General features: G+C 72.3%; 31 protein-coding genes (2 of these 31 cut by a window edge). 4 read left to right on the top strand and 27 right to left on the bottom strand.

Features of this window, described 5'->3' with window-relative positions:
* The 3 genes in view from ABTY62_RS00450 to sbnA are tightly spaced (each overlapping or abutting the next) and all read right to left on the bottom strand, a layout consistent with a single transcriptional unit that may run on beyond the window.
* A protein-coding gene (locus ABTY62_RS00450) for a non-ribosomal peptide synthetase (protein ID WP_352127088.1) crosses the window boundary here: on the bottom strand, positions 1–6,188 show its 5' portion. 5,602 nt of this gene lie to the left of the window's left edge; 6,188 of the gene's 11,790 nt are visible here — the first part of the coding sequence; its start codon is at positions 6,186–6,188; the stop codon falls past the left edge of the window.
* Entirely contained in the window at positions 6,185–10,795 is a 4,611-nt protein-coding gene (locus ABTY62_RS00445; RefSeq protein ID WP_352127087.1) for a non-ribosomal peptide synthetase, read from the bottom strand. The genes ABTY62_RS00450 and ABTY62_RS00445 overlap by 4 nt, the downstream gene beginning before the upstream one ends.
* Positions 10,792–11,787 (bottom strand): 2,3-diaminopropionate biosynthesis protein SbnA, encoded by a 996-nt coding sequence (gene sbnA, locus ABTY62_RS00440; RefSeq protein ID WP_352127086.1) that lies wholly within the window; start codon positions 11,785–11,787, stop codon positions 10,792–10,794. The genes ABTY62_RS00445 and sbnA overlap by 4 nt, the downstream gene beginning before the upstream one ends.
* A 518-nt stretch (positions 11,788–12,305) precedes the next feature.
* On the opposite strand from sbnA, the gene ABTY62_RS00435 reads away from it, so the two are divergent.
* Together ABTY62_RS00435 and ABTY62_RS00430 are read left to right on the top strand one after the other, a co-directional pair.
* Complete coding sequence (locus ABTY62_RS00435; RefSeq protein WP_502997384.1) at positions 12,306–13,847, top strand: tryptophan halogenase family protein; 1,542 nt, start codon at positions 12,306–12,308, stop codon at positions 13,845–13,847.
* Between the two features lie 243 nt (positions 13,848–14,090).
* The gene (locus tag ABTY62_RS00430) at positions 14,091–15,380 is read left to right on the top strand and encodes a cation:proton antiporter (RefSeq protein WP_352127084.1); all 1,290 of its coding nucleotides are present in this window, start codon (positions 14,091–14,093) and stop codon (positions 15,378–15,380) included.
* Between the two features lie 63 nt (positions 15,381–15,443).
* Here ABTY62_RS00430 and ABTY62_RS00425 read toward each other — a convergent pair whose 3' ends face one another.
* From ABTY62_RS00425 to ABTY62_RS00370, 12 genes are all read right to left on the bottom strand, one after another.
* Positions 15,444–16,304, bottom strand: a complete 861-nt coding sequence (locus tag ABTY62_RS00425) for a 3-hydroxyacyl-CoA dehydrogenase family protein (RefSeq protein WP_352127083.1) — start codon at positions 16,302–16,304, stop codon at positions 15,444–15,446.
* A 20-nt stretch (positions 16,305–16,324) separates the two neighbouring features.
* Positions 16,325–17,350, bottom strand: coding sequence for an HAD-IIIC family phosphatase (locus ABTY62_RS00420; protein WP_352127082.1), 1,026 nt, complete (start codon positions 17,348–17,350; stop codon positions 16,325–16,327).
* Positions 17,347–18,462: an acyl-CoA dehydrogenase family protein gene (locus tag ABTY62_RS00415; protein WP_352127081.1), complete on the bottom strand. Its 1,116-nt coding sequence runs from the start codon at positions 18,460–18,462 to the stop codon at positions 17,347–17,349. Before ABTY62_RS00415 ends, ABTY62_RS00420 begins: the two co-directional genes overlap by 4 nt.
* Positions 18,462–18,725, bottom strand: coding sequence for an acyl carrier protein (locus tag ABTY62_RS00410; protein ID WP_352127079.1), 264 nt, complete (start codon positions 18,723–18,725; stop codon positions 18,462–18,464). Before ABTY62_RS00410 ends, ABTY62_RS00415 begins: the two co-directional genes overlap by 1 nt.
* A gap of 37 nt (positions 18,726–18,762) precedes the next feature.
* Complete coding sequence (locus ABTY62_RS00405) at positions 18,763–19,767, bottom strand: 3-oxoacyl-[acyl-carrier-protein] synthase III C-terminal domain-containing protein (protein ID WP_352127078.1); 1,005 nt, start codon at positions 19,765–19,767, stop codon at positions 18,763–18,765.
* A gap of 1 nt (position 19,768) precedes the next feature.
* Positions 19,769–26,674, bottom strand: a complete 6,906-nt coding sequence (locus ABTY62_RS00400) for a non-ribosomal peptide synthetase (protein WP_352127077.1) — start codon at positions 26,672–26,674, stop codon at positions 19,769–19,771.
* Positions 26,675–26,688: 14 nt separating this feature from the next.
* Entirely contained in the window at positions 26,689–36,276 is a 9,588-nt protein-coding gene (locus ABTY62_RS00395; protein WP_352127076.1) for a non-ribosomal peptide synthetase, read from the bottom strand.
* Between the two features lie 101 nt (positions 36,277–36,377).
* The gene (gene gntD / locus ABTY62_RS00390; RefSeq protein ID WP_352127075.1) at positions 36,378–37,415 is read right to left on the bottom strand and encodes a guanitoxin biosynthesis L-enduracididine beta-hydroxylase GntD; all 1,038 of its coding nucleotides are present in this window, start codon (positions 37,413–37,415) and stop codon (positions 36,378–36,380) included.
* Positions 37,416–37,430: 15 nt separating this feature from the next.
* Entirely contained in the window at positions 37,431–38,558 is a 1,128-nt protein-coding gene (locus ABTY62_RS00385; protein ID WP_352127074.1) for a beta-ketoacyl synthase N-terminal-like domain-containing protein, read from the bottom strand.
* Positions 38,555–39,766, bottom strand: a complete 1,212-nt coding sequence (locus ABTY62_RS00380) for a beta-ketoacyl-[acyl-carrier-protein] synthase family protein (RefSeq protein ID WP_352127449.1) — start codon at positions 39,764–39,766, stop codon at positions 38,555–38,557. The genes ABTY62_RS00385 and ABTY62_RS00380 overlap by 4 nt, the downstream gene beginning before the upstream one ends.
* Before the next feature lie 46 nt (positions 39,767–39,812).
* Entirely contained in the window at positions 39,813–40,088 is a 276-nt protein-coding gene (locus ABTY62_RS00375; RefSeq protein WP_311721769.1) for an acyl carrier protein, read from the bottom strand.
* 73 nt (positions 40,089–40,161) lie between these two features.
* Entirely contained in the window at positions 40,162–40,968 is an 807-nt protein-coding gene (locus ABTY62_RS00370; RefSeq protein ID WP_352127073.1) for an AfsR/SARP family transcriptional regulator, read from the bottom strand.
* A 255-nt stretch (positions 40,969–41,223) separates the two neighbouring features.
* Here ABTY62_RS00370 and ABTY62_RS00365 point away from each other — a divergent pair, with 255 nt between their 5' ends.
* On the top strand, positions 41,224–41,850 hold the full coding sequence (locus ABTY62_RS00365; protein ID WP_352127072.1) for a class I SAM-dependent methyltransferase: 627 nt from the start codon (positions 41,224–41,226) through the stop codon (positions 41,848–41,850).
* A gap of 21 nt (positions 41,851–41,871) precedes the next feature.
* Here ABTY62_RS00365 and ABTY62_RS00360 read toward each other — a convergent pair whose 3' ends face one another.
* The 6 genes from ABTY62_RS00360 to ABTY62_RS00335 form a co-directional block, all read right to left on the bottom strand.
* On the bottom strand, positions 41,872–42,876 hold the full coding sequence (locus tag ABTY62_RS00360; protein WP_352127070.1) for a glycoside hydrolase family protein: 1,005 nt from the start codon (positions 42,874–42,876) through the stop codon (positions 41,872–41,874).
* 25 nt (positions 42,877–42,901) lie between these two features.
* Positions 42,902–44,188, bottom strand: a complete 1,287-nt coding sequence (locus ABTY62_RS00355) for a TRAP transporter large permease (protein ID WP_352127069.1) — start codon at positions 44,186–44,188, stop codon at positions 42,902–42,904.
* A gap of 3 nt (positions 44,189–44,191) precedes the next feature.
* A complete protein-coding gene (locus ABTY62_RS00350; protein ID WP_352127068.1) occupies positions 44,192–44,743 on the bottom strand; it encodes a hypothetical protein in 552 nt (183 codons plus the stop codon).
* Positions 44,740–46,872, bottom strand: coding sequence for a hydantoinase/oxoprolinase family protein (locus ABTY62_RS00345; RefSeq protein ID WP_352127067.1), 2,133 nt, complete (start codon positions 46,870–46,872; stop codon positions 44,740–44,742). The genes ABTY62_RS00350 and ABTY62_RS00345 overlap by 4 nt, the downstream gene beginning before the upstream one ends.
* Before the next feature lie 85 nt (positions 46,873–46,957).
* Complete coding sequence (locus ABTY62_RS00340; RefSeq protein ID WP_352127066.1) at positions 46,958–48,556, bottom strand: FAD-dependent oxidoreductase; 1,599 nt, start codon at positions 48,554–48,556, stop codon at positions 46,958–46,960.
* Positions 48,557–48,597: 41 nt separating this feature from the next.
* Positions 48,598–49,707: a LacI family DNA-binding transcriptional regulator gene (locus ABTY62_RS00335; protein ID WP_352127065.1), complete on the bottom strand. Its 1,110-nt coding sequence runs from the start codon at positions 49,705–49,707 to the stop codon at positions 48,598–48,600.
* A 256-nt stretch (positions 49,708–49,963) separates the two neighbouring features.
* On the opposite strand from ABTY62_RS00335, the gene ABTY62_RS00330 reads away from it, so the two are divergent.
* The gene (locus ABTY62_RS00330; RefSeq protein ID WP_352127064.1) at positions 49,964–50,449 is read left to right on the top strand and encodes a VOC family protein; all 486 of its coding nucleotides are present in this window, start codon (positions 49,964–49,966) and stop codon (positions 50,447–50,449) included.
* Between the two features lie 7 nt (positions 50,450–50,456).
* Here the strand turns inward: ABTY62_RS00330 and ABTY62_RS00325 are convergent, their stop codons facing one another.
* From ABTY62_RS00325 to ABTY62_RS00300, 6 genes are all read right to left on the bottom strand, one after another.
* The gene (locus tag ABTY62_RS00325) at positions 50,457–51,737 is read right to left on the bottom strand and encodes an ABC transporter substrate-binding protein (RefSeq protein ID WP_352127063.1); all 1,281 of its coding nucleotides are present in this window, start codon (positions 51,735–51,737) and stop codon (positions 50,457–50,459) included.
* Between the two features lie 185 nt (positions 51,738–51,922).
* Positions 51,923–54,241 carry an alpha-xylosidase gene (yicI, locus tag ABTY62_RS00320; protein ID WP_352127062.1) on the bottom strand — a complete coding sequence of 773 codons (2,319 nt, stop codon included), beginning with the start codon at positions 54,239–54,241 and terminating at the stop codon, positions 51,923–51,925.
* A gap of 1 nt (position 54,242) precedes the next feature.
* Positions 54,243–55,661: a GH1 family beta-glucosidase gene (locus ABTY62_RS00315; RefSeq protein WP_352127061.1), complete on the bottom strand. Its 1,419-nt coding sequence runs from the start codon at positions 55,659–55,661 to the stop codon at positions 54,243–54,245.
* 40 nt (positions 55,662–55,701) lie between these two features.
* Positions 55,702–56,517, bottom strand: coding sequence for a carbohydrate ABC transporter permease (locus tag ABTY62_RS00310; protein WP_352127060.1), 816 nt, complete (start codon positions 56,515–56,517; stop codon positions 55,702–55,704).
* A 5-nt stretch (positions 56,518–56,522) separates the two neighbouring features.
* Positions 56,523–57,476, bottom strand: a complete 954-nt coding sequence (locus ABTY62_RS00305; protein ID WP_352127059.1) for a carbohydrate ABC transporter permease — start codon at positions 57,474–57,476, stop codon at positions 56,523–56,525.
* Positions 57,477–57,484: 8 nt separating this feature from the next.
* Positions 57,485–57,671: the final stretch of a sugar ABC transporter substrate-binding protein gene (locus ABTY62_RS00300; RefSeq protein ID WP_352127058.1), read on the bottom strand. The gene runs 1,046 nt beyond the window's last position; only the last 187 of its 1,233 coding nucleotides appear in the window; its start codon lies off the right edge, out of view — the gene reads right to left on this strand; it ends in the stop codon at positions 57,485–57,487.

Raw genomic sequence — 57,671 nt, 5'->3', positions numbered from 1 at the left:
TCCAGCGGCACATACGCCCGACCCGCGCCCAGCACGCCCAGCACGGCGGCGATGTGGCCGGCACCGCGGTCGGACAGCACGGCCACCCGCTCGCTGCCGGTCAGCCGCCGGGACAGGGCGCTGGCCCGGCCGACCAGGCCGGCGTACGTGGTGGCACCGTCCGGGTCGACCACCGCGATGTCGTCGGGCCGGGCCGCGGCGTGCGCCCGTACGCGGGCCACCAGGCCCTCGTAGCGCTCCGCGGTGACCGGGCCGGTGCCCAGCGCCTCAAGGTGCGCCTGCTCCGCCGCCGGCAGCGCGCCCAGTTCGCTCAGCCGGGCGTGCGGGTCCGTGACCACCGCGGTCAGCAGCGCCAGGAACCGGTCGATGGTGCGCTGCGCGGTGGATCGGGCGTAAAGCTCGGTGCGGTACTCCAGGACGCCGACCATCGAGCTCGGCTCGCCTTCGCGGAAGCACTCGTCGAGCAGCAGCGACAGGTCGAACTTGGCACGGCGCAACGGAACCGGCTCGACCGATCCGAACAACTCGGCCGCCTCCGCGGTCGTGTCGACCCGGCTGGTCATCGTCAGCATGTACTGGAACAGCGGCTGCCGGGTCAGTGACCGGTTCGGGTTGAGCGCCTCGACCAGGTGCTCGAACGGCAGATCCTGGTGGGCGTACGCGGCCAGGTCCGCCTCCCGCACCCGGTCGATCAGCTCGGCGAACGTCGGGTCGCCACTGGTGTCGGTCCGCAGCACCAGGGTGTTGACGAAGAACCCGATCAGGTCCTCCAGCGCCTCGTCGTCACGGCCGGCGACCGGGGTGCCGACCGGGATGTCGGTGCCCGCGCCGAGCCGCGCGAGCAGCGTCGCGAACGCGGCCTGGACCACCATGAACAGGCTGGCGTCCAGATCGGCCGCGAGGCGGGTCAGGTCGCGGTGCAGTTGCTCCGGGACCTCGAACGGCAGTTCCTCGCCCTCGTACCCGGACACCGCGGGGCGCAGATAGTCGGTCGCGACGTCCAGCGCCTCCGGGACGCCCTCCAGCGCCTTGCGCCAGTAGTCGAGCTGCCGCGCGGACACGCTCTCCGGATCGTCGGTGTCTCCGAGGAAGTCGCTCTGCCACACGCCGTAGTCCCGGTACTGCACGGAGAGCGGCGCCCAGTCGGGGGCGTGCCCGGCGATCCGCGCCGAGTACGCGGCGCACAGATCGCGCACCAGCGGGGTGATCGACCCGCCGTCGAAGGCGATGTGATGGATCACCAGGAGCAGCACGTGCTCGCCGTTGTCCACTTCGTACAGCACGCAGCGCAGCGGTGTCCGGGTCAGGTCGATCCTGGTGTCCGCCTGGGTCGCGAGCGCGTCGTCCAGGTGATCGGCCCCGATGCGCACGACGGTGACCGGCACCTCCGGCCGCGGATCGAGGACCCGCTGCACGGGGGCACCGCCCTCGTCGGCGTACACGGTGCGCAGCACCTCGTGGCGCGTGGTCACATCGGCGAGCGCGGCGCGCAGCGCGGGCTCGTCCGCGGCCGCGGACAGCCGCACCGCGATCGGCACGTTGTACATGCCGGCGCCCTCGTCCTCCTGGAGCCGGTCCAGGAACCACAGGCGTTGCTGCGCGAAGGACAGCCCGGTCCGACCGCCTTCGCGGGGCGCCGGCCGCAGCGGCGGGCGCGCCGCCGCCGCGCCGCCGATCCGCAGCGCGAGGCCCGCGACCGTCGGGGCCTCGAACAGCGCCCGGATCGGCACCTCCAGGTTCAGCATCGCCCGCAGCCGGGCGATCACCTTCGTGGCGAGCAGCGAGTGCCCGCCCAGGGCGAAGAAGTCGTCGTCGATGCCGATCGAGTCCAGGCCCAGCACCTGGGCGAAGACAAACGCGAGGCTCTCCTCCAGCGGGGTCCTCGGAGCGCGGCCGGCGGGCCGTGCCACGGCGCCCGGCTCGGGCAGCGCCGCGCGGTCCACTTTGCCGTTCGGGGTCAGCGGCAGGGTCTCCAGCGCGACCAGCGCGGCGGGCACCATGTAGTCGGGAAGCGACCCGGACACGTGCTCGCGCACCAGGTCCACATCCGGCAGCTCGCCGCCTGGCACCGGCACGACGTAGCCGACCAGCCGTTTGCCGCCGCCGTCCTCGCCGAGCACCACGGACGCGTCGCCGACCGCGGGCGCGCCGCGCAACGCGGCCTCGACCTCGCCCAGTTCGATCCGGTAGCCGCGCAGCTTCACCTGGTCGTCCACGCGGCCCACGTAGTGCAGCACACCGCGGTCGTCCCAGCGGGCCAGGTCGCCGGTGCGGTACATCCGCTCGCCGGCGGGGTCGAACGGGGACGCCACGAACCGGGTCGCGGTGAAGCCCTGGCGGTTCAGATAGCCGCGGGCCAGGCCGCCGCTGACGTAGATCTCCCCGGTCACCCCGGCCGGTACCGGGCGCAGCGCGGAGTCCAGGAGGTACACCCGGTGCGCCGCCAGCGGCCGGCCGATCGCCGGGCGCTCGGGCCCGTGCAGCGGGCCCGCGGCGGTGGAGGCGAGCACGGTCTCGGTCGGGCCGTAGCCGTTGAACATCCGGACGCTGTCCGACCAGCGGGTCACGACCTCCTTCTGGCACGCCTCGCCCGCGACCACCATGGTCAGGTCGGAGGGCAGGGTGCTGCCGTCGGGCAGCGCCGCGGCGACGGCGGGAGGGAACGCCAGCAGGTTGACCCGCTGCTCGGCGATCAGGTCGACCAGGGCCGGACCGGGCAGCCTGCTCAGCTCGTCGGTCAGCACCAGCGTGCCGCCGCCGAGCAGCGCCATCGACCACTCCCAGATCGACGCGTCGAAACTGGACGGCGCGAACTGGAGCATCCGGGTGTCCGGCACGACGTCGAACTTCGCGATCAGGTCGAAGACCATCTTGGTGAACCCGAGGTGGTCCACCACGACGCCCTTGGGCTGCCCGGTCGAGCCGGATGTGTAGATCACATACGCGGCGTCGGTGGGCAGAAGCGGCCGGGTGCGCTCGGCGTCGGTCAGGTCGCCCGCGGGGCGGGCGGCCACCCGCGCCGCGCTGTCCGGGTCGTCGACCAGGATCATCTCGGCCTCGGACGACGGCAACGCCTGGCTGATGTCGACCGTGGACACGATCACGGCGGGCCGGGAGTCGCCGAGCATGAACGCGATCCGGTCGGCCGGATACTGCGGGTCGACCGGGACATAGGCGGCACCGGCCTTCTGCGTCGCCAGGACCGATACCAGCAGTTCGGGGGTGCGCGGCAGCACCAGCGCGACGAGCGTGTCCGGGCCCGCGCCGCACGCGACCAGCTCGCGCGCCATCCGGTTGGCCCGCGCGTCCAGTTCGGCGTAGCTCATCGTGGCGCCGGTCCAGCTCAGCGCCGGTGCGTCCGGCGCGGCGGCGACCCGCTCGGCGAACAGCGTCGGCACGTCGCACACGCGACGCTCGGCGATCGAACCGGCCCACGGGCCGATGATGTCGCCGCGCTCGCCGGCGGTGAGCGCGTCGAGCGCGCCCAGCGGGCGGTCCGCGCTGTCCACCACGGTGCCCAGCAGCCCGATCAGCCGCCGCGCGACCCGTTCGGCGTCGGCCGGTCCGAACAGGTCCGGACGGTACGCCAGCTGTAGCCTGATCTGTCTGCCCGGATGCACCAGCAGCGCCATCGAGTACTCGCCGGACAGCTCGGCGCGGATGTCGTCCACCGCGAGCCCCGGCACGATCGCGCTCAGCTCCGCGATGTCCATCGGGTAGTTCTGGATGGTCACCGACGTGTCCAGCAGCCGGCGGATCCCGGTCAGCCGCTGGATGTCGCCGAGACCGAGGTGCTGGTGTTCGGTCAGGCCCAGCTGCTGGTCCTGGAGGTCGGCCGCCACCTCGGCGAACGACCGGTACGGGTCGAGTCGCACCGGCACCGGCAGGGTGTTCACGAACATGCCGACCATGTCGTCCACCCCGGCCAGGTCGGCCGGGCGGCCGGACTGCACGCTGCCGAACACCACGTCCCGGCTGCCGGTGAGCTGGCCGACCAGGATCGCCCAGCAGCAGTGCATCACGGTGCCGAGCGTGAGCTCACGGCGGCGGGCGAACTCGGTGACCGCCGAGGTCAGGTCCGTCGGCAGGTCGAAGAAGAGATGCTCGGGCCGCACCGGCGGGACCTCGTCGCCGTGCGGTGAGATCAGCGTCCCCTCGGAGACGTTCGCCATCGCGCCCCGCCACGCCTGCTCGGCGGTCTCGTCGTCCCGGCCGTCCAGCCATCTCAGGTAGTCCTGGTACGGCCTGGGTTCGGTGAACGACGCCGCGCCCCCTCGGTAGGCGGACAGCAGTTCGCGCATCACGATCGGGGTGGACCAGCCGTCCGCCACGATGTGGTGGAACGTCCACAGCAGACGGTGGCTGTCCGGGCCGACGCGGATCAGCGTGAACCGCATGAGCGGCGGCGCCGCCAGGTCGACGCCGCGGTCCCGGTCGGCGGCCGCGAAATCGGCGAGCTCCGCCTCGGAGGCGCCGGTCATGTCCACTTCCGACCACGGCAGCTCGACCGACTCGGGGATGACCTGGAGCTGCTCGCCGGTCGCGCTGTAGCGGAAGCAGCAGCGCAGGTTGACGTGCCGGTCCAACAGGCTCGCGGCGGCGGCGCGCAGCCGATCGGGAACGAGCGGGCCGGTCAGGTCCGCGAGCACCTGGACGTGGTAGACGTCCAGCTCGTTCTTGTGCAGGCCCGCGTGGAACAGCATGCCCTTCTGGAGCGGCGACAGGGACAGCACGTCCTCGAGCGGGCCGAGGTCGGCCTCGAGCCCGTCGATCTCGCGCTGCGTCAGCGTCGAGACCGTCAGGTCGGAGGGCGTACGGCCGCCCGCGCCCGGCGTGGCGGTGTGCTCGGCCAGCAGGTCCAGCAGCCGCAACCACTCCCCGGCCAGTTCCTCGCCGCCGGGGAGCAGATCGGGCAGATACGCCCAGTCGGCGATCAGCCTGCCGTCGCGAACCGCCACGGTCACGGTCACCACATGGCCGGCCGGGGTGGCCGGGTCCGCCTCGGCGGCCACCGGGCCCGGCAGCTCGCCGGCGAACCGCAGCCGCACCTGCGGGGTTCCGCGCCGGGCGAGCACGTCGCCGGTCTGCGGGTTGAGGTGGCGCAGCAGACCGTAGCCGGAGCCGCCGTCCGGCAGCGCCCGCAGCTGCTCCTTGACCCGCTTGACCGCGTCGTCGAGGTCCGCATCGCCCGGGGCGAGATCCTCCACATACGTGACGGCCGCGTCCGCCCGGACCGGGAACCCGCTGGTGCAGCGGCCGACCGTACGGCCGAGGTCCAGTCCCTCGACGAGCCGCTCCCTCTCGTATCCGTCCAACTCGACCAGCAGGGCGGTGCGGCCCGTCTCGGCCTCTCCGCGGTGCGCGGAGCCGGCCAGCGCCAACGCGGCCAGCAGCGCGTCCTCGGTGGTGGCGTGGAACGCCGACGGCAGCGTGGACAGCAGCGCCGTGCTGGTCCCGGCGGACACCTCCTGCCGGAGGTGACGCACCGCGGCCACGGTGTGCCTGGCCGGGTCCAGCACGGCGTCCGGCACCAACTGGGCGTCGGAGTCGAGCTGTTCCGTCCACGACGGCAGTTCACGCACCCGGCGTGCGGCGCGCGCCTGCCCGGCCAGCTCGGTCGCCCACGCCCGGTAGGGCACCGGCACGTCGCCGGCCACCGGCACACGGCCGGCGACGGCGTCGCGGCACCCGGCGAGCAGGTCGTCGGCGAGCACCCGCCACGACGCGGTGTCCGCCACCAGCTCGTGCGCCAGCATCAGGATGCGCTTCCCGGTGAGCACCACCTGGAGCGCGACGCCCTCGCCCACCGCCAGCCGGGTCCGCGCGGCGGCGGCCAGCTCGGCCAGCTCTGCCGGCTCTGCCGGGTCGACGGCCGCGGCGGCCTCGGTCACGAGCCGCTCCGCGCGCACCGCGGCCGCCGGCAGTACGCCCAGCGTCAGGAGGCCCTCGAACGGCTCGGTCAGGCACAACCGCAGCGCCTCGTGCCGGTCGAGCAGCGCCTGCACGGCCGCGGTCAGCGCGGCCAGGTCGGTGCCCTCCGGGGCGTCCAGGACCAGGTACTCGCCCAGTTGCGCGGCCGGACCCGGCAGCGCACCGGCCCGGTCCCGCAGCCGCTGCACCGAGGGGGTCAGCTCGACATCGTGCAGGTCGTACTGTCCGCCCGCCGCGGCTGTCTCCGGCTGTGTCACGATCTCTCCCTACCGTTGAGTCCGCAGTGGACGACGAGGGCGCGCAACGCCCGGAACCAGGTGTGCGCGATGTCTCCGGCTTCCGCGTCGCCGAACAGCTCGCCCGCCCAGAGCCAGTCCGCCACCAAGTGCGGCCCGGTCGGCCGGTCCTCGGTGACGGGTGTGACGGCCAGGACGTGCCGCAGCGGCATGTCCGCGCTCGTGGCGGTGGCGATCACCGCGTCGCCGCCGTCCAGCCGCCAGGCGCCCGTTCCGGTACCCGCGGTGAACCGGCCCAGGTAGTTCAGGCCGAGCTCGGGCGGCGCGAACCGCCCCAGCGCGGACTCCGTCTGAGCGTTGAGGTAGCGCAGCAGTCCGTAGCCCAGGCCGCGGTCGGGCGCGGAGTACGTGCGCGCCGCGAGCCGTCCCAGCGCTTCACCGCCCGCCCAGAGGTCGTCCCAGTCCGGCGCCGCACCGTCCGCCGACACATCCAGCCGCACCGGGAAGATGCTCGTGAACCAGCCCACCGTGCGGGCCAGGTCCTCGCCGGCGATCGGCTCGCGGCCGTGCCCCTCCAGCTCCACCAGGACCTGCCCGGCGGGCTCGCCCCTGCGGCGCCGCCAGTCGGCGACGGCGATGCCCAGCGCGGTCAGCAGCACATCGTTGACCTCGACCCCCAGTGCGGCCGGGGTCACACCGAGCAGAGGCCTGGTCACCTCGGGCGGCAGGACCAGGCGCAGCGAGTGCCCGGTGGCGTAAGTGTCGCGCAGCGGGTCGAGCGGCCGGCCGGCCATCGGCGGCCCCGGGTCGCGCACCTGCTCGAGCCAGACCGGGAACTCCGCGAGCCGGGCGCTGGACCGGGCGCTCCGGCCGAGCGCGCGGCACCACTGGCGGTACGAGGTGCCGACGGCGGCGAGCGCGATGTCCCGGTCCGCCACCGCGGACTCCCACGCCTCGCGCAGGTCCGGCACCAGCACCCGCCACGACACGCCGTCCACGCACAGGTGGTTCACCAGCCACAGCAGCCGGTCCGGGGCGCCGTCCGCGCCGCGGACCAGCACCACCTGCGTGACGATCCCGCGCTCCGGGTCCATGCGGGCCTGTGCGTCCGCCGCGAGTTCCGGTATCGGCGCGACGGCGGCCTCGGTGAGCACGTCGCTCGCCTTCACCGCCCCCGGCGGCAGGGTCTCCAGCACCCACTGCCCGGCGACCGGGACGCTCACCTGCATCCGGAGCGCGTCGTGGTGGTCGAGCACGGCCTGGAGCGCGAAGCCGAGCCGGTCGATGTCCACCTCGGACGGGACCTCGACCACCACGTACTGGCCGTAGCGGCGGACCGCCGCGGGCAGGCCGTCGGCGGCCAACAGCGCCAGGTCCGCGCGTAGTTGCGCGGTGACCGGCGGCGGCTCGACCTCGCCGACGCCGTCCTCCGCGCGCGGCACCGCCGACTGCCCCGCCGGCACGGCGGCGGCCGCGATCGCGGCCGGGGTCTTCAGCTGGAAGATCTGCTGCGGGGTGACCAGCAGGCCCTCCCGGCCGATCCGGCTGGACACCTGGATCGAGATGATGCTGTCCCCGCCCAGGGCGAAGAAGTTGTCGTCCGGGCCGATCGCGGGCAGGCCGAGCGCGTCGGCGAACAGCCGGCAGAGCAGCTGCTCCTCCGGTGTCTCCGGGTCCCGGGCCACACCCGCCCGCGTCACCTCGTCCGCCTCCGGCTCGGGCAGCGCCCCGCGGTCCACCTTGCCGTGCCCGGTCAGCGGCAGCGCGTCCAGGGTCACCAGCACGGACGGCACCATGTACTCGGGCAGCACCGCGCCGAGCCGCTCGCGCAGCAGGGCCGGATCGGCCTCCGCGGCGCCCGTGGGCACCACATAGCCGACCAGCCGCTGCCTGCCGAGCTCACCGAACACGGCCGCGGCGGCGTCCCGCACCTGCGGCAGCGCCTGCATCGCGGCCTCGACCTCGGCCAGTTCGATCCGGTTTCCGCGCAGCTTCACCTGGTGGTCGCGGCGCTCCACGAACTCCAGCTGCCCGTCCGACCGCCAGACCACCCGGTCGCCGGTGCGGTACATCCGCGAACCGGCGCCCGCGAACGGATCGGGCAGAAACGCCGTCGCGGTCTTCGCCGGATCACCGAGATAGCCGCGGCCGACGCCGGAACCGCCGACGTACAACTCGCCGATGGCGCCCCGGGGCACCGTACGCAGATCGTCGCCCAGCACATACAGCGAGGTGTTGCGGACCGCGCGGCCGATCGGCACCCGGCGCCGCGCCATGCCGCTGGTGCCGTCCTCGGCGGTGAGCACCGCGTGCGTGACGTCGTCCGAGCACTCGGTGGGTCCGTAGGCGTTGAGCACGGGGATCTTCGATTCGCGGCGGAACCAGCGGCGGCACAGGTCGGCGGGCATCGCCTCGCCCGTCACCAGAAGCCGGCGCACGGTGCTCAGCCGCGGGCCGCCGTCCAGGGCGTCCCACGAGTCCAGCGCGGCGCGCAGCAGCGAGGGCACCACCTCGACCACGGTGACGCCCTCGTCCACGACCAGCGGGAACAACAGGTTCGGGTCGGCGGCGACGACGCGCGACACGATGCGCACCCGGCCGCCGACCAGCAGGCCCGCCAGCAGTTGCCAGACGGAGATGTCGAAGGTGAGCGGCGCGTTCTCGAGGACCGTGTCGGCCGGCGTCATGCCCAGGTCCTCGATCTTGGCGCGCAGGTGGTTCACCATGCCGCCGTGGTGCACCATCGCGCCCTTCGGTGTGCCCGTGGAGCCGGAGGTGAAGATGACATACGCCAGCTCGTCCGGGTCGTCGGGCAGCTCGGCGAGGTCGGTCTCCTCGGTGTCCTCGGTGTCGTCCAGCAGCACGATGTCGGCATGGGTCACGGCGGCGATCTCGGTGGCCAGCTTGAGGTGTTCGGCGTCCACCAGCAGGCAGCCGATCGCGTTGTCGGCCACCAGGCCGGCGGTGCGCGCGACGGGGGCCCGCACGTCCAACGGCACATATGCCGCGCCCGCGCCCCAGGTGCCGAGCACCCCGACGACGAACGCGGCGCCCGGCCCGGCGACCACCCCGACCAGCCCGGTCTCCGGCAGCCGCCGGGCCAACGCGTTCGCGCGCGCGACCAGTTGCCCGTAGGTCACCTCCCGTGGCGCCTCGCCCGGACCGTCGACCAGCGCCACCGCGTCGGGCTGCCGCGCGGCGACCGCGCGGATCGCCGCGGGGACGCTCAGGTACGGCTCGTCGCGGACCGGGCCGGCGGACATCCGGCCGTAGTGGCCGATCTCGATCGCGTCGAGCAGCGGCACCTCGCCCACGGGGGCCTGCTCCGCGGAGCCGGCGAACCGGCCGAGGAACCCCGCGAACCGGTCCAGGTGATCGGCCACCTCGTCCGGGTGGTACAGGTCGGGGTTGCCGTTGATGCTCAGCCGCAGGCTCTCGCCGGCGTTGTCGACCGTGGTCACCATCAGGTCGCTGACCAGGCCGGTTGCGAGGTTCTCCACCGCCGCCGTGCACGGGCCCAGGTCCAGCCCGGTCAGCAGCGGCAGCATGTTCACGAACGGGCCGACCGGCCAGCGGTCGTCGGCCTTGAGGCCGAGGTCGCGGCGGATCGCGCCGACCCGGTAGCGCTGGCGGCGCAGCAGTCCGCCGAGCTCCGCCGAGGTCCGGCGGAGCAGTTCCGGACGGCTCTCCGCGCGGTCGACGTGCACCTCCATCGGCAGGAAGTTCGCCGTCATCCCGGGGATCTTGAGGGCGGTCGCACTCGTCCGGGCGCTCGCCGCGACCGTCAGCGTCACGTCCTCGGCGCCCGTCATCCGGTTGGTGTAGAGGGCGGTCGCGGCCATCATCAGCGCGCCGGTGGTCACCCCGGCCCCGCGCGCGGCGCCGCGTACGGCGCCGGACACCCGCTCGTCCAACACGCGGGTACGGCGCAGGAACGCGCGGGGCAGTGAGTGCACCGGCGTCCGGGTGGACAGCGTGGTCGCCGCGGTGGGCCGCGGAAACCGGGCCCGCCAGAACGTGCGGTCCCGCTCCTCGAACCGTGATCCGAGGTAGGACTCCTCCTCCTCGATCAGCAGCCGCAACGGCGGCAGCGCACCCTGGCCCGGGTCGCCGCCGACGGCACGGGTCGCGTAGATCTCCGCGAACCGGCGCCAGTACACGACATGGCTGTAGCCGTCGCTGATCGCATGGTGGATGCAGAAGTACAGCTGGGTCCGCTCGGGGCCCAGGCGCAGCGCGGCCAGCCGCATCAGCGGGAAGTCGGTGATCGCGAACGGACGCACCAGGTCGGTGTCCATCCACCGCCGGGCGGCGGCCTCGGGGTCCGGCTCTCCGGACAGGTCGTGCCAGGTCATCGGCAGGACGGGCAGTGGCCGTACGGTCTGCTGGGGCAGCCCGTCCCGCTCGACGAACTGAATCCGGGTGCACTCCGCCTCGTGCACCAGCTGCCGTACGGAGGCCTCCAGCACCGCAGGGTCCACCGGGCCGTGGATGTCCACGCACACGCCGGAGTTGTAGGCCGGTGTCCCGCCGGAGAACTGCTCGTCGTACCAGATCTCCGCCTGGCCCGCCATCAGCGGGAACACGGTCCGGGTATCCGCCGTCGGGTGCGACTGCGCTGCGGTCACGGCTGCCTCCTGGTGGTGGCTGACTCCGCCACGGTCGGGGCCGGCGCGCCGGCCCCGAAGTGCTCCGCCACCCACTCGTCGTCGTAGATGGTGTCCAGATAGCGCTCACCGAGGTCCGGTGCGATGGCCACGGCGGTGAGGTCGCCGGCCGGCGCGTGCTCGGCCAGCCAGCGAAGTGCGCCGGCGACCACGGTCCCGGTCGAGCCGCCGAACAGAAAGCCGCTGCGCTGCATCGTCCGGCAGGTGCGCACGGTGTCCGGTTCGGCCACGAGGACCACTTCATCGACGTATGACCGGTCCAGCAGGGTGGGCCGCACCGCGGTGCCGAGGCCCGGGATGAACCGCGGCGCGGGCGGGAACCCGAAGGTGATCGACCCCTCCGCGTCGATCGCCACGATCCGCACGGACGGCTTCTCCTCGCGCAGGTGGCGCGCGCAGCCCATCAGCGTTCCGGTGGTGCCCGCACCGACGAACAGCACGTCCAGCTCCGGGAACTGCTTGAGGATCTCCGGGCCGGTCGTGCGCGCGTGCGCGATCCAGTTCGCCGGGTTGCTGTACTGGTCGAGCCAGACGTATTGCTCGTTGTCCCGGCACAGTTGCTCGACGTACGCCAGCCGGGCACCGAGCAACCCGCGCTCCGCATGCGGCTCGGTCACCACGCGCACCTCCGCGCCGTGCGCCCGCATCAGCCGCTGCGCGCTCAGCGTGCAGCGCGAATCGGTGACACACACGAAGCCGTAGCCGTAGCTCGCCGCGACGATGCTCAGCGCGACGCCCAGATTGCCCGACGAGCTCTCCACGATGGTCGTGCCGGGGCGCAGCACGCCGGCCCGCTCGGCGGCTCCGACCATCTCCAGGGCCGCCTTCAGCTTCACCGAGCCCGCGAAGTTGAAGCCCTCGCACTTGAGGTAGAGCGACTGCCCGAACATCGGCTCCATGGCCACATAGAGGTCCCCGACGTTGAACTCCTCGGGCCGGGTGATCACCGTCATCGCAACTCCCGGAGAACTCGTTGGATCCGATCCCCAGAAGTGATCGAGAAAGCCGACCGCGACTCCGTCATCGACATCTTCTCCGAACCCCTACTCCCTGACTCGCAATCCCCGACGATGGTCGCTTCCCCCGCTGACAGGGCGATGACGTAGCACTGACCTCTCCTGTCGGAGCCAGGAAAATCGCGCGGGCTGAAGAGGAAATATAGAAAGTTGCAAACTTCTCGCACGGGGTATCCTCCTCGATTCGTTGACACTCGAGGGACACGCGTGAGAAATTCTGCAAACGCCTCAGAAAAAGACGTTCTCGCAATTCTGGCGATCGAACGAACCGTAGCTGTTCAGCACGGGTGGACGCGCGAACACCATGCGCGAGCGGGCGGCCCCATGTCGGGATTGACCGGGACTGAACAGCCACAACGAACCGGTGCCGTATGACGGCGCGGAAAGGGTGAGCAGTGGTGGAGGATCATCGCATCAAGCGGGTCGTCATTCTCGGTGGCGGTACGGCCGGGTGGATGTCCGCCTCGTACCTCGGTAAAGCGCTCGGACCTGACGTATCCATCACGGTGCTGGAGTCGCCTCAGGTGGGCCGCATCGGCGTCGGCGAGGCGACGGTGCCGAACCTGCACAAGACGTTCTTCGACTACCTCGGGTTCACCGAGGAAGAGTGGATGCGCGAGTGCAACGCCAGCTTCAAGATGGGCATCAAGTTCACCAACTGGCGCACTCCGGGTGACGGCGAGGCAAATCCGCGCGCCATGGATGGCGGGAAGGACTACTTCTACCACCTGTTCGGCCTGCTCGCGAACTCGGACAACCTGCCGATCTCGCACCACTGGACGCACAAGAAGCTGACCGGCCAGACCGACGAACCGTTCGACTACGCGTGCTACCGCGAGCCTCCGGTCATGGACCAGAATCTGTCGCCGCGGTTCATGGACGGCACCAAGTGGACCAACTACGCGTGGCACTTCGACGCGAACCTGGTCGCCGACTTCCTCTGCCGGTTCGCGGTGCAGAAGCAGGGCGCGATCCACATCCAGGACAAGATGACCAGCGCCGAGGTGGACGAGCGGGGCTTCATCACCTGTGTGAAGACCGAGACCGGGCGGGTCGTCGAAGGCGATCTGTTCATCGACTGCTCGGGCTTCCGCGCGCTGCTGATCAACGGCGTGATGCGCGAGCCGTTCCTGGACATGAGCGACCACCTCCTCAACGACAGCGCGGTGGCCACCGCGGTCCAGCACGACGACGAGGCAGAGGGTGTCGAGCCGTACACCGGCGCGATCGCCATGTCGTCGGGCTGGACATGGAAGATCCCGATGCTGGGCCGGTTCGGCACCGGGTACGTGTTCTCCAGTCGCTTCCAGTCGCGCGACGACGCCACCCTCGAGTTCTGCAAGATGTGGGGCCTGGACCCGGAGACCCAGCCGCTGAACCAGATCAAGTTCCGGGTCGGCCGCAACCGCCGCGCCTGGGTGCGCAACTGCGTCAGCATCGGGCTGGCGTCGTGCTTCCTGGAGCCGCTCGAGTCCACTGGCATCTACTTCACCTACGCGGCGCTGTACCAGCTGGCGAAGCACTTCCCGGACAAGCGGTTCGACCCGATCCTCCAGCGCCGGTTCAACGCCGAGATCGAGACGATGTTCGACGACACCCGGGACTTCCTCCAGGCCCACTTCAGCTTCGCGCCGCGCAACGACACGGCGTTCTGGCGGGCCTGCAAGGAACTCGAGCTGGCCGACGACATCAAGGAAAAGATGGAGATGTACCAGGCGGGTCTCCCGGTGAACATGCCCATCACCGACGAGGCCACGTACTACGGCAACTTCGACGCCGAGTTCCGCAACTTCTGGAACAACAGCAACTACTACTGCATCTTCGCCGGCCTCGACCATCTGCCCAAGCACACGCCGCCGATCCTCGCGGCGCGGCCGGACATGATGGACCGCGCCCAGCCGGTGTTCGAGGGGATCAAGGCCAAGCAGGAGGAGCTGGCCGCGAGCCTCCCGTCCACCTACGACTACCTGCGCAAGCTCCACGGCAGGACCAGCTAGCCGGGACGCTGACGGCGTCTGCCCACGTGTGTCGGTACGGATCCGGTGCCCCCCGCTCCTCGGCGAGGTGTTTTTTGACAGCTCGCATCCTTGCAGGTGGGGCACCTTCTCCGGGTCCGTCGCCACGTACCTGAAGGGATGTCCCATGTCCGAGACTCGGCACTACGGCGTGGCACGCGTCGGCGGCGGGCCGCCGGGCTCGGCGGCCGCCTCACTGCCGGCCCGAGAGCGCCGGGAGGACTGATGCAGAGCCCGGCTTCCCCCGCAGAACTGACGCTGGCGACCGCGATGGTGGGCGTCGCGTTCATCCTCGTCCTCGGCACCGTTCTCGGCGCCGCGGCGCGAAGGCTGCGGCAGCCCGCGGTGATCGGAGAGATCATCGCGGGCATCGCCCTGGGCCCGAGCCTGCTCGGGCAACTGCCCGGCAACCTCACCGACAAGGTGTTCCCGGCCGAGGCGCGGCCGATGCTCAACGCGATCGCGCAGGTCGGACTGCTGTTGTTCATGTTCATGATCGGCTGGGAGTTCGAGAAGGGCCTGCTGCGCAATCGGCGGACGGCCGCGGTGGCGGTCTCGCTCTCGTCCGTGGCGCTGTCCTTCGGACTCGGCGTCTGCCTTGCCCTCGCGATCCACTCGCGCCATGCGCCGGACGGCGGGTCGTCCAGCACCTCGCTCGCCCTGTTCTTGGGTGCCGCGATGTCGATCACCGCCTTCCCCGTGCTCGCACGCATCCTGACGGACAGCAAGATGATGCGTACGCCGGTCGGGGCTCTGGCCCTCGCCGGCGCGGCGATCGATGACGTGCTCGCCTGGTGCATCCTGGCGGTCGTGTCGGCGACGGTGACCGCGAGCGGCGGTGGCGATCTGCTCCAGATCGCCGGGCTCTCCTTTGCGTATGTGGCGCTGATGTTCACCGTGGTCCGGCCCGTGCTGGCGTTGCTGGTCCGCCGGCTCGCCAGGAGACGCGCTCTGCCGCACCTGCTGGTGTTGCTGGCCGGTGGCGCGCTGCTGTCCGCCTATGCCACGACGTGGATCGGCATCCATGCGATCTTCGGCGCGTTTCTCTTCGGACTCGTCACGCCGCGGGAGCCGGCCGATCTGCTCCAGGTGCATGTGCGCAGGCCACTGGACATGGTCAGCGCGCTGCTGATGCCGGCGTTCTTCATCGTCACCGGGCTCGGTGTGGACATCGGCGGGCTCTCCGCCGCCAACTACCTGGAACTGGCCGCCATCATCGCGGTGGCCTGCGCGGGCAAGCTGCTCGGCGCCGGGCTCGCGGCCCGTGCGTGCGGCATGGGATGGGGACCGGCCAGGACCATCGCGCTGCTGATGAACACCCGGGGCCTCACCGAGTTGATCATTCTCAACGTCGGTGCCAGTCTCGGCATCCTGGACACATCGCTGTTCACCATGATGGTGATCATGGCACTGGTCACCACCGCCATGGCCGGACCGCTGCTGCCGCGGGATGAGGAGGCCTGGGGGGCGAAGCCCACGCCCGCTCACGCCGAGCCGGTCAAGGCACACGGCTGAGACCTCCCTCGGATCCGGCCCTGGGCCAGGGCGTCGGGGCGCGGACTTCACGAACGCGGGACATCAGCGTTCGTACAGTCCGCGCCCCCCGCTCTTGCGGCCCAGCTTCCCCTCCCGGACCAGCCGTGTGAGCAGCGCGCACGGCTCGAAGCGGTCGTCGCCCGTGAACTCGCGCAGCACATCGAGGGTGTCGACGATCGTGTCCAGGCCGATCAGATCCGCCGTCTGCAACGGGCCCATCGGGTGACCGAGGCAGTCCCGGAAGACGGCGTCGACGGTCGCGGCATCGGCCGTGCCCTGCTGGAGCACCGTGGCCGCCTCGTTGACGGTCAGCATCAGCACCCGGTTGGAGACAAAGCCCGGCCCGTCCGAGACCACCAGGCCCTTTTTGCCCATCGCGGAGAGGAGCTGGGTGGCCTCGTAGAGCGTCGCCTCGGAGGTCCGGTCCGTACGGATCACCTCCACCGCCTCCTTGAGCGGCGCGGGATTCATGAAGTGCATGCCCAGCACCCGGTCCGGGCGCCGGGTGCGGGCCGCGAGATGGCCGATCGGAATCGCCGAGGTGCAGGACGCGAACACCGCGTCCGGCGCACAGTGCTCCTCCAGCAGCCGGAACGTCTCCTCCTTGACCGGCACCCGCTCCGGGCCCGCCTCGATCACGAACGAGGCCGTGCCGAGCTCCGCCCACCGGTCCGTCCAGCGGACGTCCGCCACCATCTCGTCCGGCTTGCGCCGGGCCCGCCGCAGCAGTCCCGCGAGCCGGGCCCCGTCGCGCAGCCGTCCGGGCCCCGACTCCCGCGCTCCCGCGTCCGGTTCGTACACCACGACCCGGCGGCCCGCGTCCGCGAGGCACTGTGCGATACCGCATCCCATGATGCCGCCGCCGACCACCCCGGCCGGTCTCTCCTGCTGCTCGTGCTGCATGGCTCCTCCTCCGCTGAGGCTCAGAATCCGGGCGTGACGACCCGCACATGCCCTGTCTGCGCTGACGGCTCGTTCCGCAGTTCGAGCAGCAGCCGGTCGCCGGACCGGTCCACCACGTCGAAACCGGCGAACCGCAGGGTGACCAGCATGATCCGGTTCACGCTTGTCGGTACGAACTCGGCCCTCGGGCGGCGGCCCGCCGCCAGCGCGCGCCGCACCAGGTGGTCGAGCAGCACCGCGCCGACGCCCCGCGAGGTCACCCGGCAGGACATCAGCAGCAGCTTCAGCACGCTCTCCGTCGCACCGATCTCGCTGATCGCCAGCCCGATGGTGCCGTACGGGCCGAACCGGTCCGTGAGGCTCGCGACCAGCACCTCGTGGTCGCCCGAGGCGCAGAGCCGGCGCAGCTCCGCCATATCGGCGGTCCAGCCGGTGGTGTTGAGCTGGTGCGTGCGTACCGTCAGTTCGTGGGCCCTGGCCAGGTCGTCGGGGGTGGCCGGGCGGAGGGTCAGGACCAGGTCGAGGGAGGCGAGGAAGTCCGTCGCCGGCCCCGTGTGGTCCTCCTCCGCGGAGCGCCGCTCGGCCTCGACGCGGTACATCGTCCGGCGCTGCCGGGACTCGGCGGTGACGAACTCCGGCTGGAACTCCGCCAGAGCCGGAAGCCGCCCCGCCTGCTCGGCCGGGTAGCAGCGGACCATGGGCAGCGCCGCGGCGACCTCGGCACGCTCGACGGGGTCGTTGTCCACGAAGGCGAGGGTGTCCAGACCGATGCCCAGGGTTTCGGCGATCCGGCGGACGGCCGCGCTCTTGGCGCCCCAGCCCACCTCCACCACGGTGAACAGGTCGTCCAGGCCGTGCCGCCGCAGATGCGCGGCGGCGACCTCGTGCTCGCCCCGGCTGGCGACGGCGTGCAGGATGCCGCGCTTGTCGAGCGCGGTCAGAGTCTCGACGGCGGCGGATACGGGCACGGGGTCGTCGCCCTCCAGGACGACGCCGTCCCACAGGGTGTCGTCCAGGTCCCACACCAGACACTTGACGGTACTCACTCGCGAGGGCCCCCTTCCGCGGCCGCACGGCGCAGCAGATGCTCGGCGATATGCAGTTCGGACACCTCGTCGGAACCCTCGATGATCCGCATCACCTGTGCGTCCCGGAAGAACCGCCCGGCCCTGCTGTCCGGCGCGCACCCCGCCGAGCCCATCACCTGCACGGCGCGCCGGCTCACCGAGGCGGCGGCCCGGGCCGCCGCGTACTTGGCCATCACGGTCCGGGAGATCGCGTCGGGATCCCCCTCCTGCCGCAGCCGTGCGGCGACCCGGCACAGCTCGCGCGCCGCCTCGGTGTCCACGGCGGCGCGGGCCAGTGACCCGCGGACCAGCTGGTGCTCGGCCAGGGCCACTTTGGCCTGGGTCCTGGCCGCGGCGTGTGCGGTGGCGTCGGCCAGGCACGCCTCGGCCATCCCGAGGCACCCCCAGCCGACGGTGAACCGTCCGTGGTCCAGCGCCGTCCCCGCCACATGCGACAGGCCGAAGCCCGGGGGCGCCACCAGATGGTCTCTCGGCACCCGCACCGCGTCGAACCGCAGGTGCGCGATACGGGCCGCCCGCATCCCCAGCTGGCCGCTCACCGGCTCACGTGTCACCCCGGGCCGGTCGGCCTCGACGAGGACCGTGGCGGGACGGCCGTCCAGCCGGCCGAGGACCAGATAGACGGTGGCGAGCTCGCCGAAGGTGATCCACCGCTTGACCCCGGTGACCGTCAGCGCATCGTTCTCCGCGCCGATCCGCGTCTCGACGGCCGTCAGATCGCTGCCCGCTCCCTGCTCCGTGGCGGCGAATCCGGCGAGCTGGTCCCCGGTGGCAAGTTGCGGCAGCCACTCCGCGCGCTGCGCGGCGCTGCCCCAGCGGGCCAGCGCGGCCGCGACCATGCCCTGCACCGTCACCAGGCCGCGCAGCGCGCTGCATACGGAGCCGAGCCGCGCGCACAGTTCGCCGAGCTCCAGCGGGGTGGCCCCGCGGCCGCCGTAGCGCTCGGGCACATCGAGGCCGAGCAGCCCGGCGGCGGCCAGGTCCCCCACGGCCGACTCGGGCAGCGCACCGTGCAGGTCCCAGGCCGCGGCCTCGTCCCGCAGTGCCGCGAGGTCCGGCAGCGTGCGCATCAGGCCGCCGTCTTGCGGAGCACGAAGTCGGTGAGTCGGCTGACCGTACGGAAGTGGTCCAGGTCCAGGTCCTCGACGCCGACCTCCAGGCCGAACCGCCGCTCCACGAACGTGACCAGCTCCAGCGCGAAGAGCGAGTTGACCAGGCCCAGGGCGAAGTAGTCGTCGTCGGGTCCGATGGGCTGCCGGGCCCCGGCGGTGAGAAACGCCGTCAGCTCGCCGCTCACCTCGCCCGCCGCCGGCCGGCCAGTCTCCGTGCCCATCCGTTCTCCTCCTTGCGGTTCCGTGTCCCTGCCGGTCCTACAGGTAGTGCGACGTGCCGCCGCCGTCTCCGTGCTCGACCAGCAGCAGGCTCCAGGCCGCCACCGGGCTGACGTTGAGCAGCACCGCGCGCTCCCCCTCGGCCAGCGCGCCCGACTCGATGGCGGACATCAGGTTCAGCAGCACATCGCCCGGCCCGAGGTGTCCGTAGCGGCGCAGATTGCCCGCGCACTCCCCGGCCAGCTCGACGCCGAGCGTCTCCTCGGTGAAGCGGAACGAGCCCAGCGACAGGTTCTGGCTGAGGTGGCAGCCGATGTCGGCGGGGCGCATGCCGTTGCGGTCGAGCAGCGCGCGGTGCAGCTCGCGCAGGTGGTTGCGGGTCTCGATGGCGAGCTTGAAGGAATAACCGCGGACGTCGGCGCACTCCTCGCGCCAGTCGGCGGAGGGGCGGTCGCGGTAGTCGACCGTGAAGAGGTTCCAGTAGTCGCCGTTGGTGCGCTGGGCCACGTCGAGCAGCCGGAGCGGTCCGCGCCGGGACACCAGTACGGCCTGGCCGCCGTCGCCGCTCACGGTGACCGGGTGGCGGTAGCGGCGCGGCGTGGCGGGCTTGCTGCCATGGGCGATGAGGACGTTGTCGAGCGTGTCGTCGGCGGCCAGCAGGCCGCGTGCGGCCAGCAGCGCCGGACCGATCGAGGCGCAGCCCAGGCCGCCCACGGAGAAGGTCAGGGCGCGGCGGGCGCCGAGAAGTGCCTGGAGCCGGGTGGCCTCCGAGCTCATCAGGGTCTCGGGCGAGCGCGCGTCGATGACGATCAGCGCGTCGAGCTCGTGCGGGCTGAGACCCGCGTCGGCCAGAGCACGCGAGGCGGCACCGGCCGCGAGCTCGGTGGCCGACAGGTCGTCGGCGCGGATCTCGTCGATGCCGAGCTGGAGGCAGGTCTCCGCCTCGGCGGCGGGCAGCTCGTCGAGCTCCGGCAGGTCCGGGACCTTCAGCGTCCGTTCCGGCAGATAGTGGGCGACGGCCCGCAGGGCCACGGTCGCGGCCATCTCACCCCTCCCGCCGTACGCCGGGCGGTTCGGGCTCCACGCCGCTCAGCTCGCCGAACGCCTCGGCGAGATGGTCGGCGAACACGGCCATGCCGGCGGCATCGAGCCGGCCGTTGTGGACCAGCGTGATGTCCAGGACGCCGTCCACGACCGCCGTGACGACCACGATCGGCTGGACCTCCAGCAACGTCCGCTGCTGCGCGGGAAGCGGCGCCTGCCTGATCCGAAGCGCCCCGTCACCGACCTTGATGGAGTCGACGCCACCGACCTTGTGCTCCACGAGCACCATCGGCTCCGCCAGCTCCCGCAGCCGTGCGACGGCGGGGGTCCGCGGGCTCAGCGTACGGAGGATGCCGAAGCCGACACCGTCGTGCGGGACGGCGCGCAGCGTGTCGACGACGCCCGGCAGCGCGTCGGGGACGCGGGCGCCGGGCTCCACGGGGAGCAGCACCGGGAAGGAGTTGGTGAACCAGCCCAGCGACCTGGACCGGTCGGACGGCCGGTACGGGTTCGGCGAGCCGTGGCCGACGGTGCACAGATAGGCGTGTGGCTGCCCGCGCCACCGGGCCCACGCACAGGCCACGGCGGCCAGCGCCGCTTCCCGGCTCGCCGGGCCCGAGACGGTGAGCGGGGCCGCGAACGCGTCGGCGGGCACCCGCCGGTGGATGACGCCGGGCTCGGCGGACGACTCCGCCTCCGCCTCCGGAAGGTCGTTCCCCTCCTGGCCGGCACGGAGCACGCTGGTCCAGTAGGTGAGCTCGCCCGCGAGCTGGTCGGACTGGGCCATGGTGTGCAGCCGCTGGGCCCATGCGCGCCAGGCGGGCGGGCGGGTCTCGCGGCGCGGCGCGCCGGTGGCGGCGATGTCCGCCAGGGCCCCGTTGAGGTCCTCCAGCAGGGGGACGGTCGAGATCTCGTCGTAGGCGAAGTGGTGCACCACGAACAGCAGTACCCCGGGGTGGTGCGGGCCGCGGCTGTAGAACTTGGCCTGGAGCAGCGGGCCGCGCGCCAGGTCCAGCCTGTCGATCAGCTTGTCCATGTCGGCCTTCAGCAGGGCCAGTTCGTCCTCCGGGCCCATCGGCGGCAGCACGGTGGTCTCCAGCAGCTCGGCGTGTTCCGCTGCCGCACACTCCGCGCGCCAGCCGAGGCCGTTGTGCAGAAAGCGGTACCGCAACGGCTCCTGGAGCGCCACGAGATGGACCAGCGCCGTACGGACGGCCTCGGCCGCCACGCCGGGCGCGACCTCCAGGACCTCGACCGTGACGAAGTCCGTGGGCGCCTCGTCCCGGGCGTCCAGCAGACGGTGGACCAGGGGGGTGAGGGGGAGGGGGCCGGAGGGAGCGGAGTCGTGCGGGGCGGTGTCGGCCGGGGCCTCGAGCTGTGCGCTGCCCGCCACCCCCGCACTCGTACTCGTACTCGCACTCGCACTCGCGACCTCGGCGAGGCCGCGCAGCGTCGGGTGGCGGAGCACGTCCTGGGGCGTGACCGAGACGCCGGCGCGCGCAGCCCTCGCGGCGACCCCCACACTGAGGACGGAATCCCCGCCGATCTGGAAGAAGTTGTCATCGGGCGCGATGCCGTCACGGCTGAGCAGCTCGGACCAGATCCGGGCCAGCACCCGCTCGGTCTCGGTCGAGGACAGGGCGGGGTGAGGGAGTTCGGCAGGCGGCATGGTCGGCTCCTGGGATTCCTGGCTCAGGCTGCGGCGGTCGATCTTGTTGCCGCCGGAGGTCTTGGGCAGGGCGGTGTGCGGAACGACGCGCGCGGGGACCATGTGCGGCGGCACCCGCTCGGCCACGGCGGCGAGCAGCTCGGCCTCGCCCGGCAGCGCCTCCCCCGCGATATGGGCGACCAGCCGCAGCGAGCCGGACGCCTGTCGCTCGGACACGACGAGGGCCTCGCGCACGCCCGGATGCGCCACCAGGGCCCGTTCGATCTCGGCGGGTTCGATACGGAATCCGCGCAGGGAGATCTGGTCGTCGGCGCGGCCGTGCACGGTGAGGGTGCCGTCCGGCCCGCGGCTGGCCAGATCGCCGGTGCGGTACATCCGCGAGCCCGGCGCGCCGAACGGGTCGGCCACGAAACGGGCCGCGGTGTGGCCGGGCCGCCGGTGGTAGCCGCGCCCCACGGACGCGCCCGCGATATAGAGCTCGCCGGTGTCCGCCGGGCGGCCGCGCTCGTCGAGGACATAGGCGTCGGAGCCCGCGATCGGGTGGCCGATGTCCGGGGTCGCGCTGCCCGATGCCGAGACGCGGGAGCAGGTGCACAGGACGGTGCACTCGGTCGGCCCGTAGAGGTTCAGCACCTCGAACGGCAGCCGGGCGGGCGGCCGTACGCGCAGCTGGTCCCCGCCGGTCCCCAGGGTGCGCAGCGCGAGTCCGGGGACGGGGGTGTACTCGCCGAGCAGCAGTTCCGCCCTGGGCGTGGGCAGCATGAGCACGGCGATCCGGTGCTCCGCCAGCCAGCTCAGCAGCTGCGCGGGGGTCTGGTTCTCCGGGAGGAAGTGGAGGGTGGCGCCGTGGTAGAGGGCGCCCAGGATCTCCATGACGGCGGCGTCGTATCCGGCGGCCGAGGACTGCGCCACCTGGTCCGAGGCGGACATCCGCAGCCGGTCTCCGTACCAGCGCAGCAGGGTGAGGAGGCTGTGGTGCTCGATCTCGCAGCCCTGGGGTCGGCCCGTCGAGCCGGAGGTGTACGCGACGTAGGCCAATCCCCCGGAAATCTCCGGCGAGGCGCTCGGGCCGCTTTCGCCGCGGTCCGGCAGTACGGTCACGTCGTTGCCCTCGACCATGACCGGGGCCCGCAGTTCGGCCAGGATCGCGGCCCTGCGTGTCTCGGGGGCCAAGGGGTCGAGGCAGACGAAGGCCGCGCCGAGGGCGTGTGCGGCGAGCCAGCCCACGGCCAGGTCCGGGCCGCGTTTCGCGTACACCGGGATCAGTGGGCCCGCGCCGGATTGCCGCAGCCGCCTCGCGAGTTCCTCGGCGCGGCCGACCAGCTCGCCGTACGAGATAGGTGTCCCGGCGTCCACCAGGGCGGTCCGCTCGGGAGCGCGCTCGGCGTGCCGTCTGATGACCTCCCACGCCGGGGCCGGGTGCGCCGTGGGATCAGTGCCCCTGCGGGGCGCGGCATCGCTGATCGGGCTGTCCGGGTCCGCCAGCGCCGCGGCGATGATGTCCTGGTGGAGTCGGAGCAGTTCGCGCATGGTGGACTCGTCGAACAGGTCGACCGCGTACTCCAGATAGCCGCGCATCGGCTCGTCGTCCTGGTCGCCGATTCCGAGCGTCAGGTCGACCTTGGCGGTGCCGGGGGCGATGCCGTCGGTGCTGTCCTCCTCGAGGGGCGCGACCGTGACGCCCTCCAGCTCCGCCGGGTGGGTCGCGGTGTTCTGGTGCGAATAGGCCACGGTGAACAGCGGGTGCCGGGACGCGTCGCGCGGCGGCTTCAGCGCGGCCACGATGTCCGCGAACGGCACCTCCTCGTGGTCCAGCACCCCGGCGACGGTGGCTTTGCAGCGCCGGACCAGCTCGCGGAACGTCATCCCGCCGTCGACCCTCGTACGGAAGGGCAGCGCGTTGTTGAAGTAGCCGATCAGCTCGTGGGTCGCCGGGTTGAGCCGTCCGGAGGTGGCGGAGCCGACCACGACGTCCTCGTGGCCCGCCCACCGATGCAGCAGCGCGTCGAAGACGGCCAGCATGGTGACGAAAGTCGTCACCCCCTCCTGGCGGCTGAACTCCCGTATCCCCTCGGTGTCTTCCGGGCTCAGCGCGAATTTGATCAGTGCCCCGGCGTGGGACTCCACCTCGGGGCGCGGCCGGTCCAGTGGCAGTTCGCGCGGGCGGAGATCCGCGAGCTGCGCGCGCCAGAACTCCAGGCCGCGCTCCCGCACCCCGGAGTCCAGCCGGCTCCGCTGCCAGGCCGCGAAGTCGGCGTACTGGATGGGCAGTTCGGGCAGGTTGGGGGACCGTCCGGCCAGGCGTGCGGCGTAGCACTCGGCCAGGTCGCGGAAGTAGATCCGGGGCACCCAGCCGTCGAAGACGCTGTGGTGCCAGGTGCACAGCAGCAGATGGTCCTCATCCGAGACGGCGAAGAGGACGGCGCGCACCAGCGGGCCGCGCGCCAGGTCGAACGGTGTGGTCGCCTCGGCCTCCGCCAGCTCCCGCAGCCGCTCCTCCGGGTCCGCCGCCCCGCTCAGGTCCACCACCTTCAGCTGCGGTTCCGGCACATCGGCGTACACCCACGGCACGCCGTCGGCGTCGGCGGCGATTCGGCTGCGCAGCACCTCGTGCCGCCGCACCAGGTCGGCGATCGCGCCGCGCAGGGCCGTACGGTCCAGGGGGCCGTGCAGGCGCAGATCGAGGGGGATGTTGTAGAGGGGGGTGCCCGGGGCGAGCTGGTCGATGTACCAGAGCTGCTCCTGGCCGACGGACGGGGGCAGCGGGCCTCCGGGCTCGCGCGGCAGCAGCGGAATGGTCCAGTCCGTGTTCGCGTCGACGGCGCCGCGCCGCCCGCCGATCAGGGCCGCCAACTCGCTGACCGTACGGTGCTCATAGAGGTCGGTGAAGGTCAGCTGGACGGCGAATCTGCGCTCGACCTCGCGGAGCAGGCTGATGCCGGCGATGGAGGTGCCGCCCAGCGCGAAGTAGTCCGAGTCGGCCTGGATGCCCGGGGCCTTGAGCATCCGCTGCCACATGTCCGCAATGGCCTGCTCGATGTCCGGGTTGTCCGGTGTGCTGCTGGAAGCCTCGGGAAGTGGACCGCTTTCGCCTCTCTGGGGGCCGCGGGGCGCCTCCTGCGTGCCGTACCAGCAGGGGACGGGCTCGAAGGGGTAGGTCGGGGCCTCGATGCGGCGGACGCCGGCGCCCGCGTGATGCGCGCGCCAGTCGAAGGTCGCGCCCAGTTCGTACAGCCTCGCCATCGCGCCGAGGACCCCGCCGTCCGTACCGTCGTCCGACAGCAGCCGTACGAGCGGCAGCTCGGGAGCCTCGGTGGCCATCGCCCGCGACAGGGCGCCGCCCGCGCCCATCTCCAGCAGCACCGCGCCCTCGGCGAGAAAGCCGCGCACCGCGCGTCGCAGGCCCTCCTGGTCGACCTCGGCGGTCGGGGGCGTGTCGGCGGCCAGCCGGACCGCCTCGTCCTCGCTGATCCGCTCCCGGAGCAGCCGCACCACCAGGTTCCCCGGCCCGGAGCCGACCATCCGGGAGGTCTTCAGACCGAGCCCGCTGACCAGCTCGTACAGCGCGCGGTGCCGGAGCAGCCGCCCCGTCCGCTCCGGGGCCGGCAAGGGGAACGCGGAGCAGAGCCGGATCCAGGTCGCGTCGTCCAACTCCGTGTCGCCGGAGAACAGAAGCACCACCGGGACCTCGGGGGCGACGGGCCGGTCCGGCGGTACGGCCATGCGCAGCGCCTCGGCCAGCTCGCGGGTGTCGTGCGCGGTGCGGGCCCAGCGGAACGGGTGGTCGTCCCGGCCGGTGTTCAGCGCGAACGCGACCTCCGGCAGGCCGTGTTCGGTGGCCTCCAGGAACTCCGTGAGTCGGGTGGCATAACGGGCGAGCGCGGCGGGGGTCTTCGCGGAGAGGGTGACCAGGTGCGGTGTTGCGCCGCTGGGCGTTTCCGCACCCGGCAAGGGTTCCGGCGCCTCCTCGATGACGGCGTGCACATTGGTCCCCGTCAACCCGAACGAGCTCAGCCCGGCCCGCCGGGGCCCCTCCTCCGGCGCCGGCCATGGCGCCGTCTCCGTCCGTACGTTCAACAGGTCCGCGAACTCGATCAGCGGATTCGGCGTGCTGAAGTGGACGGTCGGATAGAGCGCCGTGTGGCGCAGCGCGGCCAGGACCTTGAACAGTCCGGCCATGCCCGCCGCGTGGTCCAGATGCCCGAAATTGCTTTTCGCGGCGCCGATGTCGAGCGGCGCACCGGGCCGTCCGCCGCTCGCCGCGAGGGCCTGGCGCAGCCCGTCCGCCTCGATGACGTCGCCGAGCGGGGTGCCGGAGCCGTGGCACTCGACACAGCCCGCCGTGCCGGGGCCGGCCCCGGCGTCCCGCCACGCCTCGGCGATGACGGCGGCCTGGGCGCTCGCGCTGGGGGCGCTCATGCTGGTGGCCCCGGCGCCATTGTGGTTGACGGCGACGCCGCGCAGCACGGCGTGGATGTGGTCCCCGTCGGCGAGCGCCTCGGACAGCCGCTTGAGGACGACATAGCCGCCGCCCTCCCCGAGCGTGGTGCCGTCGGCCTTCGCGTCGAACGGGCGGCACACGCCCTCCTGCGAGAACAGGCCGAGCAGCGGGTCATGGGCCCGCTTGGGCTGCAACACCGACTCGACCCTGAGCCCGCCGGAGACCGCGAGGTCGCACTGGCCCTCGCGCAGCTTCTCGACAGCCAGCGCCAGCGCGCTCAGGCTGCCGCTGCACGCGGTGTCGACGACCAGGGCGGGCCCCGCGAAGTCGAAGAGATACGAGATACGGGCGGCCAGCGCGGCCGGTATCGAGCCGAGGATCTGCTGCGGGTCGTCCTCCGCGTACAGCCGCGCGTATGACGGCTCCGGCGCGCTGACGATCACGGCGGTGCGGGAGCCGCGCAGCGTGGCGGGGGCGTAGCAGGCGTTCTCCAGCGCCTGGTGCACCAGCTGAAGGGTCAGCCGCTGGTGGGGGTCCATCAGTTCGGCCTCGCCCAGCGAGATGCCGAAGAAGGCGTGGTCGAACAGGTCGACCCGGTCAAGATAGCCCAGGGCCTGATAGTCGGTCCCCGGGTGGCCGCCCGCGTACCGGATCCGGTCGGGGTCCGGTGGCCGTACGCTGTCCCGGCCCGCGGCGAGGTTGCCGTGCAGCCGGTCCAGCGTGTCCGCGTCCGGCAGCGCGAACGCGATCCCGGTGATCGCGACAGCTTCTCGGCTCTCGCGGCCGTCTCGGCCCATCCGATGCCCCCGTCTCACAGTTCGTAGTCGCCGTCGGAGTCGTGGTCGTTCCCGCACGGGGCGCCCTCGTGCTGCTCGCCGTCGTCCGCGTGCCCGGCGCGGCGCAGGTCCAGGCGGACCGCCATCCCCTCGATGGTCGAGTGCTCCAGCAACTCGGCCATGCTCAAGGCGGGCAGTCGGTCGGCGAGCTGGATGAGGGTGAGCGAGGAGCCGCCCGCCTCGAAGAACTTCTCCCGGATCCCGACCCGCGCCCTGCCCAGCAGCCCGGTCCACGCCTCTGCCACGGTCCGCTCACTGTCGGTGCGGGGCGGCAGATACGCGGGGTCCACCGTGGCGTCCGGCGAGGGCAGGGCCTGGCGGTCGACCTTGCCGTAGAGGTTCAGCGGCAGCCGTTCCATGGGGACGAACGCCGTCGGAATCATCTGCTCCGGCAGCCGCGCCGCCAGGTGCTCCCGCAACGCGCCCGGCCCAGGTCCGGCCACGTCGATCGCCCTGCTCACCACATACGCCACCAGGTGCCGCCCCGCGCCCTCCCCGGCGGCGACCACACACACCTGCGCCACCTCGGGGTGCCCGGTGAGCGCGGCCTCCACCTCGCCGAGCTCCACGCGCACGCCGCGCACCTTGACCTGATCGTCGGACCGGCCGACGAAGCGGAGGGTGCCGTCAGGGGCCCAGCGCACCAAGTCGCCCGTGCGGTACATCCGCTCGCCCGGCTCCCCGAACGGGCAGGCCACAAAGCGCCCGGCGGTCAGCCCTCCGCGGCCCAGGTAGCCGCGCGCGAGGCAGTCCCCCGCGAGATGGAGCTCGCCGACGGCGCCCACCGGAACGGGCCGCAGCCGCGGGTCCAGCACAAAGCACCGGGTGCCCGCGGCGGGCCTGCCGAGCGGCGGGATGGCGGGCCCGGACAGCGGCGCGCTCATCACCGTGCATACGGTCGCCTCGGTCGGCCCGTAGCCGTTGAGCACCCGCCCCCTGCGCGACCAGCTCTCCACCGTCTCACCGGGCAGCGCCTCGCCGGCCGCGAACACGGTCACCCCGGGTACGGACGCGGCCGGCATGGTGGCCAGGACCGCGGGCGGTGCGACCAGATGGGTCACCCCGCGCTCCCTGATGAACCCGGTCAGCGCCGGCAGCGGCCCCGGCGGGGCCACCACGACGGCGCCTCCGGTGAGCAGCGGCGCGGCGAGCTCGAAGAACGCGCTGTCCCAGCCGGCCGAGAGCCATTGGAGCACCCTGCTGCCGGGCCCGATGCCCCCGTTCTGCTGCCCGGTGGCGGCCAGGTTCGCGATGCCGCGGTGGGTGACCACGGTGCCCTTGGGACGGCCTGTGGAGCCGGATGTGTAGATCACGTAGGCGGCGTTCTCGGGGTGGGCCCGCACCGTCGGCGCCGCCGTGTCCGGATGGCCGTCCGCCACGCCCGTTCCGTCGAGGTCGAGGTCGAGGGTGAGGGTGAGGGTGAGCACGGGCACGCCCGGATCCCACCCGGAGTCCGCGGGCAGCAGCACCAGCGCGGCGCCCGCGTCGGCCAGCATCCACGCGCGCCGCTCCGCGGGGTGCGCCGGCTCGAGCGGCATCGTCGCCGCACCGGCCTTCCATACCGCCAGCTGGGCCGTCACCATGGCGACGCTGCGCGGCAGGCACAGGCCGACGATCGACTCGGGCCCGATGCCGCGAGCGGTGAGCGCGTGGGCCAGCCGGTGGGCCCGCCGGTCCAGTTCCGCGTACGTCACCTGCTCGGCGCCGTCGCCGCTCAGCAGGGCGAGCGCGTCCGGGCTGCGGCGGACCTGCTCGGCGAACAGGTCCTGGACGCAGCCGAGGGGGACGGGGGTGAGCGGGGACCTGGTCCAGTCCCCGAGCACCTGCCGCCGCTCCTGGTCGGGCAGCATCGGCAGGTCTCCGACACTCCGGTGCGGCTCCTCGGCCATGCCGCGCAGCACGGTCCGCAGTTGGGCCGCCAGCCGCTCGATGGTCGCGGCGTCGAAGAGCTCCGGGTCATAGCCCAGTTGCAGCACCAGCTCATCGCCCGGGTACGCGATCAGGGCGAGCGGATAGTTGGTGCTGTCGTCGCCGTCCAGCTCGATCACGCGCACCGCGTCGTGCTGGACGTCCGTCGGTTCACCGGGGTAGTTCTCGAACGCGACCGTGCTGTCGAACAGCCGGGTCCCGGCGGGCACTCCGCTGTGGGCCTGCTGCCGCGCCAGCGGATAGTGGCCGAACTCCCGCGCCACCGCCTGTTCCTCCTGGAGCCGCGCCAGCCAGTCGAGGGTGTCGGCCGTGGGGTCGACGGTGACCCGTACCGGCAGGGTGTTGATCAGCGGCCCGCTGATCGTCTCCACGCCGGGGACGGCGGTCGGGCGGATGGACACCGCGGCGCCGAACAGCACCTCGTCCACTGCGGCGTGCCGGGCCAGCAGCACCGCCCAGGCCGCCTGGACGACCGTGCCGACGGTGAGCCGGTGGCGCCGCGCGAAGGCTCCGATGTCCGGGGTGCCCGGCAGCCGGAGGTCGAACGTCCGGATGTGGCCGCCGACCGGCCCCACGGGACGGTCGTACGGCAGCGGCGTGGGCGTGTCGAACCCGGCGAGCGCCTCCCGCCAGTACGCCTCGGCGGCCTCGCCGGCTCTGCCGTCCTGCCCGCGCAGCCACTCCACATAGTCCCGGAACGGCCTGCACACGAGGGGTTCGGGCACCTCCCCCCGGGTGAGCGCGGCGCAGGCGGCGAGGGCCGCGTCCACGGTCCGGGTCAGGCTCCAGCCGTCAAAGAAGAGATGATGTGACGTCAGCAGTACGTGTGCCCTGCTGTCCGACAGCCGCGAGATCGTCACCCGGAAGGGGATCGGGCTGCGCAGATCCAGCCCCTCGGCGCGGTCCCCGTCCTCCAGTCGGCGCAGTCGCGCACGCTGCTCGCCCGGCGGCAGCGACCGCAGGTCGTGGTGTGTGATCCGGGGCTCCGCGCGGTGTACGACCTGCACCGGCTCGGCGAGCCCGGACCAGTGCACCGTGCTGCGCAGTACGGGGTGCGCCGCCACCACCCGCCGCCAGGCGGCATCCAGCGCCCGCGGGTCCGTGACCCCGTCGATGACGAGCGTGAACCGGCGGCCGTAGACATCGAGCCGCTCGCCGCCGCTCAGCGAGTGGTACAGCATCCCGGACTGGAGAGGCGTCAGCGGATACACGTCCTCGACCGCGCGGCCGTCGCCGACCAGCGCGTCGACCTGTGCCTGGTCCAACGCCGCGAGCGGATAGTCCGAGGGGGTACGCCCGCCGCTGCCGGGCGCCAGGCAGTGGGCGGTGAGCGCGCGCAGCGCGGCGAGCGTGCCGTCGGCGAGTCGCCGGATCTCCGGCTCGTCGTAGGCGGCGCGGGAGTAGTCCCAGGTGAAGACGAGTTCGCCGCCGGTGGTCTCGGCCGTCACCTCCAGCTCGAAGGGCCGGATCTCGTCGGGGTGGATGGCGTCGGTGAGCGGGAACTCCCGTCCGCTGTAGAAGCCCCCGTGGGTGTCCAGGGGCGCGAACTGGCCGAGATAGTTGAAGTTGACGTGGGGCCGGGGCCCGTTCGGGGAGCCGTTCCGGCCCAGATAGCGCAGCGCGTCATGGCCCAGGCCGTGCCGGGGCACGGCCCGCAGCTGCTCCTTGACGGCCTTGAGGGCCGGGCCCCAGTCTGCGGTGTCCACCGCTTCTGCCATATCCGGCATCTCCGGCAGCTCGATGGTCACCGGGAACTGGGTGGTGAACCAGCCGACCGTGCGGGAGATGTCCACCCCGTCGAAGAGCTGCTCCCGGCCATGGCCCTCCAGGTTGATCGCGACGGGCCCCGGGCCGAGCGCCCGCGCCAGCGCGGCCAGCAGGACGTCGTTCGGCCGGGTGCGGTAGGCGACGGGCACCTGGCGCAGCAGCGCCGCGGTCTCGTCCCGGCTCAGCCGGGCGGTCACGACCGCGCCGGTGCCGACCTCGGCGGGGGCGGCCACGCCCGGTGGCGGGGCCTGGACGGCGGTCCAGTAGGGCAGTTCGCCGTCGAGTCCGCCGGAGGCCACGTACTCGTTCAGCCGCCGCGCCCAGTCGGGGAACGACGTGGTCTTCGGGCCGAGGTCGATCGGGGCACCCTCGGCGGCCTGGACGTAGGCGGTGCGCAGATCGTCCAGCAGGATCCGCCAGGAGACCCCGTCCACGACGAAGTGGTGGACCATCAGCAGCAGTCGGGGGTTGCGCGCCGGGCCGAGGTCGAGATGGACGGCCTTGAGGAGCGGCCCCGCGCGCAGATCGAGGGCGGCCTCGGCGTGTGCGATGACGGTCGACATATCGGGGGACGGGGACGGGTCGTCGGCCAACTCGCCGCGGATCTCGAAGACGTCGCCGTCCCCCTCGGCCTCCACCGGCGCGATCCGCAGCCGCCAGGCCCCCTCGTCCCCCTCGGCATCGGCTCGTTCGGCCCGGGTCCGCAGCGCGTCATGGTGGGCGACGACCGCGTGCACGGCCGCCCGCACGGCCGTCACGTCCACCCCGGCGGCCAGCTCGACGCAGCGGGGCATGGTGAAGCGGTCGGGGCACACGGTGATGTTCTCGAAGAACCAGTGCTGGATCGGGGTGAGCGGGAACGGCCCGGACGCGGAGGCGTCGGACGGATCCGCCGCCGAGGACGTATCACCGGAGGTACCGGGCGCGCCGGACTCGACGGACACCACCTCGGCCAGCTCGCGGATCGTCTGCCGCTGGAAGATGTCGCGCGACGCGATCCGCAGCCCTTCCCGGCCCAGTGCGGCGACGACCTGGACGCTGAGGATCGAGTCGCCGCCGAGGGCGAAGAAGTTGTGGTCGATCCCGGGCCGTTCGACGCCGAGGACCGCCGTCCACGCCTGGGCCAGCATCCTTTCCGTGCGGGTGCGCGGCGCCGCGAAGCGGGTTCGGGCGGCGGGCAGCGCCGGATCCGGGAGGGCCGGGCGGTCGACCTTGCCGTTGCGGTTGACGGGGAGCTCATCCAGCACCACGAAGGCGGACGGCACCATGGGCGCGGGCAGCACCTCCGCGACAGAGCGCCGCAGGGTCTCGGGGGTCGGCCGCCCCTCGGGCGACTCCCCGTCGGCGGCGACATACGCCACGAGGCGCTCGTCCCTGACCACCACCGCGACTCCGCCCACCCCGGGGTGGGTGCCCAGCACCGCCTCGATCTCGCCCGGTTCGATCCGGAAGCCGCGCACCTTCACCTGCTGATCGACCCGGCCCCGGAACTCCAGCGCCCCGTCGACCCGCCGGCGGACCAGGTCCCCCGTGCGGTAGAGCCGCTCGCCGGGGACGTACGGATCGGCCACGAAACGTTCGGCGGTACGGCCGGGACTGCCCACATACCCCCGCCCGACTCCGGACCCGCCGATGTACAGCTCCCCGTCCATCCCGACCGGCACGGGACGCAGATAGGGGTCGAGCACCTCGACGCGGGCGCCGTTGACGGGCCCGCCGATCGGCACGGCCCCGGCGACCGTGCCCGGGTCGGTGCCCGCGGGCAGCAGGTGCGCGGTGGACATGACGGTCGTCTCCGTGGGCCCGTACGCGTTGACGAACGTGCGCCCCGGCAGCCAGCCCGCCGCCAGCTCGGGCGGGCAGACCTCACCGCAGGCGAGGACCGTCTCAAGCGCCGGGACCTCGTCCGGGGCGACCGTGGCGAGCAGCGCGGGCGTCAGCAACAGCAGTGTCACGCCGTCGCGGCGCAGCTGCTCTGCGAGGCCGAGGGTGCCGTCCCGTTCGCCCGCCTCGCTCAGGCACAGGGTCGCGCCGGAGAACAGCGGCGTCAGGGCCTGCCACAGCCCGCAGTCGAAGCAGATCGACAGATGCAGCAGCGTCCTGGTGGCCGGGCCGAAGCCGAACATGCGGCGGGCGTCCTCGGCGGCGAGCGCCAGGGAACTGTGGGTGATCATCACGCCCTTGGGGCGGCCGGTTGAGCCCGAGGTGTAGAGGACATACGCCAGATTCGACGGCCCCACCTCGGTGCGCGGCGGCGCGGCCGCCCGGGCCGGTGGCTCGGCCCCGCCCGGGTCCAGGCCGGTCACGGTCGTATCGCCGGGCAGCACATCGTGGAGCGGCTCGCGGGTCAGCACCACCCGCGTGCCGGTGTCCGCGAGCAGCAGCGCGAGGCGCTCACGCGGATACCCGGGGTCCAGCGGCACCATCACGCCCCCGGACTTGAGCACGGCGAGCAGCGCCACGATCAGGTCCGGGGAGCGCTCCAGACAGATTCCGACGGGTGTCTCGGGGCCGACCCCGCGCGCCACCAGCCGGTGGGCCAGCCCGTTGGCGCGTTCGTCCAGCTCGCGGTAGGTCAGCTCCGTCCCGCCGTGCAGGACGGCGAGCTGCTCGGGGGCGTGCCGCGCCCACTCCTCGAACTGCTCATGGGCGCCCCCGGACGGCCGTTCCCGGGACGAGGGCAGGGGCGGCGCGGAGAGCGCGGACGGCTCCAGGCCGTCCCCGCCCATCGGCAGCAGCCGCAGCGGCCGCTCGGGATCGGCGGCGATCTCCGCCAGCAGCGCGGTCAGCTGACCGCTGAGCCGTCGCACCGTCGCAGCGTCGTAGAGGTCGGTGTTGTAGTTGGCGTACAGCCGCAGCTCATCGCCCCGTTCGCGGAACTCCAGGGTCAGGTCGAAGTTGGCCGCGACCGTGGGCAGTTCGAGGTCCTCCGCGGTGAGCCCGGCGAAGTCCGGCTCTCCGGCGGGCGCGTTCTGCATCACCACCATGGCGCTGACCAGCGGCGAACGGGCCGGGTCGCGCTCCGGTGCCAGCGCCCGCACCACTCGCTCGAACGGTACGTCCGCGTGCGCGACGGCATCCAGCAGCGTGTCCCTGACCTGGCCGAGGAAGTCGCCGAAGGCCTGCCGCTCGTCCACCGTCGAGCGGATCACGACCGTATTGACGAAGTACCCGACCAGATCGGCCCACTCGACCCGGCCCCGGCCCGACTCGGCGGTGCCGACCGCCACATCGGCCTGGCGGCAGTGGCGGGAGAGGAGGAGCTGGGCGGCCGCCATCAGCGTCGTGAACAGGCTCACCTGCCGCACCCTGCTGAGCTCCTTCAGCCGGCCGGTCACCTCGGCCGGAACCGTGGCCCACTCCGCGGCACCCGCGGTGCTGCGGGTGGCGGGGCGCGGCCGGTCCGTGGGCAGCTCGGTGGGCGTCAGCCCGTCCAGCCGAGCACGCCAGTAGTCGAGCCGGCGATCGGCGTCGGCGCCGACCAGGTGTTCGCGCTGCCAGCGCGTGAAGTCGGCGTAGCGGGCGGCGAGCGGGGGCAGTGCGGCGGGCTCGCCGCGCACGGCGGCGGAGTAGCAGTGGGCGAGCTCCGAGAGCAGGACCTCGTTGGCCCAGCCGTCGGTGATGAGGTGGTGCATCGTCAGCGCGAGGACGTGTTCCTTGTCGCCGAGCCGTATGAGCAGGGCGCGCAGCGGCGGCGCCGCCCGCAGGTCGAAGACCGTGCCGTACTCTTCGCGCAACACCTGCTCCAGCGCGTCCTCCACGGATGAACCGGCATCGGTGTCCCGCAGGTCGACGGACTCCAGCGCCACCTCGCCCGGCGCCACCACCACCTGCGCACCCTGCCCGTCGATCTTCTGGAAGGTCGTACGGAGCGCGTCCTGCCGCGAGACCACCTCGGTCAGCGCCTGCCGCAGCGCCGCGACATCCAGCAGGCCGGTCAGCCGGAGGGCCTTGCCGATGTTGTACTCGGCGCCCGGCTCGTAGTCGTGCAGAAACCACAGCGGCTGCTGCGCGAACGACAGCGGCAGCCGCTCGTCGGCGCCCGCCCCGGACGGCACCGCGCTCCGTACGGGCGGCCCGGCGGGCCCGGCGGGTGCCAGCACGGCGGCCAGCTCCGCCAGCGTCGGCCGGTCGAACAGCGCGCGGTACGGCCACACGACCCCGAGCCGGGACCGGGCGAGGGCCGCGGCCTGGATGCCGATGACGGAGTCGCCGCCCAGGTTGAAGAAGTTGTCCTCGGCGCCCACCCGTTCGACGCCCAGCACCTCGGCCCAGATCCCGGCGAGCGCCCGCTCGGCGTCGGTGCGCGGCGGGACATACGCCGCCCCCCGCTCCGGCGCGGGCAGCGCACGCCGGTCCAGCTTCCCGCCCGGCAGCAGCGGAAGCCGGTCGAGCACGACGAATGCCGCGGGGACCATATGCGCGGGCAGGCTGTCGGTGAGAAAGGCCCGTAACGCGTCGCCGCTCGGCCGTACGGGCGCGCCGTCGCCCGTCTCCGGCTCGACGTACCCGACGAGCCCCTGCGTGCCCTCCTCCCCCGCGGTCACGGCGGCGCGCCGCACCCCGGGGTAGCGCAGCAGGGCGGCCTCGATCTCGCCGGGCTCGATCCGGAAGCCCCGGACGCTCAACTGCTCGTCCGTACGGCCCAGATACTCCAGGTTTCCGTCGTCCCCCCACCGCACCAGGTCCCCGGTCCGGTACATCCGGGCCCCGTCCGGCGCGAACGGGTCGGCGACAAAGCGCCCGGCGGTCAGTGCCGCACGCCCGTGATAGCCGCGGGCGACCCCGCTGCCGCCCAGATACAGCTCGCCCTGCTGCCCGTCCCGCACCGGTCGCAGCCCGGAGTCCAGCACATGGGCGGACGTACGCGCGAGGGGCCGCCCGATCGGCAGATACCGGCCCTGGACGGCCCGTACGGCCTCGGGTGTGGGGCGAGGGAGCAGCGCGCAGGAGTCGATGGTCGTCTCGGTCGTCCCGTACGCGTTGACCACGACCGTGTCGGGATGCAGCCGTCCGGCGAGCTCCCGGTAGTCCCGGGCGGCCCAGCCCTCCGAGCCGACCGACAGCAGCCGCAGCGGCGGCATGCCGCGCCCCGCCCGCCCCGCCTCCCGCACCAGCTCCGTGGCGAGCCCCGGCATCGTCTCCACGGCCGTGCCCCCGTGCCGCTCGACCAGCTCCAGCAGCCGCGCCGGCTCGGTGACCGCCTCGTCGGGAGCGATCACCAGACAGCCACCGGCGAAGACGGAGCGCAGCATGTCCGCGAAGAACAGGTCGACGGACAGGCTGGTGACCGAGACGAAGCGCAGCGGCTCCGCGCGCAGCCCGTACAGCTCGTCCCAGGCCGCCCAGATATGGGCCAGCTGACGGTGTTCGACGGCGACGCCCTTGGGCGGTCCTGTGGAACCGGAGGTGTAGATGACGTAGGCGAGATCCTCGGGGGCGGGACGCGCCGATGAGGGCGCCTCGGCCTCTCCCCCGGCCCGGGCACCGGCCGTGTGATCCATCACCGTCAGCCCGGCCAGCCCGTCGAACAGCCCCGCCGCCTCCGGCTCGGCCACCACCACCCGCACGCCCGCGTCCTCGGCCATCCACCGCAGCCGGGCCCTCGGGTGTGCCGGGTCGAGCGGCACATAGGCCGCGCCGGACTTGAGTACGCCGAGCACGCCGACGGCCATCGCGGCGCCACGCCGTACGCTGAGGCCCACCAGCCGCTCGGGACCGGCTCCACGCTCGGTCAGGGCGTGGGCCAGGACGCCGGACCGCCGGTCGAGCTCGGCGAACGACAGTTGCTCGTCCTCCGCGATGACCGCGGGGGCGTCCGGTGTGCGTGCCAGCGTTTCCGCGAACAGGTCTAACGGCGCTCGCAAAGATCCTCCCCCGTCGCCTTTACCGGCCGTTGCACGGACTTCATGTTTTCGCACGGCGTCAGGCCGCGGAAGATTTTTAAGTGGTGCGGTAAACAGCCAGGTCAACCGGACAGGACTGCCCGAGCGGTGCGCCGGGTGGCCGTGACGCCCGCGTCGGCCATCCGCCGCAGGTCGCGGGTCACACTCACCCGTTTCAGCCAGCGATCCGTGCCGTCGAACCGCGGCCGGAAGGACCTGCGTCCGTGGACACAGCGCTGGTTGTCCAGGAACAGGTAGTCCCCCGGCTCCAGGGCCAGGTCGCCGAGCCGCCGGCCGATCTCGTCCTTGAGCTCGTCCAGCGCCGCCCGCGCCTCCGGGTCGTCCCCGGAAACGACGGTGAAGTCGGCGTCGACGCACAGCGACTGGTTGCCCGCCGGCCCGGCCAGGATCCGCGCGGGCGCCGGATCCGCCCATGCGCCGGCGTCGTCGCTGCCGGTGGGGCTGTGCGAGGTGTCGGGCAGGTGGTGGAAGCGCGGCATGCTCAGTACGGACCGGGTCCGCTCGGTCAGCCGCAGCGAGCGCAGTTCGGTGAGCGTGGTCGGCACCCGGTCCGGATTGCGCAGGCAGGCCAGCCCCAGATAGTGGGCCCGGTGCGGGTGGAAGGCGTCCTCCGTGTGCCAGCCGAGTTCGGCGGAGCTGCTCGCGCTGGTCTGCGAGCTCTGCGCGTACTCACTGGGCACCACATCGTGCACCAGGCGCCCGGCCTGCTGGGTCTCCCAGCCGAACACGTCGCCGAGCAGCACGCCGAGCAGCACCAGGCAGATCTCCGGCGCCATCGCCGGCTCCCGCGGCCGGCGCTCGAACTCCGGTGGCGTGGCGCCGAGTTCGTCGTCGCGCAGCCGGTGTCCGCGGATCCGGAACGCGCCGATGTCGTCGCTGAAGCGGACCTGTTCCAGCCACTCGCGCAGGCCGTACGGCAGCCGCTGGGCGTGCAGGCGCGCGTTGGCGATGAAGCGCGGGTCCTCCACGCTGTCATAGGTCCCCGCGACCTCGGCGGCCACCTTGTCCAGCAGCTCGCTTTCGGCCGCGTCGAGCCGGTAGACATCGCCCGGGTCCTCGACGGCCCCCTCTCCCGGCCGCGCGTCCTGGCTGTTGGGCATGGCCTCCTCTTCTCCTCAGGCGGGACGCCCGAGCAGGGCGCAGCCGACCGTGCCGTCCCGGTCGATGCCGGTGACCAGGGCCAGATCCGCGGGCTCGGACCAGTGCCGCCCGGTGGCCAGGGCCGCCGACAGCTGTAGCCCCGCGGACGCGGCGAACGCGTCGCCCAGCAGCGGACGGGAGTGCAGCCAGTGCATGGCGGAGCGGCCGGTCACCGCGCGGATACCGGCTTCCTCCTGGTCCGAGTGCTCGCCCAGCGGCGCCACCAGCCGGATCCGGTCGGCGGTGGCGCCCGCCTTGGCGAGCACGGCGCGCACGCACTCGGCGAGCTCGGCGCCACCCGTCTCAGGCTCCGGGGTCGCCCGGAAGTGCGTCGCCAGCACCGTGGCGACCGGGACGCGTCCGGCCGCCGCCGCGTCGGCTGCCGACTCCATCAGCGCGACCAGACAGCCCTCGCCCAGTGGCGCAGACGTGTCGCGCGGCCCGCTTGCCGCGTCCGCCAGGAGAGCCCGCGCCTGCGAATACTCCTCGGTGGCGCCGACCAGCAGCCGTCGGCAGTGCCCGCCGCGGCACAGGCGGGCCCCGTAGCCGATCGCCAGCAGCGCGGACAGCCTGCCGCCGGCGATGGTCGTGTTCGGGCCCTTGAGGTGGTGCCAGATCGCACTCTGCCCGGCGGCCCGGTTGAGGAACGTGTCCGGGAACCGCATCGCGTCCACGTGATAGGGCCTGGACGCGGTGAGCGCCTCCCGGGTGAAGTCCATGGCGGCCTGCACATTGCCCTGGCCGACTCCGAGCACCAGCCCGATGCGCTCCGGGTCCTCGGTGACTTCGGGGCCGAGCTCGCGCAACAGCGCGTCGATGGCCGTCACGGCGAACGCCGTGGAGCGGCTCATCGTGCGGGTCCCCTTGCGTCCCAGGTGGTCCGCCGCCTTGAACCCCGGCACGACCGCGGCCCGGGCAGGCCCGGGGAACCCGGCCGCTTCCAGGTCCGCCACCGCCGAGCGTCCGGACAGCAGTCCGTCGCGCAGGGCGTCGCGGCCCACGCCGTAGCCGGTCACGGTGGACCATCCCGACAGCACCAGGGCCTGGTTGTCCGCGTCCACCCCACGCGGGCGCAGCGGCCCGGTCGCCTCGACCGTCGTCATGTCGTCTCCCGGGTCCGACCGAGCAGCAGAACCACGTTGTTGCCCGCGAACGCGAGCGCGTTATTCTGCACCACGTTCAGCACGGCGGGGCGCGCCTGGTTCGGCACGCAGTCCAGCCCGCAGTCCGGGTCGGTGTTCATATGGTTGATGGTGGGCGGGATGAAGCCCTCGTGGATGGCGAGCGCGCAGGCGACCGTGGCCAGTGCGCTCGCCGCGCCCATCGCATGCCCGATCATGCTCTTCACCGACACCGTCGGCGGTGGGGCGGCGAACACCTGGCGGATCGCGCTGGTCTCGACCACGTCGTTGGTCGGGGTGCCGGTGCCGTGTGCCGAGATCAGGTCCACGTCCTCGGGCTTGATGCCGGCGTTGCGGTGCGCGAGCCGGATACACCGGGCCAGGCTGTCCCGGTCCGGGGCGACCGCGTGTCCCGCGTCGCAGTTCAGCCCGTAGCTGAGCACCTCGGCGTAGATCCGCGCGCCGCGGGCCCGCGCCGAGCGCAGGCTCTCCAGGAGCAGTACTCCGCTGCCCTCGCTGGCGAGCAGGCCCTTGCGGTCCCGGTCGAAGGGCTGGCACTTCTCGGGGGCGATGGTGCCGAACCGGTAGAAGCCGGTGAACGTCTTGCGGCACACGGCGTCCGCGCCACCGCACAGCGCGAAGTCGACGTCGCCGGCGCGCAGGGCGTCGTACGCGCTGCCGATCGCGTAGTTGCCCGCCGCGCAGGCGGTCCCGATCGTCATGGACTCCACGTCACGCAGCCCGAGTTCGCGGACCATGCCCGAGGTGAGCTGGTTCGCGTCGGCGCGCCTGGCCAGCGCGGGGTCGAGCCCCCCGGCACCGTCCGTCAGATACTGCTCGGTCAGGGTGTCCAGGTCGCGCGTCTCGCCATCGCTGGTGCCGACGGACACGAGAGCCCGACGGCGCCGCAGTTCCTCGACGTCCAGTGCGGCGTCCGCCAGCGCCATCCGGGCGCCGGCGACCGCGAACTGGGTGGCCCGGCCGATGCCCTCCGGTTCCAGTCGGTCCAGCCACTCGCGCGGGTCGAACCCGGTCACCTCGCACCCGATCGAGTGCGCGAAGCCGGTGGTGTCGAAGGCCGTGATCGGCTTCGCCCCGCTGCGCCCCTCACGCAGCCCGGCGCAGAAGTCGTCAACCCCGATGCCGATGCTGCTGACCACGCCCAGACCCGTGATCACCACTCGCTCCATGTCCCCGTCCGTGTTCACTTCGCCCTCCTCGCGTCGTGAAACCGGATCAGCGACTCGTGGCGAGGGCCTCGCCCACCACCACGAACACGTTCTTGAGGTCGTCCATCAGATCCACCTTGGAGTCCTCGATCTCGACGTCGAAGGTGCGCTCCAGCGAGGCGCCGAGTGCCACCAGGGCCATCGAATCGGCGCCGTACTCCTCGGTGAACGACCCGGTCAGGGTGATGTCCTCCGGTTCGATGTCGAGGACCTCGCACACCACGTCCTTGATGCGGGCCCGTTCCTCGTCCCCCAGCGCGGTCTCGGGCACAGGTGCGGTCATGACGTTGCCTCCAGTGGTGTCGTTCGGGACGCGGGCGGGATCCCACGCCACGGGTGGTCGGTCCGGCCACCGCTCAGAGAACGGCGAATCCCGGAAACGCCGAGCGGCCGACACCGGCCGTCGAGCGTTCGCGGACCGGGCCGAGCAGCTTGGGGTCGGAGTTGAGGATCGCGAGCATGACCTCGCGCAGCAGCGCGCCGGGGTCGACGCCCAGCGAGCCGGTCAGCATCCTCCTGCCCTGCTCGTAGAGGGCGAGGGCGTCGGCCTGGCGGTCGCAGCGGTACAGGGCCGTCATCAGCTGCGCGCGGAACCGCTCCTGGAGCGGGTACTCGCGGACCAGCTGAGTCAGCCTCGGCACCAGCGAGGCGTGCCTGCCGAGCGCGAGTTCGGCCTCGAACCGGCCGGTGAGCGCCGTGATCCGGGCCTCCTCCAGCTGCGGTCGCAGCGCTTCGGCGAGATGCGAGGACACATTCGCGAGCGCGGGCCCGCGCCACAGCGACAGCGCCGATGACAGCAGCGATACCGCCCGCTCGTAGTCGCCCGCGTCCAGCGCCTCGTGGCCGCGCTGCGACTGGTCGGTGAACTCGTCCAGGTCGAACCACGAGGACCCGATCTGCATCAGATAACCCGGCGAACGACGCATGATCCGCGCGTGCGGACCGAGGGTCTTCCGCAGCCGCGAGACGTAGGTGTATATCTGAGCGTTGCTGGTGGCGGGCGCCTTCTGACCCCACAGGTACTCACCCAGCTGCGAGTCGTACACCACCAGGTCGCCGGCCAGGAGCAGAGCGCTCAGCACAGTGCGCTGTTTGGCGCCATGGAGCGGCAGCTGCTTCTCCCCGTGCCGCACCTCGACCTGTCCGAGAATCCGATACTCCATGCACCCCTCCGGTGTCGGCACCCGGACGACAACTCGCGAGCGGCACTACCGGTGACGCGGCACACCACCCACGGGAAACCAGCGGAAGACTACGAAGGCCCGATGACACGCCAGTGACTCCGCACTGACGGCCTATCGGGCCTGTTGTCGTCGGTCGCGGAACCCATGAGGCCCGTCTTGCCGTTATGGCAAGTTTTCGTGCCAGGTCATGGTGCGCCTGGCAAGACTGAGGGCCCACCGACACAAGGAGTCCTGATGAGCACCACCGATGCGGTCGAGTTCTGGGACAGCGTCTACGCGGCCCGGCCGGCAGCCGGCGACCCGCGGCCGAATGCTCGCCTCACCGAGATGGTGACGGGCCTGCCGCCCGGTGACGTGTTGGACCTCGGATGCGGCGAGGGCGGCGACGCGCTGTGGCTCGCCGGCCAGGGGTGGCAGGTCACCGCCACCGACATCTCGGCCGTGGCGGTCGAGCGACTCGCCGCCCTCGCCCGCTCACACGGCCTGGGCGACCGCGTCAGCGCCGTGCGGCACGACCTGCACACGTCGTTCCCGCCCGGCCGTTTCGACCTGATCTGCGCCCACTACCTGCACACCCCTCTCGACCTGGACCGGGCCGCCGTCCTGCGCTCGGCCGCGCACGCACTGCGCCCGGGCGGGCGACTGCTGGTCGTCGACCACGGCTCGACCTCGCCATGGTCGTGGAACCAGGACCCCGACCTCCGGTACCCGAGCCCGCAGGAGGTCGCCGCCGGTATCGGGCTGACCCCGGAGACCTGGACGGTCGAGCGGGCGGAGACCCCCCGCCGGATCGCGACCGGCCCGGGCGGGCGCACCGCCGAGGTCATCGACCATATCCTCCTCATCCGCCGCACCGCCTGACCCGGTGGCCGGCGCCGCCCTTCAGCCCCGGGCCACCGCGATGGAGCCGGCGAGGCGCTCCCCGGCCTCGTAGACCATGTACGGCACGCCGCCGTCCGTGCCGAAGGTCGGGGACGCCGAGCGCCCGTTGTCGGGCGGCGCGGAGCGGGAGTTGTAGAAGACGCCGAGGTGCTTGCGGAGCGAGAAGTCCGCCCCCACCTCGGTGATCATCATGTCGCCGCCGCTGGACTTGTCCTTGTTGTAGACGACGAACGCGGAGCCGTCGCGCGTCAGCAGGTGCGGGCCGCCGATGTTCACCGCGCCCACGTCCGAGTGGCGCACCAGGGGTGTCTGGTCGAAGGTCCAGTTACGGCCGTCAGCGGACCAGCCCCAGCCGATGTCGCGGTGGTCGGTGGTGTTGTTGATCATGAACAGCATGACGTAGCGGGCGCCGCGGGAGGGCAGGTCGTACCGGAACACCCGGGCGTAGGACGTCTCGCTGGTGCCCGCGGGCATCATCGACGTCGTCAGCACCACCTTGTCGTAGGTGAAGTCCACCCCGTTCTTCGACCGGGCGAGCCGGGTCGTGGTGTTCTCGCCGTGGAAGTACAGCCAGAACTCCTTGGCGTCCTGGTTCCACAGCACATGCGGCGAGGAGACATGGGTGACCGAGTAGTGCGGGTCCCATTTGTTGGACACGATCGGGTTGTTCGGGTACTCGGTGAACGGGCCCTCCATGGAGTCGCCGTAGGCCAGGCAGATGCCGCCGGGCGCGTCGTGCGGCGCGTAGTACAGGTAGTAGCGGCCCAGCGGCGAGGAGAGCTTGTCGTAGACGCCGCGCACGGTGGGGAAGATGATCTCGCCCGTCGGGTTGTACTTCAGCTGCGACGGGGTGAGCAGCGTGCGGACGTAGGTGTAGTCGGGAAATCCGCCGGGCGCGGCCGACGCGGCGGGCGTCGCCAGCCCGCCGAACGTGAGCGCCGCGCCGGAGAGGGCGGTGGCGCGCAGGAACATCCGGCGGTCCGGGCCGGACTGCGGCTCATGCATGATCGGCTCCTGAAGTCGGTTGCTGTCAGAGGTAGGTGGCGGCGGTGACGCACAGGCCACCGAAGGCCACGGCCCACACATAGGGCAGGGTGCGTACCATCACCTGGTGCGGGGAGACGCCCGCGTACTGGGCGCTCCACACGGTCTGAGTGCTGGTCGGGTCGGATACCCCGAAGACCTGGTTGTACGAGGCGGTCATGCCGAGGACGGCGACGGCCGGGTAGATGCCGGTGGCCACCAGGACGCCCGCGATGCCGGCGCCGAGGCCGAAGACGTTCAAGGGGCCGCGGAACAGGCACAGCGGCACCAGCAGCGTGAAGACGAGGACGAACAGCACGGCGTTCTGCGGGCTGACGGCCTTGACGAGGGGTTGCAGGGCGTCGATGGCGCCGGGCAGCTTCACCGCGGCGAGCAGGATGCCGATGGCCACGAAGAGGGTGATGGGCGGCGCGGCCACCTCGAACCCGCCGTACAGGGTGCGCAGCAGGCGGCGGTTCATCTCCCGCGGCCGGGTCGTCGTCACCAGCGCGTACAGCACGCCGCCCAGCAGCGAGGGGATGATGGCCACGTCCAGGCCGAGGGCGAGGGTGAGCGGGACCGCCGGGGTGAGCAGGGCATACCAGGGGGCGTCGCCGAGCAGCCGGCGGCGGTCCCCGCGCGACGGCCGGGCCTGCACCGACTTCAGGGACCAGGTGTGCTCGACGCCGCGGCGCCGGGACTCCACGAGGACGTAGGCGACGGCGGCCACCAGCGCGAACGGGAACAGCTTCACCATGAAGCCGCGCACCGTGTCGACGGGCAGTTCCAGGGCGGTGGAGAAGAACTGCCACACCGGCAGTTCGAAGGGCACGCCGACGGCGATCCCCATGAGGACCGTGCCCGCGGCCGTCACCTTCGGGATGCCCACCGCGATCATCGCGGGGATACCGATCAGACCGGCGAGCATCGCCGCGGGCGCCGATCCGGTCACGGTGCCGACCAGCGCCGACACGGCGAGCACGCCGAGCGCCACGAACACCGGCCGGTCGCCGCCGAATTCGACGATCTTGCGGACGAGGGTGCCGGCGATACCGGTCTCCTCCAGGAGCTTGCCGAGCCACGAGCCCAGCAGGATCGCGATCATCGTGGCGGCGAGCGCGGGCGCCCCCTCCTGGAGCACCGTGTCCAGCACGCTGCCCTTGCCGGAGAGCGGCGCACCCGCCAGGAACGCGATCACCACGGCGAGCAGCACCAGGGCGAACGCCGTGGGCAGCTTGCGGCTGAGCATGGCCGCGACCCCCGCGGCCATGACGAGCAGAATGACGACACCCATCGATCAGTTCTCGCTTTCACAGGACACGGCGGCGGCCAGCGCCTCCGTGAGCAGCAGGGGGCTGCGGCCCAGGCCGCAGGCGGCGTGGGCGTAGGCGTGCGCGGCGATCTCGTCCGCGCCCGCGACGTACGCGTACAGGCGGCGCCGCCCGAGCCGCAGTGCCGTGTGGCCCAGCGCCCGCTTGAACTCGGCGCGCACCGCGGCGTGGTGGAGCCAGGCGTGTGCGCGCTCGTGGGCGAGCGCCGCCGCGCGCACCGACCCCGCGGGGTACCAGTCCCGCCAGCCGCGCTCGGCGACCAGCCGCTCGGCCCGCTCGACGGTGTCGACGTACACCTCGACCACCGGCGGCCGGGACCGGTACCGGGCCAGCAGCCCGGCCTCCAGTCCGCCGCCCCGCTCCACGACCCGTACGGCCGGGGTCCGCGGGGTCATCCGGCGGCCGAACTCCGTGGCCGTCACCGCCCAGTGGCGCAGCAGCGCGGGATCGCGGCCCTCGTGCGTGGGTGTCCCCCCGAGCAGCCGTACCGCGAGGTCCACATCGTGGTCATCGCTCATGTCCGCGACTCCACGACGGCGACGACCGGCTCCTCGGCGCCGCGCGGACGCAGCTCGGTGCGGGCCAGGGCCAGCAGCGCCTCGGGCTCCAGGACACCGGAGAGGTCCGCGATCCGGCCGCCCACCAGAAGCCGCACGGCCGGGGCCCGTACGCCTCCGTCGCCGTAGGAGGTCGCGTCGCGGACCAGCGCGGCAAGCGCCTCGCCGGAGCTTCCCACCGTCATGACCTCCACCCGCGCGTCGGCCGCGCCGAGTCGCACCACACCGTCCGCGTCCACCACCCGCACCGGGTGGCGGTCCGCCCGCAACCGGCGCCGCACCTCGGTGCCGTACACCGTGTACGCGTCCGTACCGGCCAGCGTCCGCACACGTGTCTCCGGTGTTTTGAGGCTGGTGGCGGCAGCGCGCAGCCGCTCGTCGGCGTCGGCGCGGTGCGCCCGGTCCTGGGTGCGCAGCTCGGTGGCGCCCGTCGCGACCGCCCGCACGGTGTTGGTCTGCGGGTCGACGGTCACCTCCACCTCGACGCCGTCGGCGGCGGCGCCCTGGGCGACGACGGCCCGCTCGGCCTCGGCGCGCACCGCGAGGATCTGCTCCTGGGTGGCGCCGGGCACGATGCGCTCGACCTGCTCGCGCACCAGCGCGAGCGCCACTCCGACGGGGCTGATCACCTCGCTGTGCCGGGCGATGCGCCCCTCGAGCCCGGCGGAGGCGGCGAGGTGCGGGGTCACCGCCGCCGCGCCACCGCCCCCGCCGACGACGAGTACCGTGTCCCGGTCCAGGCGGTAGTCGCGGATCATGGTGTCCACCACCGACCTGACCTGCTCCGTCCCCGCGTCGAGCACCGCCCGGGCCGCACCGGCCACGTCCGTGCCGAGGGCGGCGGCCAGCGGGGCGAGGGCGGCCCGCGCGACCTTCTGGTCGCTGCGCGCGAAGTCCTCCTCCCCCACCCGCCCGAGCGCGTTCGCCGCGCATGTCATCGTCACCGCGAACCGGCCGCCCGCCGCGTCGAGGACCAGATAGTCGTCCGGGTCACCTGCCATCGGCCGGATCGTCGCCACCCGGGCGTCCCGCAGATCGTCGAGCGAGGCGAAGCAGGCGTAGGGCAGGCCGGCGATGTGCGCGCTGCGCGGACCGACGCCGACCACCCGACCCTGGGAGACCCGCACCATGGAACCGCCGCCGACCCCGACCGTGCGGACGTCGAGGGCGCTCAGGTAGGAGGTCCTGCCGAGGATCGTCGCGTGGCGCACCGCCACCCTTCCCCGCCGCACCACGCTGATGTCGGTCGAGGTGCCGCCCGTCTCCAGGAAAACGCCCTCGCTGATCCGCTCCTGCATCAGCGCCCCGGCGACGCCCGCCGCCGGGCCCGACAGGATCGTCAGCAGCGGACGCCGGCGCATCTCGTCCAGCGACATCACACCGCCGTCGCAGCGCATCACCATCAGCGGCGCGGTCACCCCGGCCTTCGTGATGGACGCGTCCACCAGATCGGCCGTCGCCAGCATCCGCGGCAGGATCGCGGCGTTCACCACCGCCGTCCGGGTCCGCTTGTGCAGCCCGTACATCGAGGTGATCTCGTGGGCGGCGGCCAGCGGCAGCCCCGTGGACCGAGCCGCGTCGAGCACGGCCTGCTCGCCCTCGGGCCGGTCCACGCCGAACGGCTCCGTGGCGACGAGCACCTCGGCTCCCTCGGCGCGCACCCGCTCCACGGCCGCGCGCACCTCGGCCTCCTGGGACGAGTCGGCCACGTGGGCGTACGCCAGCGGAAGCCGTTTGCCGGGGGTGAGTTCGAGCTTGCCGAAGGCGGCGAGCCGCCGGGTGATCACCGCGCCGGGCCCGCCGCCGATCCCGATCAGCCCGACCGTGGCCACGTCGCCCTCCAGCAGGGCGTTGGTGGCCTGGGTCGTGCCGTGTGCCAGGAACACCACGTCGTCCGCCGTCCGGTCGACCTTCGCCAGGAGCTGTTCGAGCGCCTGGACGATGCCGTGGGCGACGCCGTCCTCGTGGTGGTGGCTGGTGGGCACCTTCACCTGGCCCACCAGCGTGAGCGTGGCGGCGTCCACCGCCACGGCATCGGTGAACGTGCCACCCACGTCGATGCCGACGCGGATGCGGCGGTCTGGTGTCATGGCGGGCACCTCCTTGTGTGTTGACGTGCTTGCGTGGTCGATGACGTGGGGGGCCGGAAGAGCGTGGACGAGCTGTCGGACGGGGTCAGTAGCCGCGGACGTCGGGCCAGCGGCGCTGCACACCCGCCCGGTCCAGGAGGCGGCCGAACTCCTCGAACCGCTTGTCGTCGGCCTGCACCTGGTGGGGCTCCACGCCCTCGTCCAGACAGTGCGCGGCGAGCGCGCCCGCGACCTCGCCGACGTTCCACTCGACCGGGTGCAGCCGGTAGCAGCCGTTGGTGATGTGGGTGGTGCCGATGTTCTTCCCGGCGGGCAGCAGGTTCCGCACCCGGCGCGGCACCAGCGCGCCGAGCGGGATCTCGAACGGCACGGAGCCGACGTCGATGTAGGTGTCGCCGCCCGTGGAGGGGTGCAGGTCGATGCGGTAACCGCCCACCCCGACCGAGTCGCGGTAGCGGGTCCCGCCGTACGGGCCGACCAGGTCGATCGCGACGTCCTGCTCGACGACCGTGGTCACCGCCTTGATGCGCCGCGACTCGCGCACGTAGGCCGCCTTGGCCAGACCGTCCGCGGTGCCGGTGACGTCCGGGCGGATCCGCAGCCCCGGGAAGCCGGTGCCGCCGTCCGCGCGCGGCGCCTCCGTCTGAAGCCAGTACAGCACCGACAGCGACAACTGGCGTGCCTCGCGCAGGGCTTCGGCCTCCTGCCCGACGTAGGGCTTCAGCCAGTAGTCGTTCAGCGGCCAGTTGACGAGGGTGATGTCCGAGCCGAAGGCGCCCGGCCGGTGCAGCTTGCGGGCGAGGATCCGGCGGAACCCCCACAGCTCCTTGTCCCCGGCGTCGGCGCTCTGGTCGGCGCTGACGGCCAGCGGGTCGAGGTCCGGGTTGGGCACGAAGGTGCGGGCCACGGGCTCCAGGGTGCGCGGGTCGGGCGCCTCGAAGCCGAGCAGCGGACCCGGCCAGAAGTCGGGCCGGTAGGCACGCCAGAAGTCGTAGTCCTCGGGCCGGTCCACGGTGTGGTCCTCGCCCTCGTGGTGGGAGAGCGCGAAGCACACGGTGATGCCCTGCTGGTTGTCGGGCCGCGCCTCGGCGGGGGCGTGCGGCTCGCCGAACTCGTCCTGCGCCTCGGCCCCGTTGGCGTGCTCCACATCGGCGAGGTCGAGCAGTTCACCGGTCTCGGTGGCGTCGACGACGTACCGGGCGGTGACCGTGGTCAGAGCGCCGCCGCGCAGGTCGCGCACGGTCACCGCGCGGATCAGGTCGCCGTCCGTCTCGGCGGACACGGCGCGGTGCTCGGTCAGGACGGTCAGCAGGCCCGCGGCCCGGTACGGGGCGAGCAGGCTCTCCAGAACGGCGAGCGCCACCCGCGGCTCGTGGCACAGCTTGCTGACCCTGCCCGCTCCCGGGTTCAGCTCCGCGAGCCCCAGCGCCTCGGCGCGCAGCGGGTACCACTGCCGGTAGTAGGCCCGGATCCCCTCGCGCAGCGCCCGGTACGACGCCGTCGTGCCGAACTGCTCCACCCAGGGGTGCTCGTCCGGCGGCACCGCCTGCGCGGTGAGCTGACCGCCGATCCAGTCCGTCTCCTCGGTCATCACGACACGTCGGCCCGCCCGGCAGGCGCCGAGCGCGGCGGCGACCCCGCCGAGGCCGCCACCGACGATCAGGATGTCCGTTTCCGCTGTCACAGTGCTCCTTGTGCTCGTGTCCGAGTGTTCGTCAGGGGGTGTCATGGCCGCCGCAGACCGGACGGGCCCGCCGTCTCGCCGGTGCGGAACTCGCAGGCCACCAGCGGTTCATGGGCCTCCTCACCGGCCACCAGGGCGGCGAGGAGCCGGACGGCGGCCGCGCCGAGCTGGTGCCGGGGCACGTCGAACCCCATGGGTACGGGCGCGGCGGCCATGTCCGGCGGCGGGCCGCCGAGCAGCCCCAGCGAGACGTCCCCCGGGCAGCTGAGCCCCGCCTCCCGGACGGCGGCGTCCAGCGCGCGCCAGGCCGCGCCGGTGTCCGTCTCCTCCGCGACGAACGCCGTGACCCCGTCCGCGACCAGCGCGCGCACCCGCTCCGCCGTCACCTCGCCCGCCGGGTCGGCGCAGCGCAGCACCGCCTCCGGGCCCGCCTCGGCACCGACGGCCGCCAGCCCCTCGAGAAAGCCCCGCTGACGGTCCGCGGACGCCGGGGCGTCGTCGTCCTCGCGCACCAGGACGATGCGCCGGTGCCCCAGGGACGCCAGGTGCTCCACGACGGCGCGGCTGGCGCTGACATAGTCGGCGCCGACCCAGGCCGGCCCCTCCACCTGCTCGCGGCGGCCGAGGTGGACCACGGGGAAGCCGTCGGCCACGAGCCGTTTGAGCTCGGCGCCCGGCGCGTGGCGGCCGAGGAAGAGGCAGCCGTCGGCCAGACGCACCCGGCTCAGCGCGTCCGGCCCGGCCGCTCCCGCGCCGCCGCTGCTCGACCCCGTGAACAGCACCAGGTCGTAGCCGCGGGCGGCCGCCTCCTGCTCCACGCCGACGAGGAACGGGTAGTACGAGTGCTGCACGTCCGTCGGGAACGTCGCGGTGAAGCTGAAGACGCCGAGGAGGTTGTTGCGGGCGGCGGCCAGCCGCCGCGCGGCCGGGTCGTGCGTGTACCCGAGGCTGCGGGCGGCGTCGAGGACGCGCTGCCGGGTCTCCTCGGAGATCGTCGCCGCCTTGCCGTCCGTGCGGGCCGACAGCACCAGCGACACCGTGGCCTGCGAGACTCCGGCGAGCTGGGCCACTTCGGCCTGCCGCGGGCGTGACGTACGGCTGCCCGAGCCCGGATTCCGTCCCGGCTTCGCCCGTTTCCTCGACTGCTCCACGCTTGATTCCTTCTCGCCACCGCTGAACCATTGGTAATGCGCCACTGGTAATGCGCATTACCTATGCGCATTACCGAGCACTCTGCGGCTGGCGTGCGGGGTAGGTCAAGACGTGTGCGGCAACTTTGCGAACGGCGGAGCCTGCTGACGGAGGCGAAGAAGATTGCAGCGGGTGCGGAAGCCGGAGAAAAAGGGCAAGCTGGCCATGATCGATCTCGACTCCCGAGTGCCGAGCCGACCCGTCCCGAGGTGAGCCATGAGCGCGGAAGCTGACATCCCGAGCCTCGTCGGCGTCCACCACCTGAAGCTGCCGGTACGCGATCTCGCCCGCTCCGAGGCCTGGTACGGGCGCACGCTCGGCTACCAGCGGGCAGCCGAGTTCCTCGAGAAGGGGGTGCTGATCGAGATCGTACTGAGCCATCCGGCCGGCGGACCGGACCTGGCGCTGCGGCTCGCCCCGGACCGGGCGGAGGCCGCCGCCGGCTTCGACTACTTCGCCATCGCGGTGCCCGACGGCGCCGCGATCGAGGCGCTCGCCGCTCGTCTGGAGGCCCTTGGTGAGCCGCACGGCGGCGTCTGGCGCGGCCTGCGCGGATGGGTGCTGCCGTCGCTGCATGACCCTGACGGCCACGAGGTGCGTTTCTACACCATGGAGGAGCACACCCCGCACGAGCCCGGCGAGGTCATGCGCATGGTGGACCCCCTGGAGAGCGCCGAGCAGGTACGGCCCGCCGCGCCGTAGCTCCGTACTACTTCCGCAGGTCCTGTTGCAGGGTCCTCAGCGCCTGCTCGCTGCTCTTGACGCCGGTCAGGGCGGCGTATGCCTGCTGCTGGATGGCCGAGGTCACCTCGCCGTACCGCACGACCCGCGGACGCGGCACGGCGGTCTCGATGGACCGCTTGAGGACGCGCAGGTACGGATACTCCTTGGTCAGCGACGGGTCGTCGTACAGCGCCGCGTAGGGCGGAGCGAAGGCGGCGTCCTTGAGGAACGTTCTCGCGCTGTCCTGGCTGGTGAAGAACTTCATGAAGTCCATCGCCGTGGCCTTGTTCCTGGCGAAGGAGGAAAGGGCCAGGTTGTGCCCGCCCAGGCTGGAGGAGCCGGGCCCGTTCAGACCGGGCAGCGGCGCGACCGCGAACTTCCCCGCCACATTGCTCTTCCGCGCCAGGGAGTACACATACGGCCAGTTGCGCAGGAAGATCAGCTTCCCGGCCTGGAACGCCCGACGGCTGCCCTCCTCCTGGTAGGTGAGGGCCTCCTTGGGAATGGTGCCGTCCTTGACGGAGCCGACCAGGAAGTCCAGGCCCTTCTTCGCCTCAGGGGTGTCGACGTCCGGCTTGCCGCCGGCGTCGGTCACGACACCGCCGGCCGACTGCACGGCCTCGGAGAAGTTCACCGTCAGGCCCTCGTACTTCCGGAACTGCGCCGCGTAGCAGGACATGTCCTTGGCCTCGGGCAGCTTCTTCACCTTGGCGCAGTCCGCCTTCATCCGCGACCAGGTCGTCGGGGGCCCCGCGATGCCGGCCTTCTTCAGAAGATCGGCGCGGTAGTACAGCAGACCGCCGTCCGAACTGAACGGCACGGCGTACAGGGCGCCGCGATACTCTGCCGTCTCCACCACCGGCTTCAGCATCTTCCGCAGGGGAAACTGACTCTCGGGCAGCTTTTCGATCCACCGGTGGGCGGCGAACTCCGAGGTCCACACGACATCGAGGGAGAGCACCGTGTAGGCGTCCGACTTCGTCTCCGCGTTCTGGACCATCTCCCGGCGCTGCGAGTCGGCGTCCGTCGGCAGCTGGATGAAGCTGACCTGCTCCTTGGGGTGCAGCCTGTTCCAGCGATCGAGCGCCGCCTGGACGGTGCCCGTCGTGTCCTTGCCGGCAACGAACGTGATGGCGCCCCGGCCCTCGAACGACGGGTCCCCGGCCTGCTCCCCGGGGTCGCTGCCCCCTGAGGAGCCGCAGGCGGTCAGGACGAGGCCGACGGCGAGGAGCCCGGCCGAGCGCCGCAGCGCTCTGATGGTGACCATGAGATTCCTCCGCCATCCTCCGCGCGCAGCGTGTCCGTCGCACCCACCCTCGCCCACGGGTACGGCAAACCGGCCGCGACACGACTCCAGGTCGCTGACGGCCGGCTGGACATCACCCTCGCCGCGCCACGGAGGCCTCCGCGATCACGGCCGGGCCCGCTCTGTCAGCCGGGCCCGGCCCGTGCTCACATGGCGGCCGGAACGACCAGGCGGTGCGTGCCGGGCGGGGCCGGGTACAGTGCGCCGGCCGGGTGCGCCCCGGCGTCGTCGGCCGGGGTGGCCCCCACGACCACGACGTTCCAGGGCAGTTCACTCTCGGTCTCGATGACCGTCTCGCCGCCCGAACGCCGGACGGTGAAGACCGCGGCCGCGGAGCCCGACCGTGCGGGGATGGTGGTGACGGTCACGGAGCCGTCGGCCCCGCCCGGGTACACATGGAGTGTCACGCCGTCCGCCCAGTCGGATCGCGGGCTGTCGTCCACCGCGCCGAAGGGGACCACCGAGCCCGGCCGGGCCAGCAGCGGCAGCGTCCGGAAACCGTGCCGCTCGCGCCTCCAGCCCGGACCGCTGACCCGCTCGCCGGTGATCACATTGGTCCAGCTGCCCTCCGGCACGTAGTACTCGACCGTGCCGTCCTCGCTGAAGACGGGGGCCACCAGCAGATCCGCGCCGAGCATGTACTGACGGTCGAGCGAGTGGGTGCTCGGATCCTCGGGGAATTCCAGCAGCATGGCCCGCATCACCGGCGTGCCGGACTCCTTGGCCTCGACCGCCGCGTGGAAGAGATACGGCATCAGCCGGTGCTTCAGCCGGGTGAAGTCACGGGTGACCTCGACCGCCTCCTCGCCGTAGTCCCACGGCACCCGGTAGGACTTGCTGCCGTGCAGCCGACTGTGCGAGGAAAGCAGGCCGAACTGCACCCACCGCTTGAAGACGGCCGGCGGCGGGGTGCCCTCGAAGCCACCGATGTCGTGGCTCCAGAAGCCGAAGCCCGACAGGCCGAGCGACAGGCCGCCGCGCAGCGACTCGGCCATCGCCTCGAACGTCGACTCGCAGTCGCCACCCCAGTGGACCGGCATGCGCTGGCCGCCGGCGGTGGCGGAGCGGGCGAAGAGCACCGCCTCGCCCTCGCCGCGCTCCTCGACCAGCAGGTCGAAGACCGTCTCGTTGTAGAGCTGGGTGTAGTAGTTGTGCATCCGCTCCGGGTCCGAGCCGTCGAACCAGACGACGTCCTCGGTCGGCACCCGCTCACCGAAATCGGTCTTGAAGGCGTCCACTCCCTGGCCGAGGAGGTGTCGCAGCTTGGCGGCGTACCACGCGCGGGCGGCGGGATTGGTGAAGTCCACCATGCCCATCCCGGCCTGCCACTTGTCCCACTGCCAGACGTCACCGTTCGACCGCTTCAGCAGATAGCCGGCTGCCATGCCCTCGGCGAACAGGGGGGACTTCTGCGCGATGTACGGATTGATCCAGACGCAGACGCGCAGCCCCCGCTCCCTCAACCGGGACAGCGTCCCTTCGGGATCCGGGAAGACCGCCGGGTCCCAGACGAAGTCGGACCACTGGTACTCCCGCATCCAGAAGCAGTCGAAGTGGAAGACGCTGAGCGGGATGTCCCGCTCGGCCATGCCCGCCACGAACCGGGCCACCGTCTCCTCGTCGTAGGAGGTGGTGAAGGAGGTCGACAGCCACAGCCCGAACGACCAGTCCGGCGGCAGCGCGGGCCGGCCGGTGAGACCCGTGTAACGGCGCAGCACGTCCTTCGGGGCTGGTCCGGCGATGACGAAGAACTCGAGGGACTGATCCTCGACGCTGAACTGGACCCGGCCGACGTTCTCGGAGCCGATCTCGTAGGAGACCTTGCCCGGGTGGTTGACGAAAACACCGTAGCCACCGCTGCTCAGGTGGAACGGCACGTTCTTGTAGGCCTGTTCACTGCTGGTGCCACCGTCGGCCTGCCAGATGTCGACACTCTGGCCGTTCTTGGTGAACGGGGTGAAGCGCTCGCCGAGGCCGTACACGGTCTCGCCGACGCCGAGCGACATCTTCGCCAGCATGTGGTGGCGGTCGTCGGCGTCGGTGACAAAGCCCAGGTCGCGGGGGCCGAGCGAGGTGATGACCCTGCCGCCGGAGACGAACCTGAGATTGCAGGAACCCTCGGTGTCGGCTTCGAGGGACAGCGCGCCCGATACGAGCTCGACCGTCGAGCCTTCGCGAGCGGTCTTCGCATGACCGCCGTCCGGGTCGGTGGTGAGGGGGAACGCCGGGGTGCGGGGGCGCGTGCCGCCGTGGTGCCACACCCGTACACCGATGATGCCCTCGGCGGGTGACCACGCCTCCACGGTCACCAGCGGGCCGTTGAGCGTGTCGCCGCGGTGCCGGACCCGGGTGACCGGCGCGTAGAGGGTGAAACGGTCGTCGGCGACGTCCACGTCGGCGACGGAGGTGGCATAGCGGGCCGTCACGCCCGGCCGCATCTGCCAGTAGCCGTCGGTGAACTTCATCTCAGTGCTCCTGCGTGGACGCGCGGTTGACGGTGATCAGCTCGCGGAACCAGTGGTAACTGTCCTTGGGCGTGCGTTCCTGGGTGTCGTTGTCGACCCGTACGATCCCGAAGCGCTGACCGTAGCCCCGGGCCCACTCGAAGTTGTCCAGGAGCGACCAGCAGTAGTAGCCGCGGACGTCCACGCCCGCGTCGATGGCGGCGGACACGGCCGCCACATGGTCGCGCAGGTACGCCACCCGGTCGGTGTCCCGCACGGCTCCGTCCGGCGAGACGGTGTCGGCCTCGGCGGAACCGTTCTCCGTGATGTAGACGGGCGGCAGGTTCGGGTACCGCGCGGACAGGTCCACCAGCAACTCGGTGAAGGCCTCGGGGACGACGGGCCAGCCCATGGTGGTGTGCCGGGTGCCGTACGGGTCGCTCTCGGCGACCCGGATGTCCATGGCGGTGCGCCGGGACGCGTCGGCCTCCGCGTACGGTGCGTCGGAGACGGTCAGCGGGCGGTAGAAGTTCAGCCCCACGAAATCCAGTGGTGTGCCGATGGTGTCCAGGTCACCGTCGTGGCGGTACGAGCCGTCGGCCACCTCGCCCCAGGTTTCGGACTCGTCGGTGGGGTACCGGCCGTTGAACAGAGGCTCCGTCCAGACCTCGTTGTGCAGCGTCTCGGCGCGCCGCAGCGCGGCCAGGTCGGCCGGGGAGGAACTGGCCGCGTGGATACGGTCGAGATTCAGTGTGATGCCGACCTGGGAGGCGCCGGCCTCCCGCAGGACCCGCACCGCGTTTCCATGGGCGAGCAGCAGGTGGTGCGCGGCGGCCAGGGCTCCGGTGCCCTCGCGGGCGCCGGGAGCGTGTCGTCCTTCCGCGTATCCCACGAAGGCGGAGCAGAAGGGCTCGTTGAGGGTGATCCACCGGCCCACCCGGTCGCCCAGTCGCTCCACCACCAGCCGGGTGTACTCGGCGAAGGCTTCGGCGGTCTCCCGGACCCGCCAGCCGCCCCGGTCCTCCAGCGCCTGCGGCAGGTCCCAGTGGTAGAGCGTGACGGCCGGGGAGACACCGGCTTCGAGGAGCGCGTCGGTGAGCCGGTCGTAGAAGTCCAGCCCCTTCGCATTGGCCGGTCCTGTGCCCTGCGGCTGGATCCGCGGCCAGGCCACGGAGAAGCGGTAGGAGTCGACACCGAGGCGCCGCAGCAGTTCGACGTCCTCCCGATAGCGGTGGTAGTGGTCGCACGCGATGTCACCGGTGGCACCGCCCTGGGTGCGGCCGGGAGTGTGGCTGAAGGTGTCCCAGATCGACGGTCCGCGGCCGTCCTCGTCGTGCGCGCCCTCGATCTGGTAGCTCGCGGTCGCGGTCCCGAAGACGAAGCCGGGTGGGAGGACGGGGAACCGCGCGGTGTCCGGTGAGTGAGGTGACGTGCTGCTCATGCTGTATTGCGGACCTTCCGGGTCTTGAGAGGGGTGCGTACTACTTGACCGAGCCGCCGGTGATTCCCGCGGCGACGTATTTCTGAGCCAGTATCAGCAGGATCGCCGCCGGAATGGCGGAGACCACGGCCGTGGCCATGACCGCGCCCCAGTCGCTGACGTGGGCGCCGATGTACTCGTACATGCTGAGGGTGATCGGCTTGACGTCGTCCGTCGTGTTGAGCGTCAGCGCGAACATGAAGTCGGACCAGGCGAAGAGGAAGGTGAAGAGCCCGGCCGTGATCAGCGAGTTACGGCTGATCGGGAGCACGATGCGGACGAAGGCGGTGAATCGGTTCGCCCCGTCGACCATCGCCGCTTCCACGATCTCTTTCGGGATCGACACCATGAACGCCCTCAGCAGCACGATGGAGAACGGCAGCCCGAGCGAGGCGTCGGCCAGGATCAGCCCGGGGAGCGAGTTGACCAGGTTCAGGTCGACATAGGCGCTGTAGAGCGCGTTGGCTATCACGATGCCGGGCACCATCTGGGTGATCAGGGTGCCGAACACGATGGACCGGCCGCCCCGCAGGCCGAGCTGGGCCAGGCCGTAGGCGGCGGGCGCCGCCATCGCGAGACAGACCACGACCGCGCCGAGCGCGACGACCAGGCTGGTCACGAGCGAGCCGCCCTGGCTGTCCAGCGCCCGCTCGAAGTTCGACCAGCCCGGCGAGGTGGGGAACCAGCTGGTCGAGGCGAGACTCTCGCCCGGCTGAAGGGCGATGTTGAGCATCCAGTACAGAGGGAAGAGCAGGATGAGCAGAACGACCAGCGCGATGACGGTGTTGCTGCCCCGTCGCAGGGTGCGGGCGGACATGGCGATCACTTCCCCTGACCGAAGTCGGACCGGTTGGCCCGGAGATAGAACACGGCGAACACCGCGCTGATGAGGATGAGGACGTTGCCGACCACGGCGCCCTGCCCGAAGTCGAGCTGCTGGAACGAGAGCTGGTAGGTGGCGGTGCCCAGGGTCTGGGTGGAGTCGGCCGGCCCGCCGCCAGTCAGCGCGAGGATCAGGTCCAGGATCTTGATCGTCGACATGAAACCGAGGACCAGGACCACCGTGATCACCGGCCGCAACTGCGGCAGCGTGATGCTGCGGAACGTACGCCAGGGACCGGCGCCGTCGAGCGAGGCGGCCTCGTACATCTCACGCGGGATCTCCTGGAGCCCGCCGTAGAGGATCACCATGTTGAACGGGATGCCGACCCAGATGTTGACCAGGATCGCCGACAGCAGGGCGACGCTCGGACTGCTCAGCCAGGGCACCGGCTCCGAGGTGAGGTGCAGGTTCATCAGCAGGGTGTTGAGCACCCCGGTGTCCTGGTCGAGCAGTTTCCGCCAGACGACCGAGGAGACGACCATCGGGATGAGCCACGGAAGCAGCAGCACCGCGCGGGCGAAGCCGGACAGCCGGAAGCGCCGGGAGAAGAACACGGCCAGCGCCAGGCCCAGCACGAACTGGCCGAGCAGTGAGCCCAGCGTGAAGAGGACCGTGTGCCAGAGAGATTTGGTGAACAGCTCGTTGCCGAACACCGCGGTCCAGTTGTCGAGGCCGTTGAACGGTGCCTCGCCGGTGAAGAAGGTACGCGGTGTGTAGTGCTGGAAGCTCATGACGACGTTGCGTACGAGCGGATACCCGAAGAAGGCCAGCATGTAGAGAACGGCGGGCGCCACGAAGAGCCAGCGCGTCAGCGTGGCGCGGGACGCTCTCCGACCGGGGACGGTGGGGCTCGCCACCACGGACTTGGCGGGCGCGGCAGTGGTGGTACTCATGGTGGCTCTCACTCTCCGCCGGCCGTGGCCTGCGACTGGGCACGCTTCAGCGCCGCTTCGGGCGAGGCGCCGCCGGTCAGAACAGACTGGAAGGCGCCCGCCAGGGCGCTGGAGACGGCCGGCCACCGGGCGCCGACCTTGGCGGTACGGGAACGGGCGGTGGCGACCGTGTCGGCGAAGCCCGCGAGCTTCGGA

It is taken from the genome of Streptomyces sp. NPDC097640, from assembly GCF_040302705.1.
Lineage (GTDB): Bacteria > Actinomycetota > Actinomycetes > Streptomycetales > Streptomycetaceae > Streptomyces.
This window is presented reverse-complemented; position numbering and strand designations above follow the sequence as displayed.

Bases quoted from the DNA above. Each gene is read 5' to 3' on its own strand.
- sbnA (WP_352127086.1), bottom strand. From the start codon at position 11,787: ATGACGGTGATCACCCGGCCCGAGGAGTTCAACGTCGGGGACCTCTAT.
- ABTY62_RS00315 (WP_352127061.1), bottom strand. From the start codon at position 55,661: ATGAGCAGCACGTCACCTCACTCACCGGACACCGCGCGGTTCCCCGTC.
- ABTY62_RS00405 (WP_352127078.1), bottom strand. From the start codon at position 19,767: ATGGCCGCGACCGTGGCCCTGCGGGCCGTCGCCCACTATCTGCCGGAA.
- ABTY62_RS00375 (WP_311721769.1), bottom strand. From the start codon at position 40,088: ATGACCGCACCTGTGCCCGAGACCGCGCTGGGGGACGAGGAACGGGCC.
- ABTY62_RS00400 (WP_352127077.1), bottom strand. From the start codon at position 26,674: ATGGGCCGAGACGGCCGCGAGAGCCGAGAAGCTGTCGCGATCACCGGG.
- ABTY62_RS00305 (WP_352127059.1), bottom strand. From the start codon at position 57,476: ATGAGTACCACCACTGCCGCGCCCGCCAAGTCCGTGGTGGCGAGCCCC.
- gntD (WP_352127075.1), bottom strand. From the start codon at position 37,415: ATGCCCAACAGCCAGGACGCGCGGCCGGGAGAGGGGGCCGTCGAGGAC.
- ABTY62_RS00410 (WP_352127079.1), bottom strand. From the start codon at position 18,725: ATGGGCACGGAGACTGGCCGGCCGGCGGCGGGCGAGGTGAGCGGCGAG.
- ABTY62_RS00430 (WP_352127084.1), top strand. From the start codon at position 14,091: ATGCAGAGCCCGGCTTCCCCCGCAGAACTGACGCTGGCGACCGCGATG.
- ABTY62_RS00385 (WP_352127074.1), bottom strand. From the start codon at position 38,558: ATGACGACGGTCGAGGCGACCGGGCCGCTGCGCCCGCGTGGGGTGGAC.
- ABTY62_RS00355 (WP_352127069.1), bottom strand. From the start codon at position 44,188: ATGGGTGTCGTCATTCTGCTCGTCATGGCCGCGGGGGTCGCGGCCATG.
- ABTY62_RS00330 (WP_352127064.1), top strand. From the start codon at position 49,964: ATGAGCGCGGAAGCTGACATCCCGAGCCTCGTCGGCGTCCACCACCTG.
- ABTY62_RS00370 (WP_352127073.1), bottom strand. From the start codon at position 40,968: ATGGAGTATCGGATTCTCGGACAGGTCGAGGTGCGGCACGGGGAGAAG.
- ABTY62_RS00350 (WP_352127068.1), bottom strand. From the start codon at position 44,743: ATGAGCGATGACCACGATGTGGACCTCGCGGTACGGCTGCTCGGGGGG.
- ABTY62_RS00325 (WP_352127063.1), bottom strand. From the start codon at position 51,737: ATGGTCACCATCAGAGCGCTGCGGCGCTCGGCCGGGCTCCTCGCCGTC.
- ABTY62_RS00415 (WP_352127081.1), bottom strand. From the start codon at position 18,462: ATGCGCACGCTGCCGGACCTCGCGGCACTGCGGGACGAGGCCGCGGCC.
- ABTY62_RS00435 (WP_502997384.1), top strand. From the start codon at position 12,306: ATGTCCGCCTCGTACCTCGGTAAAGCGCTCGGACCTGACGTATCCATC.
- ABTY62_RS00345 (WP_352127067.1), bottom strand. From the start codon at position 46,872: ATGACACCAGACCGCCGCATCCGCGTCGGCATCGACGTGGGTGGCACG.
- ABTY62_RS00310 (WP_352127060.1), bottom strand. From the start codon at position 56,517: ATGTCCGCCCGCACCCTGCGACGGGGCAGCAACACCGTCATCGCGCTG.
- ABTY62_RS00360 (WP_352127070.1), bottom strand. From the start codon at position 42,876: ATGCATGAGCCGCAGTCCGGCCCGGACCGCCGGATGTTCCTGCGCGCC.
- yicI (WP_352127062.1), bottom strand. From the start codon at position 54,241: ATGAAGTTCACCGACGGCTACTGGCAGATGCGGCCGGGCGTGACGGCC.
- ABTY62_RS00425 (WP_352127083.1), bottom strand. From the start codon at position 16,304: ATGCAGCACGAGCAGCAGGAGAGACCGGCCGGGGTGGTCGGCGGCGGC.
- ABTY62_RS00365 (WP_352127072.1), top strand. From the start codon at position 41,224: ATGAGCACCACCGATGCGGTCGAGTTCTGGGACAGCGTCTACGCGGCC.
- ABTY62_RS00380 (WP_352127449.1), bottom strand. From the start codon at position 39,766: ATGGAGCGAGTGGTGATCACGGGTCTGGGCGTGGTCAGCAGCATCGGC.